This is a genomic window from Streptomyces yangpuensis, assembly GCF_001005295.1.
Taxonomy (GTDB): Bacteria; Actinomycetota; Actinomycetes; order Streptomycetales; family Streptomycetaceae; genus Streptomyces; species Streptomyces yangpuensis.
Window position 1 is genome coordinate 677,781 of the sequence record NZ_LBMK01000001.1, and the last position, 57,671, is coordinate 735,451.

Below are 57,671 nucleotides of genomic sequence, written 5' to 3' on the forward strand. Positions count from 1 at the left end.
TCCTTTGTCGCGGCTGTCGTGATCACAGCAAGGGTGCCATGCCGACGGCGAACGCCCTTCCGAATTCCCGCGGCCCCGGGCGCCACCGCTACAGCTGGGCTGTGGCGCGGGGGCGACGCCGGGGCCGGGCCCATGTCCGCAGTACCGCCGGCCGCGCGGGAGGCCGAGGGCGGTTCCCGCGGGCGCGCCGGTGCGGCAGCCGGACGCGGAGCGGCCCGCTCCGGTCGCGGACGAAGGCGCCGGGGCGGTCCGCGGCGGCTCCGGAGCCGCTTCCCGGACCGGCACCCCCGTACCGGCGGCGGGGCGGCCGGAGTGTGGTGAGCGCCACCGCGCGCGGCCGCACCGGGAGCCCGGGCCGAGGCAACGCACCGGCCCGGGGACACGTCCTCCATGGCGTGGGCTCGGCAGGACGGCCCGGGGACAGCATGGTGACGGCACCGGGCAGCAGCGCTGCGAGCAGCAGGAGCCGGGGCCCCGGGACGGCTCGCCGAGCACTGCGCGTCATGGCCGGAACCCTACCCGGGGTGGGTATCCGATCCGAGGACCCACCCCGAGCTTGATTAGGATTAGTCACACTATGTCCCCAGATGGGCTCTCTCCGCGCACCGCCTGGCCGGTCGCCCTACTGATCGGCCTCGCCGGCGCGGCCTACACCGCGTGGGTGCTCGAAGTCGTCCTCTCCACGGGCCTCAACCCCATCGAGACGTACGTCAGCGAGCTCGCCGCCCAGGACCAGCCGCTCGGCGGCCTCTTCCGGGCCACCGACTTCACCGCCGGAATGCTCGCCTTCGCCGGCGGCCTGCTGGCCCTGATACGGCTGCTGAAGTACGCGGAGTCACGCCGCCTCTGGGCGGTCGTCGGCTGGGCCGGGGTCACCCTCTTCGGCGCGGCCACCGCCGCCGACGCCTGGCTCCCGCTGAGCTGCACGCCCACCGCGGACCCCGAATGCGCCGCCCGCGAGACCGCCGGGCTCGTCCCCGCCACCCACCAGGCCCACGCCGTCAGCAGCACCCTCGCCATGACCGGGGCCCTCGTGGGCCTGGTGGCCCTGACCGTCGCCGCCCGCCGCTACGGCTGGTTCGCCCCGCTCGCCCGCTACGGCCCCGCGCTGGTCGCGCTGGAGCTGCTCGCCACCGCCTGGACCCTGTCCGCCATCGCCATGTTCACCGCCGGACGCGGCACGTGGGCGCTCGGCGCGGGCCAGCGGCTCCAGGTGCTACTGGTGGCGATCTGGCTGGGCCTCCTCGCGTACTCCGTCCACAAGGAACGCCGCACATGACCACCCCCGCCCCGCCACCCCCGCACCACGCCGGGACCGGCCGTTTCGTGCGGGTCGGCGGGGACGTGCTGCATGTCGTCGTCGAGGGCCGGGGACCCGTGTGCGTGCTCAGCGCCGGACTCGCCATGGCCTGGTTCGACTGGGACGCGGTCGCCACGCTCCTCGCCGCCCGGGGCCGTACCGTCGTCCGCTTCGACCGCCCCGGCCACGGCCTCAGCGGACCGGCCACCGCACCGCCCACCACCGCCGGGGAGGCCCACCGGATCGCCGGGCTGCTCGACGCCCTGGGGTACGGCGGGCCCACGGCCGCCCCCGTCACCGTCGTCGGGCACTCGATCGCCGCCTTCCACGCCGAGGGCTTCGCCCGCCTCCGCCCGGNGTACGGCGGGCCCACGGCCGCCCCCGTCACCGTCGTCGGGCACTCGATCGCCGCCTTCCACGCCGAGGGCTTCGCCCGCCTCTGCCCGGAGCGCACCGCCGCCCTGGTCCTCCTCGACGGCAGCGTGGAGGAGAACCCCCGTACGGTGCTGCCCGCCGCGCTCCGCACCGGCGCGGCCCGCGCCCTCGGCCGGGCCGCCACCGCCGCCGGGCTGCCGGCCGCGCTCGGTCCGGCGGCCCGGCGCGCCACCGTACGGGCCACCCGCACCGGCGGCGCGGACCCGGCCCCGGAGGACCTCGTACGCCGCTGCTACCGCACCGGCCGCGTCTGGCGCGGAGCCCTGCTGGAGAACTCCCGCTACCTGGACATGGCCGCCGAACTCGCCGCGCTGCGCCGGACCCGCCCGCTGACCGCCCCCGCCACCGTCCTCGCCGGCCACGACGGATCGTCCGGCCGGGGCGCGCTGCGCTGGCTGGGCCGCCAGGCGGACCTCGCCGACCTGCTCGGCGCCCGCTTCGAGGTCGCCGAGCCCGCCGGCCACCTGGTCATGCTCGACCGCCCGGACCAGGTGGCCCGGGCGGTCGTGGAAACGGGTGAGCGGGAGCGGCGGAACGCCCGCTGACAGGGCCTTGTCCATGCGGCCGGGTCAGCGCCATGCGGCCGGGTCAGCGCCTGGCGTAGACCTTCTCGACGAAGCCCGCCAGCTGGTCCTCGGACAGGTGCTGGGCCAGGTCGGCCTCGCTGATCATGCCGACCAGCTTCTTGTCCTTGATCACGGGAAGCCGCTTGATCTGGTGGCTCTCCATCTCGTCCAGCACGTCGGACACGTCCGCGCCGGCGTCGATCCAGCGCGGAGTGCCCTTGGCCATGTCCCCGCACGTCATCTTCGCCGGGTCCAGGCCCTTGGCCACGCAGTTCACGACGATGTCGCGGTCGGTGACGATCCCGCACAACCGCTCTTCGGTGTCGCTGATGGGCAGCGCACCCACATTGAGCCGGGCCATCAGCTCGGCGGCCCGGTCAAGGGTCTCGTGCGCCGGGATCCACTGGGCCCCGGGGTGCATGATGTCTGCGGCGGTGGTCATGGCTGAACCTCCTGAGCGCGCCGGTCACGGCCGGACGCGGGTGCGCCAGGCCCGGCGTCCCCACCGGGATGCGGCCGGGTCGGCCCACCCGACGGCCCCCGGACGGCGGAGCGCACGCCCGTACGGGTGAGAGGGCGCCTCCCCCCACCGTACGAGCGTGTCCCGTCACCCGCGCGGTGTGGCTCCGCGCTGCTTCAGCATGTCCGCCATCAGGGTCAGCTCCGAGCGCTGCGCGTCGACCATCCCCTGCGCCAGATCCCGCTCGACGGGGGTCGCGCACAGCCGCGCGCATCCCTCGGCCATCGTCACCCCGCCCATGTGGTGGTCGGTCATCAGCTGGAGGAAAAGCACCTCCGCGTCCCGCCCCGAAGCGGCGCCGAGCTGCTCCAGCTCCTCCTTGGTGGCCATGCCCGGCATCAGCGCACCGGGCTTGGCGGGGCCGTGCCCGGCCTGTCCGCCATGGCCGGCCTGTCCGCCGTCGCCGCCGTGGCCGTCGTGCCCGCCCGAGGTCCCCATCCACGACATGGGCGGCTCGCCGGCCACCACCTTCGGCAGACCCCACAGGTCCAGCCAGCCGAGCATCATGCCCCGCTGGTTGGCCTGCGTGTTGGCGATGTCGTAGGCGAGGGTGCGTACCGCCTCGTCCTGGGTGCGGTCCCGCACGATGAACGACATCTCCACCGCCTGCTGGTGGTGGACCGCCATGTCCCGGGCGAAGCCGGCGTCGGCGGAGTGGAGCCCCGGCGTCCGGGGCGCGGGCGCCGGCCGGGCGGCGGAACCGCCGTTCGCGGCGGCGACCGTGGCCGCCGCCGCGAACAGCAGCGCCAGCAGGACGGCCGCGCCCGCGACCCAGTACGTACGGGGGATCGCGCGGCTCACTTGCCGGCCAGCCCGTTCGTGCAGGCCGCGCCCGGCTCCGGCGTCTGCTCGCCCTGTACGTACTTGGTGAAGAACTGCTTGACCCGGGGGTCGTCCGCATTGTCCACCGTGAGCTGCTTGCCCCAGGCGCTGAGCATGATCGAGCCGGTCTGCTCCTTGACCGGGCTCATCAGCGTGTACGGCGTCTTGCCCACGGTCGCGGCGAGCTTGTCCACATCGGCCGGGGCGGCCTTGTCGTTGTAGGTCACCCAGACGGCGCCGTGTTCGAGCGAGTGGACGGCGTTCACCTCGGGCACCGGGCTCTTGTAGACATCGCCGTTGCAGTTCATCCAGCGGGGGTGGTGGTCACCGCCGACCGGGGGGTTCATCTCGTACTTCACGGGCGTCTCGACGTGGTTGCGGCCCAGCGTCTTCGCCTCCCAGAGCTTCTCGCCCTCGACGGGCTTCTTGCGGATCTCCTCCGCCTCCTTGCGGAGCTGCTCCGCGGCCTCCTGCTTGCGCTGCTCGGCCTGCTTCTGGTCGATCAGCACCCAGGCGCCGAAACCGACGAGACCGACGACGACGGCCGACGAGACGGTGATCGCGATCGCCTTGTTGCGCCGCTCCCGGGCCTTCTCGACGCGGCGCATCTCGGCTATGCGCGCCTGACGGGAGTTCGGGTCGGTGTGCTGGGGGGTCCTGCCGGACTTGCTGGCCATGTGCCCTGGTTCCTTCTTCTGATGAGGGGGGTGGATGGAACGCAAAACCGGACCCGTCAGGTCCGCAGCACCTGGAGAACATGCAGGTCGGGGGCGCGCGCCAGCGCCTCGGGCGGCCGGATCCGCCCCGCCGCCGTGGTGTGCGCGGACGGCAGCGGCCCGCCGCCGGTCACGGTCACGGCGGGCGGCGGCACGGGCAGCACGGCCGGGGGCACGTGCGCGAGGGGGGAGCAGCCGGGCGGCTCGTACGGGGACACGCAGACGGCGTGCGCCGTCCCGTGAGCCGTGCCATGTGTGGTGGCGTGGGTCGTGCCGTCGGCCATGTGGGGGGTCGTGCCGTGCGCCCGGACCTCGGAGGAGGCGGACGACTCACCGGATCGCGCACACAGGAACAGTGCGCCGACCAGCATCCCGAGCACCGTCAGCAGCACGGCACGCCGAAGCGCGGAACGTCCGCGACGCCCCCGCTGCGTGTCCTGCCGGCCCCCCATGGGCGCAGATGGTAATGCTCATGACCGGGCCGAGGTCAGTGCGGGGGTGCCGCGACCTTTCCCAGGTGCGTAATCTGGCGGAAACCACCACTGGCGATACTGAGCCGGCCCGAGTGCGCCGCGACCGGTCAGGCGGTGGTGCACAGGCCGTCTGAACTGCGAGGATGAAGGCATGGACAAGCAGCAGGAATTCGTCCTCCGGACGCTTGAGGAGCGCGACATCCGCTTCGTGCGCCTGTGGTTCACCGACGTACTGGGCTTCCTGAAGTCCGTCGCGGTCGCCCCCGCGGAGCTGGAGCAGGCCTTCGACGAGGGCATCGGCTTCGACGGCTCCGCCATCGAGGGCTTCGCACGGGTCTACGAGTCCGACATGATCGCCAAGCCGGACCCGGGCACGTTCCAGATACTGCCGTGGCGCGCCGAGGCCCCCGGCACCGCCCGCATGTTCTGCGACATCCTCATGCCGGACGGCTCCCCGTCCTTCGCGGACCCGCGCTACGTCCTCAAGCGCATCCTCGCCAAGACCTCCGACCTGGGCTTCACCTTCTACACCCACCCGGAGATCGAGTTCTTCCTGCTGAAGGACAAGCCGCTGGACGGCACCCGCCCGGTCCCGGCCGACAACTCCGGCTACTTCGACCACACCCCGCAGAACGTGGGCATGGACTTCCGCCGCCAGGCGATCACCATGCTCGAATCCATGGGCATCTCGGTCGAGTTCAGCCACCACGAGGGCGCCCCGGGGCAGCAGGAGATCGACCTGCGCTACGCCGACGCCCTCTCCACGGCCGACAACATCATGACCTTCCGCCTCGTCATGAAGCAGGTCGCCCTCGAACAGGGCGTCCAGGCCACCTTCATGCCCAAGCCCTTCTCGGAGTACCCGGGCTCGGGCATGCACACCCACCTCTCCCTCTTCGAGGGCGACCGCAACGCCTTCTACGAGTCGGGCGCCGAATACCAGCTCTCGAAGGTCGGCCGCTCCTTCATCGCGGGCCTGCTGCGCCACGCGGCGGAGACGGCGGCGGTCACCAACCAGTGGGTCAACTCCTACAAGCGCATCTGGGGCGGCTCCTCCCGCAGCGCGGGCGCGGGCGGCGAGGCCCCCTCGTACATCTGCTGGGGCCACAACAACCGCTCGGCGCTGATCCGCGTCCCGATGTACAAGCCGGGCAAGATGGGCTCCTCCCGCATCGAGGTCCGCTCGATCGACTCGGGCGCCAACCCGTACCTCACGTACGCCGTCCTTCTGGCGGCCGGCCTCAAGGGCATCGAGGAGGGCTACGAACTCCCGGCGGGCGCCGACGACGACGTCTGGGCCCTCTCCGACGCCGAACGCCGCGCGATGGGCATCGAACCCCTCCCGCAGAACCTCGGCGAGGCCATCTCCCTGATGGAACGCAGCGAACTGGTCGCCGAAACCCTCGGCGAGCACGTCTTCGACTTCTTCCTCCGCAACAAGAAGCAGGAGTGGGAGGAGTACCGCTCGGAGGTCACCGCCTTCGAACTCCGCAAGAACCTCCCCGTCCTGTAGCCCGGCCCTGCCGGGGCACGCACGACACTCCGGGCCGGTGGTCATCGACCACCGGCCCGGAGTCGTCTCACCGCCCCTGGGCCGTCCGTGGGCCGTCCGGCGCGGAACCCCGCCGGCCGGGACGCGAGCCGTCTGCTGAATTACCGTCAGTTCGGCCCAACCCTGCAAGCACAGTTGAAGGTTCTTCTGTTGAAAGGGGGAACGTTCCGCCCTCCGAAAGGCTCCCGGACGCCTTCGCAGGGAACGGTGAAGGGGAGTAGCGTCGTAGGTGAGACAGCCGCGCCGAATCGCCGTGTGCGGATGGCAGCGGGCGTCTCCTTCTCCCGTGACGGCAGCCGATGCGGCGCAATTTCCGGGGGTGCGGGAGAGCGGCATCTTCCCGACAACCACTAGGAGTCATCGTGTCCGGGGAATTGCTCTTCTACAGAAATGACGACGGCGTCATCGCCACAGGTCGCCTGGGGAGCGACGGCATCTTCACCCAGCTCGCGGACGGACGGCTCAGCGAGGACTGGACCCGAATCGTGGCGGTAGGACGGGAACTTCTCTTCTACCGCTCGGACAACGGTGTCATCGCCACCGGCCGGCTGGGGAGCGACGGCATCTTCACCCAGCTCGCGGACGGGAAGCTCAGCAACGGCTGGACCCACATCGTCCCCCTCGGCCGTGAGCTCCTGTTCTATCGGGCCGACAACGGTGTCATCGCCACCGGCCGCATCGACAGCAACGGCATCTTCACCAATCTCGCCGACGGACGGCTGAGCGAGGACTGGACCCGCATCAACGCCCTTGGCCGTGAGCTGCTCTTCTACCGCTCGGACAACGGTGTCATCGCCACCGGCCGCATCGACACCAACGGCATCTTCACGGGCCTCGCCGACGGCAGGCTCAGTCAGGGCTGGACCCACATCGACACCCTCGGCCGGGAGCTGCAGTTCTACCGGGCCGACAGCGGCGTCATCGCCACCGGCCGGATCGACACCAACGGCATCTTCAGGAACCTCGCCGACGGCAGGCTCAGTCCGGGCTGGACCCACATCGTCGCCCTCGGCCGCGAGCTCCTGTACTACCGCTTGGGCGACGGCGTCATCGCCACCGGCCGGATCGACACCAATGGCATCTTCACCAATCTCGCCGACGGACGGCTGGCGGCGAAGTGGAAGATCATCACCGGCGTCGCCTGACATGTGAGGTGCCCGACCTGCGTCAGCGGACCCCGGGACGGTCGCCCGGACCAGAACTCATCGCGACCGGCGCATGGCGTCCGAGGCGGCGGGTGGGGAGAGTTGGGGGATGGAACCTCTCGACGACGTCCGTACCGATGCCTATCTGCGCCGGCTGGGGGTGGTACGGCCCCGGCGGGCCACGGGCGGCTCGCTGCGCGAGCTGCATCTGCGGCACCTGAAGACCGTGCCGTTCGAGAACCTGGCGATCCACCTCGGCGAGGAGATCGCACTCACCCGCGACGCCCTCTTCGACAAGATCGTGACCGCCGGGCGCGGTGGCATCTGCTACGAACTGAACGGCGCTTTCGCCGAGTTGCTGGGCGCTCTCGGGCACCGGGTGGAGCTCCTCCAGGCGCGGGTGTACGGCAAGGACGGCGAGCTGGGGATCCCGTACGACCACCTCGCGCTGCGTGTCGACGGGCGCTGGCTCGCCGACGTGGGCTTCGGCGAGCACAGTGCGTACCCGCTCGACCTGGACGAGCCCGGCGAGCAGAAGGATCCCGGTGGGGTGTTCCTGGTCAGGGCGGCCGCAGACGGTGCGGAGGGCGACCTCGACGTACTGCGCGACGGTGTACCGGCGTACCGGCTGGAGGCCCGGCCCCGGGTGCTCGCCGACTTCCGGACCGGCGCCTGGTGGCACAGCACCAGCCCGGAGTCCGGCTTCACCAGGGGCCCGGTCTGCTCCCGGATCACCGAGGACGGCGGCCGGATCACCCTGCGCGACCACACCCTCATCGCCACCTCGGCGGAGGGCGGCCGTAAGGAGGAGGAACTGGCGACCGGCGAGGAAGTGCGGGCGGCCTACCGCGCAGAGTTCGGCATGGTGCTCGACCGGCTGCCCGTGGCCCTCCACCCCCGGCCCCAGGGGGCGTGAAGGGGGGCGCGAATTGTCGAAACGATACGGCCGCGGGCATTGGAGTGAACTGCCGTTCCCGGCGGTGCCCTCGCGCTGTTGGACCGGCCGACGCGCACATCGATCGCGCGTCGTCGTTCCACAGATCCTTAGGGGAGTCATGCGTATTCGTTCTGCTGTCACCGCGTCCGTCCTGGCCGCCGGCATCCTGCTGGGCGGGGCCGGTGCCGCCCTGGCCAACGACGGGGTCGACATCGACTACTTCTCCGGCGGTCGCGCGGGCTACTCGTCGAACTGCTCCTCGCTCGCCGCGGTGCCCGCCAGCCGCCCGGCGTTCACGGGCCCGATCTACACCTCGAACTGCATCGCGGACGGCGAGCACGAGTGGGCGAAGGGTCACCACCTGGGCGCCTGACCCGGACGGCTCGCGCCGCGGGGGCGGACCGACACCGACGTCGGCCGCCCCTGCGGCGTTCCCGGCGCCCGGTCGTCCTCAGGCCCCCGCCGTGCCCTCCAGGGAGGGCACGGCGGCGGTCTTGGTCAGAACTTTGCCCGGCGATCCACATACGGCCGGCCGATCTCGCGCAGGTGCGGACTGATGGATGCCCTCACACGCAGCCCCGAAGACGACCCGTGCCCGGCCGTACGCGCCGTGCCCGCCGTGCCCGCCGTACCCGCCGTGCACGCCGATCGTCCGCTCACCCGGACGATCCCGGCCCCTGCCCCCGAGCGCGTCTGGTACGCCTCCTACGGCTCCAACATGCACCTGGACCGCCTCACCGCCTACATCGCCGGCGGCATCCCGCCGGGGGCGACGCACGCCCACCCGGGCTGCCGCGACCGGCGGGCGCCCGAGCGCTCGGTCCCGGTCGAGCTCGACGGCAGCCTGTACTTCGCCACCGAGTCCCTGATGTGGACGGGTGGACGCGGCTACTACGACCCCAGCGCCCCCGGCCGGATCCGCGGGCGGGCGCACCTGGTGACCGCCGGCCAGCTGTCCGACATCGCCGCGCAGGAGATGGGCCGGGAGCCCGGAGAAGACCTCGACCTCACCCACGTCCTCCGGGACGGCCGCCACGCCCTCGGCCCCGGCCGGTACGAGACACTCGTCTGCCCGGGCACGATCGACTCGATCCCGGTGGTGACCTTCACCGCGCCGTGGACCCTCCGCGATGTCGAACTACGCACCCCGTCCGCCGCCTACCTGCGCCACCTGGCCGCCGGCCTCCTGGACTCCGGCCCGTGGACGCGACAGGACACCGCCGAATACCTCTCCACCTGCCCCGGCGCCGCCGGCACCTGGACCCCCGACCGCATCCACGCCCTCCTGGCCGCCGCACCGACAGGGCCTGGACAGGCGCAGGTCAGCGGACCGCGCGGTGCCAGGTGGGGCGGGTGGGGGTGGCCGGGGTGGTGAAGGTGTGGAGTTCGGCGTCCAGGCCGAGGACCGTCGTGGTCGTCGTGCCGCCGGGCTCCAGGACGGCCGCGGGGGCGCCCGCGAAGAGCATGCGGGACTCCGCCCAGGCCGGCGGGCCGCCGAGGCCCGAGGTGCTGACCGTACCGCTGTCCGCGCGGCCCGCCACGTGGCGGCCCGCGGCGCCGACCGCGCCGTAGCCGGCCCGGCCGCCCGCCTCCGTGACGCTGGAGACCTGGGGCCTGGTCGCGGGCCCCGCCGTGACCACGGCCGTGCGCACCACGCCCGAGTCGGGCCGCCGGAAGTACAGGCGCACGCCCGCGCCGTCCGGGGAGGCCGTCAGCGGGACCGTCGTGGCCGGCAGGCCCGTCGGGGAGGGGCCGCGCAGCGGGCCGTCCGTGCCCGCCTGGGTCCAGGCCAGTACCGAGGTCGTGGTCGTCGCGTACACGTGCCGCCGCCCGGCGGCGTCGACCGCCGTGACGGGGTCGCTCTGCAGGTCCTCGCCGCCCAGGCGCTGCCAGGGGGAGAAGCCGCCGTCCGGCTGCTGCGCGACGGCGCGCAGGGTACGGCGGGAGTCGCGGAGGTAGACCGTGAGGAGGCCCCGCGCGTCCACCGCGGCCGCGGGTGCGCTGATCGCCGAGGTGCCGTCGTCGTCGCCCTTCTCGGGTGTGCCGAGCGACTGCCACGCGCCGAACGCCGCGTCCGGCGCGCTCTGGACGGCGTACACGACCTCGCGCCGGTAGTCCGAGGGGCCGGGACCGAGGACGGTGCGGGTGGCGAGGACGGCGACGCGGCCGTCGGGCAGCCGGGCGGCGGTCGCCCCCGGGTCGATGCCCGTGCCCGCGAGGAGGACCGGCTTCTCCCAGACGCCGCCGGAGTCGCGCCGCCAGTACGCCATGCGGCCGTCGAGCACGGTGAAGGCCCAGAGGCGGCCCGGCGTCCCCTCCGTCAGCCAGGACGCGTTGTCGGCGCGGGTGTAGCGCAGCGACTGGGCCCAGTTGCGCCCGGTCGGGTTGCCCGCGACCTTGCGGTCGCCGCAGCCCGAGGGGCTTCCGCAGTGGTCCTGGCGGTCCTGCCAGGCGTAGGTCCGCAGGTAGTCGGTCTTCGTCTCGGCCGTCTGCGGGTCCAGGGAGTGCGGGAGCGTGCTGTTGTGGTAGCCGAGGTAGCTCTGGACCGAGAAGTGCGGGCGCCGCTGGATCTGTTCGGCGTAGGCGGCGGTGGCGGCCTGCACGAAGCGGGCGCCGTACATGTGGTCCTGGTGGTCGGTGTAGCGGCCGTTCTCCCCGTACCGGCCGGGGGTCGGGTCCTGCATCCGTATCGTCGTGGGCCGGTACTGCTCCAGGACCCCGGCTATCGTCCGTATCAGCTGGTCCTTCGTGTACGTGAAGCCCTGCTTGACCGGGGTCCCGGAGGTCAGGTGGGACTCCAGCGCGGGTATGCGGCCGTTCCACAGGCCGCGCAGGCTCTCGGGGGTGTCCCCGCCGGTGCTGCGGGCCTCGCGCAGCATCAGCCAGACCAGGTTGATCTGGGGTTTTGCCATGAGTATGTCGACCTCGGCGCGGCCGCCGCCGGCGGTGGGCACGACGGTGCGCTTCCATGCGCTGGTGCGGTCGCCGGTGGCCATCTGGGCGTAGGCGGAGCGGATGCCGTTCTGCCGTGCCTCGGCGTAGTGGGCGCGGTCGGCGGGCTGTTCGGGGTCCTGGGCGGCGTCGCCGTGCGCCTGGTTGCGGCCGTCGGACTCGCCCGAGGTGAGGTAGGCGGTGGTGACCTGGGTGCCGGAGCGGAGGGAGCGGCTGAGGTCGGGGTTCATGAAGAACAGGTCGTCGTCGGGGTGCGCGACCACCTGCACGACGGAACCGGCGGTGACGCTCGCCGCGGCGACGACCGTCGGGGACTTCGCCTGGGCGGCCCCGGCGGAGGTCTGCTGGCCGGAGGCCACGGAGAGCACGCCGGTGGTGCCGGCTGTCAGCACGGTGAGCAGGGCCGCGAAGCGGCGACGGGTCACGGGCATCGGGCACGCCTTGGGTTCGTTCCGGGCAGAACAGGACAGGGCAGAACAGGACAGGACGCGGGAAGCGCATCGCTGAGCAGTCAGAGAGAGGCGGAATCGGCGAACTTGGTTCACCGGGGCGGTCGATGAGTGTTTCCTTTTGGCGCTGCCTGCCAAGTGCGGCTGAAGCGGAGCCGGTTGCTCCGCTGCGAGGGCGGGCCTCCGCCCATGGCCCGGCCCCGCGGCGCGGTCCCGCGCGGCCGTGCGGCCCGGCGGCCGCGGCGGGTCTGCTGCGCGGCGGTTGCGGGTTCGCGCGTGCGGGCGTCGGGTGCCGTGGCTCCGGTGGTGCGGCTCTGTGCGAGGGTGCGCGTGCGCGCTGCCGGGTGCCGGGTGTCGTTGGCACTCCGGGTGGTGCGGCGCAGCTCGGGGGTGCGAACGTGTGGGGGCGCCAGTTACTGCCGGCGCTCCGGGTGGCGTCCGGTTACGCCGGCCTGCGCGTCAGGGGCGGGTGTTGCGGGGGCCTACTGGTTGCCAGGGGGCCAGGTAGGCGTTCGGGGCGTCCGCCGACGAGGTGACGTACAGCCGTGCGTCGAGCCCCACCACCGCCAGGCTGACCATGTTCCTGCCGGTCATCGTCGAGGAGGGCGCCCCGACGAACATCAGCGGCGACCGCCCCCACGGCCGTCCCGGACCGACCTCCGCGCCCAGCTGCCCGCCCGCCGCGCGGCCCGCGAGCACGTGCCCGCTCGCCGTCACCGAGCCGAAGCCGTTCAGCCCGCCGAGGTCGGTCATGTTGTTGACCTTCAGCCCGTCGTCGGCCGTCATCAGGGCCGTACGGACGTTGCCCGAGCCGGGCTTGCGGAACCACAGCCGTACCCCGCCCTCGCGCCCCTCCACGGTCAGCGGCAGCGTGGTGTCCGGCAGCCCGGTCGCCGTGACCCGGCCCAGCGGCGCGCCCGCCTTCGGCTGCGCCCAGCCGACGACCGTCCTGGACGTGGCGGCGAGGACCATGCGCCGCCCCGCCCCGTCGGTCGCGGTGACCGGTGAGCCGTGCAGGTCCTCACCGCCGTGCTTCTCCCAGGGCCCCCAGCCGCCGTCCGGCCCCTGCAGCCGGCCGCGCAGGCTGTACGAGCCGTCGCGGACGTACGCCGCCAACTGCCCCGTCCCGTCGACCGAGACGGCCGGTGCGCTGATGTCGGAGGTCGACGTCTCGTCGGCGGTCTCGGGGGTGCCGAGCGACTGCCACTCCCCGAACCGGTCCGCGCCGGGCGCCTGCTGGACCGTGTGGACGACCTCGCGCTTGTAGTCGGTGGGCCGCGCCCCGAAGGAGGTCCGGGTGCCGAAGACCGCGATCCGCCCGTCCTTCAGCGTCACGGCGGTGACGCCCGGGTCCATGCCGGTGCCGGGCAGCAGGTCGGGGCCCCGCCAGGGGCCGACGGGGCCGGGCCGGTGCCAGACGGCGACCTGTCCGTCGAGCACTTCGAAGGCCCACAGGCCGTGGTCCTTGTCGGAGGTCAGCCAGTTGGTGCCGGTGCCGCGGGCGTGGTTGACGGTGTCCGTCCAGCGGTTGCCGGCCGGCCGGTCGGAGACCTTGAGGTCGCCGCAGCCGGCGTCGCTGCCGCAGTGGTTCTGCCGGTCGAGCCAGGCGTACGTGTCGAGGCTGTCCAGCTTTTCCTTCGCCTCCTGCGGGTCCAGCGCGCTGGGGAGGGAGCCGTTGACGTAGCCGACGTAGTTCTGCACCGCGAAGTGCGGCCGGTCCTTGACGTCCTTCGCGTAGGCGGCCGTGGCCATCTGCACGAAGCGGGCGCCGTAGAAGTGGTCCTGGTGGTCGGTGTACTGCTTGTTGTCCGGGTACCGGCCGGGGGTCGGGTCCTGGAAGCGGACGGTGGTCGGCCGGTACTGCTCCAGGACCCCGACGAGGGTCTGGACGACCTGGTCCTTCGAGTACGCGAACCTCTGCTTGACCGGGGTGCCGGAGGAGAGCATCGAATCCAGGCGGGCGACCTTGCCGTTCCAGAGGCCGTGCAGGCTGTCGGGCACGTCGGCGTAGCCGTGGCCGGCCTCGCGCAGCTGCAGCCAGACCAGGTTGACCTGGGGTTTGGCGACGAGGACGTCGACCTCGGCGTGGCCGCCGCCCTTGGTCGGGACGACGGTGCGCTGCCAGGCGCCGGCGCGGTCGCCGGTGGCCATCTTGGCGTAGGCGGCGCGGATGCCGTTCTGGCGGGCCTCGGCGTAGGCGGGCTTGTTCGGGGCGGTGGTCGCCCCCTTGGCGGGGGCGGCGTTGACGCCGTCGGCCTCGCCGGCGGTGAGGTAGACGGAGGTGACCGGGTGGCCGGCGGATATGGAGTACCGCAGGTCCGGGTTCATGAAGTACAGGTCGTCGTCGGGGTGCGCGACGATCTGGACGACGCGGCCGGGGTCGGGTACGGAGCCGGCGGCCAGGGGCGCAGCTGCGGTCGTGGCTGGGGTGGCCGCCGCGGGGGCGCGGTCCCGGTCCAGGCCGTCGAGGGCGGCGCTGCCCCGGAGTACGAGCATGCCGGCGGCGGCGGTGGCCGCGCAGAGGGCGACGGCCTTGACGAGCCCGGCCCAGCGGTGGCGTCCCCGGCGGGTGTGCGGTGCGGATTCCGCCGGTTGGGGCTCGGCCGTGCGTGCCGACCGTGCCGCCGCTTTGCGGCCGCGGCGAGTCTGCGGTGCGGGCTCGGCTGCCGCCGGTCCGGGCGTGGCTTCGGCATTCGGCCCTGCGGTCCGGCGGCCGCGGCGGGTCTGCGGTGCGGTGGGTGCGGCTTCGCCGGGCCGCAGCGCTGCCTGCGCCGGTCCGGGCGTGGCTTCGGCGGCTCGTGCCACGGCCTGGCTGCCGTCTGCGGTGGTGTGGTGGGCGTCGGCCGGGATCCGTGGTTCCGGGATCTGGGCCTGGTGCTGCTGGAACTCGGAGGACTGCTGGGCCCCATGGGCGTACGCGGGCTGCTGCGGTACGTGGAGCTGTTGGTCCTGCGGATACGGAAGGGGCTGGAACTGCTGCGGCTGCTGGGGCCCATGGAAGTGCGCGGCCTGCTGCGGTACGTGGGGCTCGTAGGCCTGCGGGTCCTGCTGGGGTTGTTGTGGCACGGTGGGCCCGGCTCCGGGGGACCAGTCGTTCCAGCCGGGGTGCGGGGCATGGGGAAACTCACCTGCGGTATCGGGGTGTTGGTGCTGGTGAGGCAGGTGGGTCGGGTGGTACTGCTGGGGATCGGGATCCTGACGCCACCCGCCCGGAGAGTCCAGCCCGCCCAGTTCGCCCTGCCCGTAGGCCACGCCGTACTGCTGCCCGTCCCACCCGTCCTGCCCGTAGACCGCCCCGTACGGCACGGCGCCCAGCCCGTACGGGACGCCGCCCCACCCCTGTGCCGGGTCCGGAGCCCCGCCCGGCCCACCCGCGGTGGGGCCGGGGTAGGGGTGTCCGTCGGACATGGGGCTCCTCGTGACCGGTCGGCGGGGAGCGGGCCCCATCACGCTATAAGTATTCAGATAATCCGATAATCCACGCCATGGTACGTCCCGGTGAGTCGAACGCCTGCTCCGGCTAGGCTCGACCCGGATACGCCAGGGCAGTAACAGCGGCAGCAACAGCGGCAGTGGCAGCGACAACCGCGGGAGGCGGCGGGATGACGGTCCCGGGACGCAGGAGCAGCACCTTCATCCGGCTGCTCCGCAGCGGGTTCACCGACCCCTCCGCAGCCGCCCGGCTGCTCGACACCGACGCGCTCGCCGCCGTACGCGACGATCCGGTCCTCCTCGACGCCCTCGGCGCGACCGCCGACCCCGACCTGGCCCTGCGCGGGCTGGTCCGGCTCGCCGAGGCGCAGCCGGACGGCGAGCTGCCCCGGCTGCTCGACACCCTCGTCAGCGCCAAACCCCTGCGCGACCGCCTCCTCGGCGTACTCGGCGCCTCCGAGGCCCTCGGCGACCACCTCGCCCGCCACCCCCGCGACTGGCTCGGCCTGGTCACGTACGAGGCCGCCGACCTGCACCCCGGACTCCCCGAGTTCGAACGCGGACTCGCGGACGCCCACGACCCCGTCGCCCTGCGTGTCGCCTACCGCCGCTGCCTGCTCTCCATCGCGGCCCGCGACGTCTGCGGCACCATCGACGTCGCCCAGACGGCCGCCGAGCTCGCCGACCTCGCCACCGCCACCCTCCGCGCGGCCCTGCGGATCGCCTCCGCCGCCGCCCCCGAGGACGCGGCCCAGTGCCGCCTCGCCGTCATCGCGATGGGCAAGTGCGGCGGCAACGAACTCAACTACGTCTCCGACGTCGACGTGATCTTCGTCGGCGAGGCGGCCGACGGCAGTACCGACGAGGGCAAGGGCATCCAGGCCGCCACCCGCCTCGCCTCCCACCTCATGCGGATCTGCTCGGAGACCACCGTCGAGGGCACCATCTGGCCCGTCGACGCCAACCTCCGCCCCGAGGGCCGCAACGGACCCCTCGTCCGCACCCTCGCCTCCCACCTGGCCTACTACCAGCGGTGGGCCAAGACCTGGGAGTTCCAGGCCCTCCTCAAGGCCCGCGCCGTGGCCGGCGACGCGGCCCTGGGCGCCGAGTACGTCGACGCCATAACGCCGCTGGTCTGGCAGGCGGCCGAACGGGAGAACTTCGTCCCCGACGTGCAGAAGATGCGCCGCCGCGTCGTCGACAACATCCCCGCCGCCCACGTCGACCGCGAACTCAAGCTCGGCCCCGGCGGTCTGCGTGACGTCGAGTTCGCCGTCCAGCTGCTCCAGCTCGTCCACGGCCGCAGCGACGCCACCCTGCACTCCGGCACCACCCTCGACGCCCTCCACGCCCTCGCCGCCGGCGGCTACGTCGGCCGCGCCGACGCCGCCCAGCTGCACGACGCGTACCGCTTCCTGCGCGCCATGGAGCACCGCATCCAGCTCTACCGGCTGCGCCGCACCCACCTCGTCCCCGAGGACGAGCACGACCTGCGGCGCCTGGGCCGCTCCATGGGCCTGCGCACCGAACCCGTCGCCGAGCTCAACAAGGCCTGGCGCCGGCACGCCTCCGTCGTGCGGCGCCTGCACGAGAAGCTCTTCTACCGGCCGCTGCTCGACGCCGTCGCCCAGCTCACCCCGGGCGAGACCCGGCTCTCCCCGCGCGCCGCCGGCCAGCGCCTCGAAGCCCTCGGCTACGCCGACCCCGCCTCGGCCCTGCGCCACCTCGAAGCCCTCGCCTCCGGCGTCACCCGCAAGGCCGCCATCCAGCGCACCCTGCTGCCGGTCATGCTCGGCTGGTTCGCCGACTCCGCCGACCCGGACGCCGGCCTGCTGAACTTCCGCAAGGTCTCCGACGCCCTCGGCAAGACCCCCTGGTACCTGCGCCTGCTGCGTGACGAGGGCGCCGCCGCCGAGAACCTCGCCCGCGTGCTGTCCGCCGGACGCCTCGCCCCCGACCTGCTGATGCGGGCCCCCGAGGCGGTGGCCCTGCTCGGTGATCCCGAGGGCCTGCAGCCCCGTACGCACGAGGCCCTCCAGCAGGAGGTACTCGCCGCCGTGGGCCGCGCCGAGAACCCGGAGACGGCCGTCGCCGCAGCCCGCGGGGTCCGCCGCCGCGAGCTCTTCCGCACCGCCGCCGCCGACATCATCGGCTCCTACGGTACGGAGGACAGCCCGGCCGAGGAGGACCACGGAGCCCTGGTCGACCGGGTCGGCGGGGCCGTCTCCGACCTCACCGCCGCGACCATCGCGGGCGCCCTGCGCGCCGCCGTGCAGTCGCACTACGGCGACACCCTGCCCACCCGCTTCGCCGTCATCGGCGTCGGCCGCTTCGGCGGCCACGAACTCGGCTACGGATCCGACGCCGACGTCCTCTTCGTCCACGAACCCCGCGAGGGCGTCGACGAGCAGGAGGCCGCCAAGGCCGCCCAGACCGTCATCGCCGAGATGCGCCGGCTGCTCCAGCTGCCCACCGCGGACCCGCCGCTGCTCATCGATGCCGACCTGCGGCCCGAAGGCCGCTCAGGCCCGCTGGTACGCACCCTGGCCTCCTACGCCGCCTACTACCGGCGCTGGTCGCTGACCTGGGAAAGCCAGGCGCTGCTGCGGGCCGAGCCGGTGGCGGGCGAGGAGGAGCTGGGCCGCCGCTTCATCGAGCTGATCGACCCGCTGCGCTACCCGGCCGAGGGCCTCGGCGAGGACGCGGTGCGCGAGATCCGTCGCCTCAAGGCGCGGATGGAGTCGGAGCGGCTGCCGCGCGGCGCCGACCCGACCCTGCACACCAAGCTGGGCCGCGGCGGTCTCAGCGACGTCGAGTGGACCGTCCAGCTGATCCAGATGCGGCATGCCTGGGCGGAGCCGGGCCTGCGCACCACCCGTACCCGCGAGGCCCTCGCGGCCGCCCACGCGGCCGGGCTGATCCCGACCGACGAGGCGCAGATCCTGGACGAGGCCTGGGTCCTGGCGACCCGGGTCCGCAACGCGGTGATGCTGGTGCGCGGCCGAGCCGGGGACACCTTCCCGTCCGAGGCCCGCGAACTGGCCGCGGTCGGCCGCTACCTCGGCTACGCGGAGGGCACGGTCGGCGAACTGCTGGACGACTACCGCCGCATCACTCGCCGCGCCCGCGCGGTGGTGGAGGAACTCTTCTACGGGGGCTGAACCCGAAGCGGCGGAGCGCGGACCCGCCAGGGGTCCGCGCTCCGCCGTTCGCCGTTCCGGAGTGGCGCGGGTGTCAGCGGGCCGTGCCGAAGTTCTGGGTCCAGTAGTGGTTCGGCTGGGCCAGGCCGATGCCGATCTCCTTGAAGGAGCAGTTCAGGATGTTCTCGCGGTGGCCCGGGCTGTTCATCCAGCCCTCCATGACCTTCTCGGGCGTGCTGTAGCCGTAGGCGACGTTCTCGCCGTACGTGCGCCACGCGTAGCCGGCGCGGGTGATGCGCGTGCCGGCGTCCGAGCCGTCGGAGCCCGTGTGGGACATGTTGCTGTGGGCGGCCATGTCCGCGCTGTGGTCCTGCGCGGCCTTCGTGAGCTTCGCGTTCAGGGTGACGGCCGGGCATCCGGCGGCGGCGCGCTCCTGATTGACCAGGGCGAGGACGGCGGCGACGGAGCCGGAGGCGGCCGGCGCGGGCGAGGTCTGCGGCGGCTGGGGCGCCTGCGGCTTCTTGGTGACCGGCGGCTTCGCGGGCTGCGGCTGGGTCCGCGGCGGCTGCGCCTGCGAGGGCTGCGCCTGCGTGGGCTGGGCGGCGGGCTGCGAGGCTTCCGCGGCCGGCTGCTCGGGGGCCGGGGTGCTGCTCGGCGTCGTCGGGACGTCCACCGGGACCGCGGTGTTCGGGTCGGCCGTGGGGACGTAACTCCACGGGCGCTGCGCCTGGTGGCTCGCGGTACGGGTCCGGCCGGTGTCGTCGCCGCCCGAGTCGAAGCAGGCCATGGCGGCCGTGGGAACACCCACGATTCCCAGAGCGCTGAACCCGATGATTATTTTCCGGTACTGCTTCTTCTTCCGATGCTTCTGCATGCGTAACCTCATTCGGTGATCGCGAAGCCCTCCGGCGCCGGAACTGCGGGACGCCGGAATGGTCGACATTCTTAGAAGCCCGCCATTGGACTGGCAAGTTTCCGTTTCGCGCTCACCCGGGGGATTCGGCATGCGGCTTGAAACGGGCCGTTGATCGTGCATGGTCACGATCAGGTCACCGGCACAACCATGTGATGTGTTTTCAGGAGCGCCCGTGACCAGGGAAGTAGGGGACGGGTAAGGCGGTAGCGCCGATTCCGTTCCCGTAGGAGAGGGGAATGTCGAATCCAAAACGGACAAATGTCGAAATGTCGATGAGGTGGCACGCCCGGGAAGCCGTCCGGCGCCGAGGTTCCCGTCGTGACGCATGTCACGCAACCGGGAGCCGGATCGCGGCGTCGGGCGAGGGCCACGGGCCCCGCGTCGACCGCTCGCATCGGCCGCCGCATTGCCCGCCGCCCTTTCGGAGGAATTGCCGAGTAATTCCTTCGAGTGGTCCCGCGGTGGACCCGGCGTGTTCGTGCCTCCAGGTGGTTGCAGGTGCCGGGCCGTTCCGGCCGCGGTAGGGGTACTGCATGACGCAGAAGAAAGACAAAGCCGGTGAGGGGGCGGGGGAGCGTCCGAAGCAGCGGAGCGCCACGACCGCCGCGCTCGCGGGAGCGCTGATCGGCGCCCTGGCCGGTCTGACGGGGAGCACGCTCGCCTACTTCGAGGCCAAGGACACGCGCCGCGAGGAGGCCCACGCCCGCCGTTCGGACATCCGCCGGGCCGCCTACGTCGACCTCGCGGCGGCCACGAACACGTACGTGCAGCAGGCCACCCAGCTCCTGACCGTGAGCCTCGACCCCGCCAAGACCCCGCAGGAGAGACAGCGCCGGTTCGAGAACGGATACGCGCCGGCCAACACGGACCTCGCGCGGGCCGTCACCACGGCGCGCCTCGTGGCACCGCCCGACGGCCGACGGGACCTCGCGGCGATCGACACCCGCTCCACGCGCGTGGGGGAGCTGGCGACGGGCTGGTACGCCAAGGGCCCCGAGGGTGCCGACGTGGCGAAGGCCGACGCCGAGTTCGCCGAGGCGGTCAAGGCCCAGCTGGCCGCCCTGCAGACGTTCCTGGACCGGGCCGCGGACGAGTCGTTGTAGTGCGCTGTAGTGCGCTGTAGTGCGGGGGCCCCGTCGCGTACGTCGCGTACGGCTCTCATGCGGCTTCGGCGTCGGTGGTCGTCGTCCCGGCCGCCGGTGGGGCGCAGCTCCGGCAGCGGCCGGGGGTGGGGGAGCGGAAGGCGCGTTCGCAGCCGTCGCACGTGCGGAGCGGGTGGACGGTGCGGTCCGGGCCGGCCGGGTCGGGTGCCCAGGGGTCCGGCAGGCGGGGCGGCAGCAGTTCCCGCAGGCGGTGGGCGAGCAGCGCGGCGGGGGAGTGGATCGGCGTCGTCGGCAGCGAGCGCGTGAGGGCCGCGGTCACGGCGCTCGGGGTCACCCCGCGCTCCAGCCATTCCGCCGCGGCGGGCGCCAGCCGTACGGTGTCCCGCTCGGACAGCGTCAGCCGCGGGTCGCGCAGCCGCAGCCGGGCGAGGAGTTCCCGCGCCTCCGACTCGGCCTCGGGGGTGACGGTTTCGGGCTCGCGCTCGGACGCGGACGCGGACGCGGGTTCGGGTTCGCGGTTCGGGTCGGGCCGGGGTTCAGGCTCCGGGTCCGAGTCAGGTTCGGGCTCCGGGTCCGGTTCAGGTTCCGGGTCGGGGTCCGGCTGGGGTGTCGGCTTCGGCTCGGGTCGTCGGGGTGGGTCCCGCCGTTCGCGGCTCGCCCCGGCCATCGCGGGCGGATTGTTGTACGAGATCGTGCAGGTCACGACGCGTCCTGTCGGCAGCCGCTCCTGGAAGCGGGCCAGGTAGCCATACCGCTCCAGCTCGCGCAGGGCGGTGGCGATGCGGACCTCGCCCTCCGGGAAGCGTTCGGCGAGGGCCTTGATGGTCACCTTGGAGCCGGTCGGGAGCGACTGGATGTGCGTGGCCAGGCCGATCGCCGCCAGGCTCAGCCGGCGGTGCTGGGCGAGATGGTTGCCGATCTTGACGTAGCCGCGACGGTGGTCGTGGTTGACGTGCCGGATGCCCGACGGGACGCGCGAGGGCGCGCTAAGCTGCTGGTCAGCCATGGGGAAGGTGTCGCTTCCGCTGTGGTCAGGCCCTCGCCCGGGATTGCCGTCCCGGCCGGGGGCCGAATGCGTTTATGGGGTTGTCGGGAGTCAGAGTGCCCGGCGAATTGGCGTATGCGCCAGCCCGGTTGGGGTGATTCACCCGACCGAGTGAGAGGGGGAAGGGGGAGGTGTGGAAGGTCATTTCCCCCGGTTATTTGTCTTTAGGCGTCGTGCGGGACCGGATATTGATCCACCGGGTCGCGGAAACCTCGATCCGGTGAAATCGGACTCGCCACATCAATTTCTGCCCACACCGTCTTCAGTGGCGCCGGACCGAGATCCGTCCCCCATCGCGAGGCGAGCGCGGACACCAGCACCAGCCCCCGCCCCGACTCCGCCTCGGGGTCCGGCACCTGGCAGGCGGCGGGCGGCGCGAACTCCCGTCGCGTGTCGGACACTTCGATACGGAGCGTAGGGCCCGGCGTAAGGCGCAGCACGAGCCGGAAGTCCCGCCCGCGCACCCTGCCGTGGGTCACGGCGTTCGCGGCGAGTTCGGCGACGACCTGTGCCGCCTCCTCGAACGGAAGCTTTCGATCCACGAGTTGGGCCACCGTGAGCGCGCGTGCGGCGCGGGCTCCGCGCGGCGTGGAGGGGAGCGTGGCGACGAGGGAGGTTTCCTGATTCACGTGACTCAGCGTGGCCATCCGTGCGTACCCTGAACAGAGTTGAGGGCGCTGTGTACGACGGTTGTCCAGAGCGGTCCCGTGGTGTCCTTGCGGTCCAAGGGGAGGCGGATGTGAGCACGATGGACGGTGCCGACGAATCGAGCTGGGAACTCGATCCGGAGGACGAATCCGGGGCGGTCATCGCCACGGTGGGACGCCAGCTGAAGATGTGGCGTGAGGCGGCGGGCTTTGACCGAACCAAATTCGGTGAACGGATGGGATACGGGGCGAACCTGATCTACAAGATCGAGCGTGGGGCCCGTATTCCGCGCCCGGAGTTCCTGGACAAGGCGGACGAGGTCCTCGGGGCGGGCGGGAAAATCGCAGCGATGAAGGCGGACATCGAAAGGGCCCGCTACCCCAAGAAGGTCCGTGATCTGGCCAAGTTGGAATCCGAAGCGGTTGAGCTGGGCGCCTACGGGAACCACAACCTGCACGGGCTGCTCCAGACCGAGGAGTACGCGCGGGCGCTGTACGAGATGCGGAGGCCCGCCTACTCACCGGACGAGGTGGAGCGGTACGTCTCGGCTCGTATGGCGCGGCAGGGGGTTTTCCACCGACTGCCATCACCTGCACTGACCTTCGTACTGGAGCAGGTCACGCTGGAGCGGACGATCGGTGGACGGGGCGTACTGCGCAGGCAGTTGGAGCGTCTGCTCGACATCGGTCAACTGCGCAACGTCGAGATCCAGGTGATGCCGACTGACTCTGAGGACCATGCGGGCATGGGAGGCCACCTTCAGGTGGTCAAACTGAGGGATGGCACGGCGGTCGGGTATGTCGAGGCGCAGCTGCCAGGCCGCTTGATCACCAACGTCACTGACATCCAGCTGCTCGAACTCCGTTATGGGATCATCCGTTCACAGGCTTTCAGCCCACGGGAGTCGAGAGCCTTCATCGAGAAAGCGCTGGGAGAGACATGAGCATCAAGCCCTCGGTCGGCGGCCTCTCCGCACTGGAGTGGGCCAAGAGTAGCTACAGCGCCAGCGACAGCAACGAGTGCGTCGAGGTCGCGTGGGTCAAGAGCAGCTACAGCACGGCCGACGGCCCTGACTGCGTCGAGGTCGCCCGCACCCCCGGCACGGTCCTCGTCCGGGATTCCAAGCGGCCCGAGGGCGCACGCCTCGCCGTCACCCCCGACGCCTGGAGCGGTTTCGTGGCGCACGCCGCCATCGTGTGAGCCGCCGGGACACAGCCGTCGAGACCGTACTCCGGAAGCGGTGGCCGGACCCGGCCTGCTGGGACGCTGTGGTCGACGCCGTGTGCTCCGAGGAATCGAGCTACGACGCCGACCAGGTGCTGATCCAGGCAGGCACGGCCATCGCCCGGCACGCCGACCGGATCGCCGTGGACCTCCGCCGACAGCAGGGGGCCTTCGGGACCGCAGTCGGCCACGGTGTGACGGTGCGCGCCCTCGCCCTCGCGGGAACGGGTGACCTGCGGGCCCTACCGGTCCTGCACTCCCTCGCCGAGCACGGCGGGCTGCCGTACATCCGCCCGGAAGCCCGGGTCATGGCCGCCCTGCCCCCGGCCGAGCTGGCCGCGGTCATTGCGGACCAGGCTGCGGCACGACGGCGACCGCTACCACGGGAACACCACCGCCCTCGAAGTCCTCGCGCTCTGCGGTGCCGACGCCGCACTCGCCGTGGACGACGTGGCCATGCGCCTGGACACGCAGTACGCCTACGACGCGATGCGCGTGCTCGGTCGGATCGGCCCGCCGGCCGCCGCCACGGCGGACCGGCTGGCCGCGTACGCCACCGGTCGGGGCCGCGGGGCCCGCGGCTCCTACCCGCGCCGCGCGGCCTGGGCGCACTGGAAGGTCACCGGGGACCCCGCCCTCGCCCTCGACGTGTGCGGGGCGGCCGTGCGGTCCGGGACCGCCAGCCACGGCCTGCCCTTCCTGGCCGACCTCGGCCCGCTGGCCGCCGTACACACAACGCCCGTGCGCCGCCTGATGGATTCGTGACCGCTCGCATCCAATCGAGGTGTCTACTCAGCGAACCCAGCCGCTTCGCATTTCGTCTCAGCGAAGCTAGTCGTGTGGATGTTCAGGCTGGGGGTGCTGGGTGGCTGCCTCTTCCAGCGACCTTGGCCAGACATACCCGTATGCTTCGGCGCCCTCTCGATCGCCGGCACAGACCACCGCGCCGTTCAGGGGGTGCGGGCGCCGGAGGGCGCCAAGGATGCGCTCGCTCTGCACCTCGGGGCTTTCTTCGGTCACCGCGAACCCGATTCTCAGCTGGATGGACGGATCGGCGTTCACGCGCGGGACCCACAGGGAGACAAGGACCTGTCCGGGGTCCGAGTCCCACACGGAGACCCAGAACGTGTCACTGTTCCACGCGGCCAGGGGATTCGGCACGGCGAGCAGCTGCTGACCCACCAGGTCGGCGACATCCCACGCCGGCGAAGGCCGCTCCGCCAGAGCCACAGTGTTCCCCTCATCCAAACTTATGCGCCCCAGCACGGAGCGGACACGACCCATTGTCGCGGACGTGATCGCCCGCATCCTACCGGCGCGGCGGCTGGTGCTCACGGGCGAGTGTCAGGCACGTCAAACCTCAATGGCAGATGATCCACAGCCGTCTCACTCCATCCAGTCCGCGCAGGTCGACGCGATCCGGTCGACCAACTTCGGTGCGACAGGTCAATTCGGCCGGAGCGTGGACCAGGACGTACGCCGCGCACGCGTACTGGCGGATCACCGGCGACCCGGAGCCGGCCGTGCCGGTGCTGCTGGCCGAGGTGGACCCGGCCTGGGACGGCGGTCCGGCCCTACCGGTACGGGAGGCCGTCCGGATCCTCGGGGAGATCGGTGCCCCGGCCGTTTCGGCGGCGCCCCTGCTGCGCAGGATCCTCGCGCAGGCGGAACGGCTCAGCCGGCCCTGGGACGGCGTACGGATCCTCGCCGATCAGGCCTACGTCCGTACGCTCACCGAAGCGCTGGAAGGGATCGACGGGTGGGGGAAGTGAAGTTCGCGGTGCGCCGCGCGGGCCCGGGCGACGGAGACGTCCTCGGCGGGATCCACGCCGCCGCCTGGGAGGCGGCGTACGCGCCGTTCTTCGACCCGGAGTTCGCCGCGGACGGGATCGCGAGCAGGCGCACCCGCTGGCACGCACGGATCGCGGCGCAGGACTCCACGATCCTGCTGGCCGAACGGGACGGCCAGCCGGTGGCCATGTCGGCCTTCCGCCCGTCCTCGGCCACACCCGGCCTCGCCGAGATCCTCTCCTTCTACAGCCACCCCGACAGCTGGGGAACGGGCGCCGCCGCGGCCCTGATGACCGGCACGCTGGAGCACCTGCGCGCCGACGGCGTCACCCGCGCCCACCTGTGGACCCTGCGCGACACCCTGCAGTCCCGGCGCTTCTACATCAAGTGCGGTTTCGCGGAGACCGGCGCCACCCGCACCTACGACTTCGGTGACGGCAACCCCCTCACCCAGGTCGAGTTCGAACGGGGGTGCTGAGGGCGGCGCGCCGAACTCCGGCGGAATCCAACTGCCGTTCGCCCGGCGTACCCGCCGACGTCACATCCGGCTCCCTCTCCGGTCCTCCGGGGGCGCTGTTCTTGTGAGCGCTCCACACCCGCGAACGAAGCAGAGGTCGTCACCCCATGGCAGAACTCAACCGCCGACGCTTTCTCCAGCTCACCGGCGGCGCAGCCGCCCTGAGCCTGCTGGGCGAGAGCATCGCGCGCGCCGCCGCCATCCCCGCGCAGGGGACGACGGGCACCATCGCCGATGTCGAGCACATCGTGGTCCTGATGCAGGAGAACCGTTCCTTCGACCACTACTACGGCGCCCTGCGCGGCGTCCGCGGCTTCGGCGACCCGCGCCCCGTGACCCTGCCCAGCGGCAAGTCCGTCTGGCACCAGGCCGACAACGCGGGCAAGGAGACGCTGCCCTTCCGCCCGCCGTCCGACGACCTCGGCATGGAGTACCTCCAGGGCCTCAACCACGACTGGGCCGGCGGACAGAGCGCCTTCAACAAAGGCAAGTACGACAACTGGGTGCCCGCCAAGACACCTGCCACCATGGCCCACCTGACGCGCGAGGACATCCCCTTCCACTACGCCCTCGCGGACGCCTTCACCATCTGCGACGCCTACCACTGCTCGTTCATCGGCTCGACCGACCCCAACCGCTACTACCTCTGGTCCGGCCACACCGGCAACGACGGCAAGGGCGGCGGCCCGGTCCTCAACAACGCCGAGCTCGGCTACGACTGGACCACCTACCCCGAGCGCCTGGAGGCGGCCGGGATCTCGTGGAAGGTCTACCAGGACATCGGCGACGGCCTGGACGCAGCCGGATCCTGGGGCTGGATCAACGACGCCTTCCGCGGGAACTACGGCGACAACTCGCTGCTCTACTTCAACAAGTACCGCAACGCCCGGCCCGGCGACCCGCTCCACGACAAGGCCCGCACCGGCACGAACGCCAAGGCCGGCGAGGGCTACTTCGACCGGCTGCGCGCCGACGTCGCCGCCGGGACCCTGCCGCAGGTGTCGTGGATAGCCGCCCCGGAGGCGTTCAGCGAGCACTCGAACTGGCCCTCCAACTTCGGCGCCTGGTACATCGCGCAGGTGCTGGACGCGCTGACGTCCAACCCCGACGTGTGGGCCCGTACCGCCCTGTTCATCACCTACGACGAGAACGACGGCTTCTTCGACCACGTCGTCCCGCCGTACGCCCCGGCCGATGCGGGCCAGGGCCTGTCGACCACGCCGACCGCCCTCGACGTCTTCCCCGGCAAGCCCGGCTACGTCGCCGGACCGTACGGGCTGGGCCCGCGCGTCCCGATGCTCGTCGTCTCACCCTGGAGCACCGGCGGCTACTCCTGCTCCGAGACCTTCGACCACACCTCCGTCGTCCGCTTCATGGAGAAGCGCTTCGGGGTGCAGGAGCCCAACATCTCGCCCTGGCGGCGGGCCGTCTGCGGGGACCTGACCTCGGCCTTCGACTTCGCTCGCAAGGACACCTCCACGGTGTCGCTGCCCGACACGGGCCCGTGGGAGCCGCAGGACCGCGAGCGGCACCCCGACTTCCGGGCGACCCCGCCGGCCGTGGGGTCGATGCCGCGCCAGGAGAAGGGCCAGTGCCGCACCCGCCCGCTGAAGTACGCCCCGTACGTCGACGGCGCGGCCCTCACCGCCGAGGGAAAGTTCCGGCTGACGTTCAGCGGCGGCCCGGACCTGGGCGCGCAGTTCTACGTCACCTCCGCCAACCGGACCGACGCCCCCTGGACGTACACCACCGAGGCCGGCAAGTCGATCGCGGACACCTGGAACACCCGCTACTCGGCCGGCGTCACCGACCTGACCGTCCACGGCCCCAACGGCTTCCTGCGCGGCTTCCGCAACCCCGCAACCACCCCCGGACCCGAGGTCACCGCCCGCCACAACGCGACCACGGGCAACCTGGACCTCACCGTCACCAATGCCGGGGCGTCGACGGAGACCCTCACGATCACCAACGCCTACGGCGGCGGGGCCAAGCGCCTCACGGTCGCCAAGGGTGCCACCGTCACCCACAGCGTCTCCCTGAAGAACACGCGACGCTGGTACGACGTGAGCGTCACCTCGTCCGGGACGGCGGACTTTGGCCGCCGCTTCGCCGGGAAGGTGGAGACCGGCGCGGCCGGCCTCTCGGACCCGGCGATCCTGACGGACCAGTCCTCCTCCTGAAGCGAGGGACGCGAAAGCGCCCGTGCACCGGAATCCTCCGGGGCGCGGGCGCTCGCGTGTACGGGGCCGGGCGCGGACGGCCGTGTGTCAGCTCGGGCGCTCGTAGTTGGTCAGGACGCAGCCGTCGACCTGGGCCTTCTCCAGCCGGTGGCCAGCGGGCGCGGTGAAGCCGGTCTCGCAGTTCAGGTACAGGAACTGGAGCTGGTACAGCCCGCGGCGGACGTTCGCGTTGTTGGTCTCCACGGCGATGTTCGTGCCGACCAGCAGCTTGCTCGCGGTGGCCTTGAGGCGTCCGTCGTCCTTCAGGTCGGCCAGCTGCGCCGCCTTGGCCTTGGCCTGGAGGGTCTTCATGTCGGAGACGGTGTCCAGCCAGTTCAGGTTGTGCGCGCGCCGTTCCCCGCCGAGCTCGCCGCAGACGGCCCGCTGCTTGACGCCCCAGGCGCTCGGGGGGCCGTCGACGACCGGCATGTAGTCGATCGACTGTATGTGCTCGTCGGTGACGGTCATCTTCGTGCAGTCGACGGTGTGCGGGCTGACGAGCTGCTTCAGCTCGGCGATGCTGCCGGCGCTCGGCAAGCCCGGGCTGCCGGTGGACGGCTGGCCCGGCTTCGCGGCTCCCTCGGTGGAGGGGTCGCGGACCGCGCCGCGGTGGGGGCTGCCCTGGCCGTCGGGGCTGTTGACGTAGTCGGTGAGGAAGCAGCCCTCGACCAGGGCCTTCTCCTTCTTGAACCCCTCCGGGACGAAGATGTTGGGGTTGCAGCTCAGGATGCGCAGGTCGGAGTTGGGCGGGTCGACCAGGGACACGGCGGTGGCGGTCTTGAGCGCGGTCAGGGCGAAGGTCTTGCCGACGACCGTGCGGCTGGCGAGGTCGGTGTTGTCCCGGCCCTCGGCGAGCAGCTTCGCGGCGTGGTCCTTGGCGGCCTGCTGGAAGGCCTTCATGTCCGGGGTCAGGAAGAGGACGATCTCGCCCCGCGCCTTCTCGTCCGTGCAGACGCCACGCTCCGTGATGCCCCAGTCCCCGGCGCCGATGAACCCGCTCAGCGGCACCCGGCTGTCGTTCGGGTCGGTGCTGAGGTTCTCGCAGGACGTGTACTGCTGTACGTGGGCCTGCGCCCCGGCCAGCGTGGCGGGCGCGGCGCCGGTGGCTGCCGGGGAGGCGGTGGCCGGGGCGCTCGCGGAGGGGCTCGCGGCGGGCGGGGCCGGCTTGGGGGACTCCTCGCAGGCGGTGGCTAGGGTGGTGAGCGCGGCGAGGGCCGCGGTCGCGGCGGATATCCGCTGGAGGCGCATGGGTGTCTTCCGTCGGCTGGACACGGCACGGGGGATGGCGTGCCCATGCTAAGGCCACCCGTCTGGTAATTGATCTTGTGGCAGGTCGAGGCGAGTCGTTGCCGCAGGTGGATGGGCGTGGTCGGCCGTGGCGTGACCTGCCCGAGCGGCATGGGCCGTGGCAGACCGTCTATGAGCGGTTTGCCCGCTGGGAGGCGGAGGGCGCGTACCCGGGCAAGGCTGTCGGAGCATGTGCAGGTCCGCGACGACACGGAGGGCCGGGTGGAGCGGACCGTCGCCGTCGACCCCACGATCGACCGTGCTCACCAGCACGCCGCCGGCGTTCGTGCTCACGCCCGGCAACGCCAACGACGCCACCGCATCCGGTCGGGGACGCTGCCTAGCGGGGAGTGCGGAAACGGTTGAGGAGTTCCGACGCCGGGTGCGGGCCCGCCTGCTCGGGCTGGCGCGGCAGGCGGTGCGGCATCGAGCCGTACCAGCTGCGCGAGACGGCGTAGCCGAAGGCCAGACAGATCATGCCGCCCACGGCGTCGAGCCAGAAGTGGTTGGCGGTGGCGACGATGACGACGAGGGTCGCCGTCGGGTAGAGCAGGCCCAGGATCCGTACCCAGGGGGCCGAGGCGACCGCGAAGATCGTCAGGCCGCACCACAGCGACCACCCTATGTGCATGGAGGGCATCGCGGCGTACTGGTTCGACATCTGCTTGAGGTTCCCGGAGGCCATGGAGCCCCAGGTGTGGTGAACCAGCACGGTGTCGATGAAGTTCTGTCCGTTCATCAGCCGGGGCGGCGCGAGCGGGTAGAAGTAGTAGCCGACCAGGGCCACGCCGGTGGTGGCGAAGAGGACCAGGCGCGTGGCCGCGTACCGCCCGGGGTGGAGGCGGTAGATCCACACCAGCACACCGATGGTCACGACGAAGTGGAGCGTGGCGTAGTAGTAGTTCATGCCCACGATCAGCCACGTCACGGAGTTGACGGCGTGGTTGACCGACTGCTCGACGGCGATGCCGAGGGTCTTCTCGGCCTCCCAGATCCAGTCGGCGTTCGCGAGGGCGATCGACTTCTGCTCGGGCACGGCGTTGCGGATCAGCGAGTAGGTCCAGTAGCTGACGGCGATCAGCAGGATCTCGAACCAGATCCGCGGCCGGCGCGGGGCGCGCAGCCGGGGGAGCAGGGCGCGGTCGGACTCCGGGCGGGTCTCGGTCTCGACCACTACGGGTGAGGAGACGTCCGTCCGGGTTTCCAGTGTCTTCACGCTCGATTCACCCATGGGGAGAGAGTCTGCCAGATGAGCTCTCGCCTTCGATCATCCCTCGGTACGGTCTTCGGCGCAGCCGGTCCGACTCAGGTACCTCCGAGGTCCCACTCAGGTCCCACTCAGGTACGACTCGGGGTGCGGCGCTGTCCGGGGCCCGAGGCCGTGGAGCCGCGCACCACCAGTTCCGGCAGGAACACGAACTCGCTGTGGGGGGCCGGCGTACCGCCGATCTCCTCCAGCAGCGTCCGGACCGCCGCCTGTCCCATCGCCTGCACGGGCTGGCGGATGGTGGTCAGCGGAGGGTCGGTGAACGCTATGAGCGGGGAGTCGTCGAAACCGACCACCGAGACGTCCTGCGGGACCCGCAGCCCCTGCTGGCGGGCCGCCCGGATCGCGCCGAGCGCCATCATGTCGCTCGCGCACACCACCGCCGTGCAGCCGCGTGAGATCAGCGCGGAGGCGGCGGCCTGGCCGCCTTCCAGCGAGTAGAGGGAGTGCTGGATCAGTTCCTCGGTCTCGGCCTCGTCGAGTCCGAGCCGTTCCTTCATGCCGGCCCGGAAGCCCTCGATCTTGCGCAGGACCGGAACGAACCGCTTCGGTCCGACGGCGAGGCCGATGCGGGTGTGGCCGAGCGCGGTGAGGTGGGTGACCGCGAGGTGCATCGCGGCGCGGTCGTCGGGGGAGACGAAGGGGGCCTGCACCTTGTCGGAGAAGCCGTTGATCAGGACGTAGGGGACGCCCTGCCCGCGGAGTTGGTCGTAGCGGCCCATGTCGGCCGTGGTGTCGGCGTGCAGACCGGAGACGAAGATGATCCCGGAGACCCCGCGGTCGACGAGCATCTCGGTCAGCTCGTCCTCGGTGGACCCGCCGGGTGTCTGCGTGGCGAGGACCGGCGTGTACCCCTGGCGGGTCAGGGCCTGGCCGATGACCTGGGCGAGCGCCGGGAAGATGGGGTTGTCGAGTTCGGGGGTGATGAGGCCGACGAGGCCGGCGCTGCGCTGGCGGAGTCGCACGGGGCGCTCGTAGCCGAGGACGTCGAGCGCGGCCAGCACGGATTCGCGGGTGCCCGCGGCCACACCGGGCTTGCCGTTGAGCACGCGGCTGACTGTGGCTTCGCTGACCCCCGCCTGGGCTGCGATGTCGGCTAGCCGTGCGGTCACGGGATTGGACTCTACCGGTCGCCGTGTCACCTAGGAACCTGGGTGCGCGGAGTGAGACGTCCGGGTTTGCGTACGGGTTTCGCGTGCGCGTGCGGATGCGGTGGCCCCGGGCCCGGGGCGGGGCGGGGCGGGGGCGTCATGGGGTCCACCAGGTGCAGGAGTCCGCGGGCAGGCGGACGGTGCGGCCGTCCGTTTCCACGGGGGCGCTGGAGAGTACGGGGCGGCCGGGCGCGGGCAGTTCGACGGGGTCGGGGCGGGTGTTGAGGGTGCAGGCGAAGCCGGGGCGGGTGAAGAGGAGGACCCCGTCGGGTGCGGACTGCCAGCCCATCCCGCGGGGGTCGGCCGGCCCGCCGGCCTCGGGGGCGCCCAGGCCGGGGAGGGCGCGGCGCAGTTCGAGGGCGGCGCGGTAGAGCTCCAGCGTGGAGTGGGGGTCGCCGGTCTGGGCGGCGACGCTGAGCCCGGCCCAGGCGTCGGGCTGAGGCAGCCAGCTGCCGGCGGGTCCGAAGCCGTAGGGGGGCTCCGACCCGGCCCAGGGGATGGGGACGCGACAGCCGTCGCGCAGCCCGTCCTGCCCCTCCGCCTCCGGCGCGGTCAGCAGACCGGGGTCGCCCCCGCCCCCGGTTTCGGCCTCCGGCCGGACCCCGCTCCCGGCCTGCGGCCCGTCCCCGCTCCCGGCCTCCGGCCCCGCCCCGGTTTCGGCCTGCGGCCGGGTGGGGTTCGGCCCCGGTGTGATGTGCAGGGTGGCTTGTGGCCGGCTGCCGGGCCGGGCCTGCGGCCAGGTCGCCGGCGCGGTCCGCGGCTCGGGTTCTGCCTCCGGCCGGGTGGTCCCGTGCCCCTGCGGCGCGACGGGCAGGGGGTGCGCCTCAGGCGCGGTGTGCGGGTCGGGCTCCGGGCCGGCCACGTATCCGGCCTGCGGCCGGGCACTCGTCCCGGCCGCAGGCCAGGGCTGTCGGTTCGCCTGCGGCGGGGTGGGGGTGCCCCCGGACTCCGTCCCGGGCCGTGGGCCGGGTCCGGCCTCCGGCCCGCGGGACCCCTGCGCCTGCGGCGCGGTCTGCGGATCGGCCTCCGGGCCGGGCCCGGTTTCGGCCGCAGGCCGGGTACCTGGGGTGGGCTGCGGATCGGGCTCCGGGCGGGGGGTGGGGATCGGCTGGCGGCGCCCGCGGCGGAAGGCCGGGTCCTGGCGGGCTGTGGCGGGGAGGTCGGTGACCTCGGGGAGGCCCAGTTCCTCGCCCTGGTAGAGGTAGGCCGAGCCGGGGAGGGCCAGCATCAGGAGGGCCGCCGCGCGGGCTCGGGCCAGGCCCCGGGGGCCGCCGCCGTAGCGGGTGACGTGACGGACCACGTCGTGGTTCGACAGGACCCAGGTGGTGGGGGCGCCCACCGCCGTCGTGGCGGCCAGGGACTCGTCGATGACGGTGCGCATCGCCTCCGGATCCCACGGGCACGTCAGGAAGCGGAAGTTGAACGCCTGGTGCAGCTCGTCCGGGCGGACGTACAGGGCGAGCCGCTCCGAGGTCGGGGCCCAGGCCTCGGCGACCCCGATGCGCCGCCGCGGCCCCTCGTAGGAGTCGAGGAGGCGCCGCCACGCGCGGTGGATCGCGTGGACCCCGTCCTGGTCGAAGAAGGGCAGCGGCTCGCTGCCGATGAGCGTGGCCTGGGCACCGCGCCCGATGTCCGGCAGGCCGTCCGCCTTGACCATGCCGTGCGCGACGTCGATGCGGAACCCGTCCACGCCCAGGTCGAGCCAGAAGCGCAGGACCGAGTCGAACTCCGCCATGACCTCCGGGTGGGTCCAGTCGAGGTCCGGCTGCTCGGGCGCGAAGAGGTGCAGGTACCACTCGCCGTCCGCGACCCGCGTCCAGGCGGGGCCGCCGAAGATCGACTCCCAGTCGTTCGGCGGGAGCTCCCCGTCCGCGCCCCGCCCGCGGCGGAAGAGGTAGCGCTCCCGCGCCCCCGGCTCGCCGGCGAGGGCCGCCCGGAACCACGGGTGCTGCTCCGAGGTGTGGTTCGGGACCACGTCCACGATGACCCGCAGCCCGAGCGCGTGCGCGGCCCGGACGAGCTCGTCGGCGTCGGCCAGGTCTCCGAAGAGCGGGTCGACGGCCCGGTAGTCGGCTACGTCGTAGCCGCCGTCCGCCTGCGGGGAGACGTAGAACGGCGTGAGCCACACCGCGTCGACCCCGAGGCGGGCGAGGTGGGGCAGGCGGGAGCGGACGCCGCGCAGGTCGCCGATCCCGTCGCCGTCGCTGTCGGCGAAGGAGCGCACGTACACCTGGTAGATGACGGCATCGCGCCACCAGTCACCGCTCGCAGTCGTCGTGTTGCTGTAAGCGCTTGCAAGGCCGACGGCCGTCGACTCATGGGTCATATCGGGGTCAACGCGACTGCATGCCCCCTGGTTGCGGGCCCGGGCAGTCGAAGGTGACTCGAACTAACAGCAAGCTGCGGCAACCGTCCGGACACACGGATGTAACGATCGCCTCCGCTTGCAGAAAGTTTGCGCAAGGCCTTTCGGTCCTCTTTCAGTCTTGTTACGTTCCTGGCAACTCGGGACCGCGAGGGCGCGGCCGGGATCATCGAAGGAGTTCATATGCGGCGTGGCATAGCGGCCACCGCGCTGGTCGCGGCCCTGGCGCTCGCGGCGACGGCTTGCGGCGGTGACGACAAGGGCGACGGCGGGACCGACGCCGGCGGCGAGCTTTCCGGCACGGTCACGTGGTGGGACACCGCCAATGACGCCGAGAAGGCGAGCTTCCAGAAGATCGCCGAGGGCTTCACCGCGAAGCACCCGAAGGTGACCGTCAAGTACGTCAACGTTCCGTACGGTGACGCGCAGAACAAGGTCAAGAACGCCTTCAGCAGCGGTTCCGACGCGCCTGACGTGATCCGCGCCGACGTCGGCTGGGTCGCGGACTTCGCCTCCCTCGGCTACCTCGACGAGGTTCCGGCGGACATGGCGAAGAAGGTCGACGCCGAGTTCCTGCCGCAGGCCGCGGCCAGCGGCAAGTACGAGGGCAAGACCTACGCGGTGCCGCAGGTCATCGACACCCTCGGCCTCTTCTACAACAAGAAGATGCTCGCCGACGCCGGCGTCCAGCCCCCCAAGACGCTGGCCGAGCTGAAGACCGCCGCCGAGGCGATCAAGGCGAAGACCGGCAAGGCCGCCCTCTACCTGCGCGGCGACGACTCGTACTGGTTCCTCCCGCTGATCTACGGCGAGGGCGGCGACCTCGTCGACGCGAAGAACAAGACGGTCACCGTCGACAACGAGGCGGGCGTCAAGGCCTTCAAGACCGCCCGTGACCTGGTCGCCTCCGGCGCCGCGGTCACCAACGCCACCGACGGCTACGCCAACATGCAGACGGCCTTCAAGACCGGCGAGGCCGCCATGATGATCAACGGTCCGTGGGCCGTCGCCGACACCTACGCCGGCGACCAGTTCAAGGACAAGGCCAACCTCGGCATCGCCGCCGTCCCGGCCGGCTCGGTCAAGGCCGGCGCCCCGCAGGGCGGCCACGACCTCGGCGTCTACGCCGGCTCGAAGAACCGCGCCGCCGCGCACGCCTTCGTCGAGTACATGACCTCGCAGGAGGTCCAGGTCCAGTCCGCCAAGGAGCTGAGCCTGCTGCCGACCCGTACCGCCGCCTACGAGCAGCCGGACGTCAAGAGCAGCGAGATGGTCGCGTTCTTCAAGCCGGCCGTGGACAAGGCCGTCGAGCGCGCCTGGATCCCCGAGAACGGCTCCCTCTTCGAGCCGCTGAAGGTCGAATACACCAAGGCGATCACCGGGGCTTCGAGCCCGGAGGACGCGGCCAAGGCGGCCGGTATCGAGTTCCGTAAGATCCTCAAGGGCTGGAAGTAACGAAACGATGGCTGCTGACACCAGCCAGTCTGTGGTGAAGGCCGCGGACGACGGAGTCGGGAACGACTCCGCCGTCCGCGGCCGGAGCCGCTGGACTGACAGCGGGAACACAGGGAACGCACGGAGGAAGGGCGGCCTGAGGCACGCCCTCGCCACCCACTGGTACGCCTGGGCCATGGTCGCCCCGGTCGTGCTCGTCCTCGGCGTGATCATCGGCTGGCCGCTCGTCCGCGGCGTCTACCTGTCGCTGACCGACGCCAACGAGCGCAACGTCGCCCGTGACATCGGCGCCCGCCACATCGACGCCACGTACGAGTTCATCGGACTCGACAACTACACGGCGGTGCTCGGCGACCCGGTGTTCCTGCAGCGGCTGGTGTGGACGGTGATCTGGACCGTCGCGTGCGTGTCCATCACGTTCGTGCTCGGACTGACCCTCGCCAACATGCTGAACCGGCAGTTCCGGGGCCGCGCCGCCTACCGCATGGCGCTCATCCTGCCCTGGGCCGTGCCCGGCTTCGTCTCGGTCTTCGCCTGGCGGTTCCTCTTCAACCGCGACAACGGCATCCTCAACAAGGTCCTCGACGGCGGCGGCATCGCCGCCGTGCCGTGGCTCGACGACCCGACCTGGGCCAAGTTCTCGGTCATCGCCGTCAACGTCTGGCTGGGCATCCCCTTCATGATGGTCGCCCTCCTCGGCGGCCTGCAGTCCATCCCCGGCGAGCTCTACGAGGCAGCCGAGATGGACGGCGCCACCGCCTGGCAGCGCTTCCGGCACATCACCCTGCCCGGGCTGCGCACGGTGAGCATGACGGTGATCCTGCTCTCCACCATCTGGACCTTCAACATGTTCCCGGTGATCTTCCTGCTCACCCGGGGCGGGCCAGGAGACTCCACGGAGATCCTGGTGACCCAGGCCTTCCGGGAGGCCTTCATCACGAGCCCGCGCGACTTCGCCGTCTCCGCGACGTGGGGCGTACTGATCCTCCTGCTGCTCATGATCTTCGCGCTGGTCTACCGGCGCTCGCTGCGCAAGCAGGGAGAGGTGTGGTGACCATGACCAGCACGCGTACCAGGGGCAGCCGCTCCCCCCTCGCCTCCGTCGGCCTGCACGCGACCCTCGTCGTCGCGTCCGTCATCGCCGTCTTCCCGGTCCTGTGGATCCTGCTGACCTCGCTCAAGCCCGCGCAGCACGCGATCACCACGGACTTCGTCAAGGAACCCACGCTCAGCAACTACACGTACCTGCTGGAGTCGAGCCACTTCCTCGACTGGTTCCTCAACTCCGTCCTGGTCGCCGGCGTCACCACCGTCCTCGGTGTCTTCATCGCCGCCACCACCGGATACGCGGTCAGCCGGTTCAAGTTCCCCGGCATGAAGCCGCTCATGTGGACCCTGCTCATCACGCAGATGTTCCCCATGGCCATCCTGATCGTCCCGCTCTACAACCTGATGGGGCAGCTCGGGCTGCTCAACCAGCCCGTCGGCCTGATCATCACCTACCTCACCATCGCCGTGCCGTTCTGCGCATGGATGATGAAGGGCTTCTTCGACACCATCCCGGTCGAGATCGACGAATCCGGCCGCGTCGACGGACTCAACCCCTTCGGCACCTTCTGGCGGCTGATCCTCCCGCTCGCCAAGCCCGGACTCGCCGTCACCGGCTTCTACGCCTTCATCACCGCCTGGGGCGAGGTCGCCTACGCCTCCGCCTTCATGGTCGGCGAGGAGAACCTCACCCTGGCCGGCGGTCTGCAGACCTTCGTCACCCAGTACACCTCCAACTGGGGTGCGATGAGCGCCGCCTCGGTCCTCATCGCGATCCCCGCGGCGATCTTCTTCGTTTTCGCCCAGCGTCACCTCGTCGCCGGGATGACGGCAGGCGCCACCAAGGGCTGACCACCCGAGCCTGCCCGTTCCACCTCCCGGCCCGACCTCTCCAAGGACGACATGACCCAGCACCTCGCCGACGCACTTCCCACCGCCACCGGCACCACGCCCGGCTGGTGGAGAGACGCGGTGATCTACCAGGTCTATCCGCGCAGCTTCGCCGACTCCAACGGGGACGGCATGGGGGACCTCGAAGGCATCCGCAGCCGCCTGCCCTACCTCAAGGAGCTGGGCGTCGACGCCGTCTGGCTCAGCCCCTTCTACGCCTCCCCGCAGGCCGACGCCGGCTACGACGTCGCCGACTACCGGGCCATCGACCCCATGTTCGGCACCCTGCACGACGCCGACGCCCTGATCCGCGAAGCCCACGGCCTGGGCCTGCGGATCATCGTCGACCTCGTCCCGAACCACTGCTCCGACCAGCACGAATGGTTCAAGCAGGCGCTGCGCGAAGGGCCCGGGTCGCGGCTGCGGGAACGCTTCCACTTCCGTCCCGGCAAGGGCGGGAACGGCGAACTGCCGCCCAACGACTGGGAGTCGATCTTCGGCGGGCCCGCCTGGACCCGGGTCGCGGACGGCGAGTGGTACCTGCACCTCTTCGCCCCCGAGCAGCCCGACTTCAACTGGGAGCACCCGGCCGTCCAGGACGAGTTCCGCTCCATCCTGCGGTTCTGGCTCGACCTCGGCGCCGACGGCTTCCGCGTCGACGTCGCCCACGGCCTGGTCAAGGCACCCGGCCTGCCCGACCTCGGCGCCAGGGACCAGCTCAAGCTGCTCGGCAACGACGTCATGCCCTTCTTCGACCAGGACGGCGTCCACGAGATCTACCGCTCCTGGCGCCGGATCCTCGACGAGTACGAGGGCGACCGCGTCCTGGTCGCCGAGGCCTGGACCCCGACCGTCGAACGCACCGCCCGCTACGTGCGCCCCGACGAGATGCACCAGGCCTTCAACTTCCAGTACCTGACGGCCGACTGGAACGCGGACGCCCTGCGCGAGGTCATCGACGGCTCGCTGGCCGCGATGCGCCCGGTCGGCGCCCCCACCACCTGGGTGCTGTCCAACCACGACGTCACCCGCCACGCCACCCGCTACGCCAACCCCGCGGGCCTCGGCACCCAGCTGCGCGAGCCGGGCGACCGCGAGCTCGGCCTGCGGCGGGCCCGCGCGGCGACCCTGCTGATGCTGGCGCTGCCCGGTTCGGCGTACGTCTACCAGGGCGAGGAGCTCGGCCTGCCCGACGTCACCGACCTGCCGGACGAGGTCCGCCAGGACCCGTCGTTCTTCCGCGCGGCCGGACAGGACGGCTTCCGCGACGGCTGCCGCGTCCCCATCCCGTGGTCGGGTACCGAGGCCCCGTACGGCTTCGGCACCGGCGGCAGCTGGCTCCCGCAGCCGGCCTCCTGGGCCGAGCTGAGCGTCGAGGCGCAGACCGGCGACCCCTCCTCCACCCTGGAGCTGTACCGGGCAGCCCTGCGGCTGCGCCACGAGCACCCGGACCTGGGCGAGGGCGAGTCGGTGGACTGGCAGGACGCTCCCGAGGGCGTCCTGGTCTTCCGCCGCGGGGACTTCCTCTGCGCGGCCAACACCACCGGCACGGCGGTGCGGTTCCCCGTCACCGGCGAGGCCCTGCTGTCCAGCGGCGCGACGGTCGAGGACGGCGTGCTGCCGGCCGACACCACGGTGTGGTGGCAGGTGACGTCGGGGTGACCTCCCCCCTCCGGCTGACGGACATCGCCGCGCAGGCCCAGGTCAGCGAGGCGACCGTCAGCCGTGTGCTCAACGGGAAGTCAGGCGTCGCGGCCGGCACCCGGCACAAGGTGCTGGCCGCGATGGACCTGCTCGGCTACGAGCGGCCCGTGCGGCTCAAGCGCCGCAGCAACGGCCTGGTCGGACTGCTGATCCCGGAGCTCACCAACCCGATCTTCCCGGCGTTCGCGCAGGTCATCGAGCAGGCCCTGGCCGGGCACGGCTACACGCCGGTGCTGTGCACGCAGACCCCGGGCGGGGCCACCGAGGACGAGCTGGTGGAGCAGCTGGAGGCGCGGGGCGTCACCGGCATCGTCTTCCTGTCCGGGCTGCACGCCGACGCGCACGCGGACCCCGCCCGCTACCAGCGCCTCGCCTCCCGCGGGCTGCCGTTCGTGATGATCAACGGCTTCAACGAGCAGGTGAACGCCCCCTTCATCTCCCCGGACGACCGGGCGGCCGCCGAGATGGCCGTACGGCACCTCCAGGACCTCGGGCACGAACGGATCGGGCTGGCCATCGGGCCGACCCGGTACGTGCCCTCGGCCCGCAAGGAGCAGGGCTTCCGGTCCGTCGTCCCGGACGCGGAGGCCGAGGGGCGGATCCAGCGCACCCTCTTCACGGTCGAGGGCGGGCACGCCGCAGGCGGCGCCCTCCTCGACCGCGGCTGCACGGGCATCGTGTGCGGCAGCGACCCGATGGCGCTCGGGGTGATAAGGGCCGTGCGCGAGCGGGGCCTGCGGGTGCCGGAGGACGTGTCGGTCGTCGGCTTCGACGACTCGCCGCTGATCGCCTTCACGGACCCGCCGCTCACGACCGTCCGCCAGCCGGTACGGGCGATGGCGACGGCCGCGGTCGGCGCCCTGCTGGAGGCGGTGTCGGGGACACCGGTCCAGCGCACGGAGTACGTCTTCCAGCCGGAACTGGTGGTCCGAGGCTCGACGGGCCAGGCGCCGGAGTAGGGGCGGGGCGGGATCGGCTGGGCGGGTCCCCACCCCCGCGGCCCCGCCCTCCGGGCCGGTGGCTGCCCACCCACCTCAGGGCGCGGTGTGGTCGGGGCACGGCGGCAGATGGCGGGGCGGCGGCTTCGACGGTGCGGGGTGGTGTGGGGGGCGGGAGCTGCCCGGGCCTTGGTCAGTGACGCGTATGGGGGTTTCCGTCAGTCCCATCGTCTCTCCGTGTCGAGCCGGTCCGTCAAGGGCGCTCCTTCGTCGCGTCGCTTCGCGAGGGCCTTCGGCCCCCCTTGACCGACCGTCCCGCCCCGGAAATCCGAAAGACTGCCGGGAAACCCCCAAAGGAACGGGCCGGGGGAGCAGGACACTTAGGGGCGGTGCCCTGCGCGGGCGAAGCCCGGCACGCCTCCAATCGCTACGCGCTCCTGTCGGAAGGCGTCCGCAGGCATCTTGGGCTGGGCATAAGCCGCCTCCAATCNGCCTCCAATCGCTACGCGCTCCTGTCGGAAGGCGTCCGCAGGCATCTTGGGCTGGGCATAAGCCGCCTCCAATCGCTACGCGCTCCCGCCGTAAGGCGTCCGCAGACCGCCTGGGGCCGGGCATAGGCCGCCATCGATCGCTACGCGCTTCTCGATCACGCGTCCGCAGTTCGTCTGGGGCGGGTCATAGGCCGCAGAGGACCGATTCGCTCCTCGTGGGCGGCGTCTGCGGGCTGTCTGGGGGAGGGAAGGCGTCGGATGACGGCTGAGGTGAAGCCAATCCAGGTCAGGGCGTGTGCACGCCTCAAAGAGCCTTCAATATGCCCCAATTGCCCATGATTGGGCGAGTGGTTGGGATGGTGTCTTGGTCTTGTCGGGGGTTGGCATCGGCTCAGCCGATGGATCGCCCCTCCGCCCCTCGAATCACCCCCCTCCCAGCCCCAAACGAGGGCCGGACGCCGTCTCGGAGGAGCGCGTAGCGATCGATGGCGGCCTATGCCCAGCCACAGGGACTCCCGGGTGCCGTCCATGGGGAGCGAATTGGCCTCTGTGGCTTATGACCCGCCCCGGACGGTCTGCGGACGCGTGATCGAGAAGCGCGTAGCGATTGGAGGCGGCTTATGCCCAGCCCAAGATGCCTGCGGACGCCTTCCGACAGGAGCGCGTAGCGATTGGAGGCNGATTGGAGGCGGCTTATGCCCAGCCCAAGATGCCTGCGGACGCCTTCCGACAGGAGCGCGTAGCGATTGGAGGCGTGCCGGGCTCCGCCCGCGCAGGGCACCGCCCTAAGTGTCCTGATCCCCCGGCCCGTCCCTTTGGGGGCTTCCCGGCAGTCTTTCGGATTTCCGGGGCGGGGCGGTCGGTCAAGGGTGGCCGAAGGCCATCGCGAAGCGACGCGACGAAGGAGCGCCCTTGAGGGACCGGCCCGAACCGGAGAGACGATGGGACTGACGGGAAACCCCCAGCACATCACCGACTCCCGGCCCAGTGGATCCCGCTCCCTCACACCGCCCCGCGCGGGCTCCGCCCCCGCCTCGCGCCTGCCGCCCCCGCCTCCGGCCCGCCGTGCGGGTCCGTCGCGCCGAAACCCTGCTTCCCGCGCCGCCGTTCCGCCTGCGGCACCTTCCCTCCGCCGTGAACTCGCCTTGTTGGGGCCCAAGTCCACAGGGGCGGTCGGAGGACACGCCTCGGAAACAATCCTGCAATCTCTTGCGCAAACTCTTGCAGGGCTTCCACCTGGCACCTACGGTCGCTCCAATCCCCACCTCTTCCGCCAGGAGGCCCCCGCATGCCTGCCAGAGCCGTCAGAGCTGCAACTCTTTTCACCGCCACCGCACTTGCCGCCGCCGCGCTCACCGCCATCGCGCCGCAGGCCGCTGCCACGCCCCCCGGCGAGAAGGACGTGACCGCCGTCCTCTTCGAGTGGCGCTTCGACTCCGTCGCCAAGGCCTGCACCGATTCCCTCGGCCCCGCCGGGTACGGGTACGTGCAGGTCTCGCCCCCGCAGGAGCACGTCCAGGGCAGCCAGTGGTGGACCTCGTACCAGCCCGTCAGCTACAAGATCGCCGGTCGGCTCGGCGACCGCGCCGCCTTCCAGGCGATGGTCGGCGCCTGCCACGCCGCGGGCGTCAAGGTCGTCGTCGACTCGGTCATCAACCACATGGCCGGCCCGGCGGACGCCGGCGCGACCCTGACCGGAACGGGCGGTACTTCGTACACGAAGTACAACTACCCGGGGATCTACTCGGGCGCCGACATGGACGACTGCCGGGCGACGATCTCGAACTACCAGGACCGCGGCAACGTCCAGAACTGCGAGCTCGTGCAGCTCGCCGACCTCGACACGGGCGAGGACTACGTGCGGGGCCGGATCGCCGGCTACCTCAACGACCTGCTCTCGCTGGGCGTCGACGGCTTCCGCATCGACGCCGCCAAGCACATGCCCGCCGCCGACCTCGCCAACATCAAGTCCCGGCTGACGAACCCCGGCGTCTACTGGAAGCAGGAGGCGATATTCGGCGCGGGGGAGGCCGTCTCGCCGGGCGAGTACCTCGGCAACGGCGACGTGCAGGAGTTCCGCTACGCCCGGGACCTCAAGCGGGTCTTCCAGAGCGAGAACCTGGCCTACCTGAAGAACTTCGGTGAGGCATGGGGGTACATGCCCTCCGCCCAGAGCGGCGTCTTCGTCGACAACCATGACACCGAGCGCGTCGGGGACACCCTGACCTACAAGGACGGGTCCGCCTACACCCTCGCGAACGTCTTCGCGCTGGCCTGGCCGTACGGGTCGCCGGACGTGCACTCCGGCTACGAGTGGACGGACAAGGACGCCGGCCCGCCGAACGGCGGTACCGTCAACGCCTGTTACTCGGACGGGTGGAAGTGCCAGCACGCCTGGCGGGAGATCTCCTCCATGGTCGGCTTCCGCAACGCGGCCCGCGGGCAGGCCGTCGGCAACTGGTGGGACAACGGCGGCGACCAGATCGCCTTCGGGCGCGGTTCCAAGGCCTACGTCGCGATCAACCACGAGGGCTCGGCGCTGACCCGGACGTTCCAGACCTCGCTCGCCGCCGGCGACTACTGCGACGTGCAGAGCGGGCGCACCGTCACCGTCGGTTCCGACGGCCGGTTCACCGCCACGCTCGGCGCCGGGACCGCCCTCGCCCTGCACGTGAACGCCCGTACCTGCGCGGGCACCCCGGCGGGCTCCGGCGGGGCGGCCTTCGCCGTCAACGCCACCACCGTGCCGGGGCAGAACATCTACGTCACCGGTGACCGCGCCGAGCTCGGCAGCTGGAACACCGGCGGCGCCCTCAAGCTGGACCCGGCTGCCTACCCCGTGTGGAAGCTCGACGTCACCCTCCCGGCCGGCACGTCCTTCGCGTACAAGTACGTCCGCAAGGACGCCTCCGGGAACGTCACCTGGGAGAGCGGCGCCAACCGCACGGCCACCGTCCCCGCGAGCGGCAAGGTCACGCTGACCGACACCTGGCGCAGCTGAGCCGCCGCCCCACAGACCAGGGCCGCCCGGCACCACCTTCCCCGCCCCCGCCGGGCGGCCCTCATCCATGCGACACGTACACAAGGAGACCCGCCTTGATACGCCCTGCCGCAGGAGTGCTCGCCGCCGCGCTGGCCGTGACACTCCTGCCCGCACTCCCCGCCGCGGCCGCCGAGGCCAAGGCGCCCGCCCCGCCCTCGGACGCGAAGCTGGCCGCCGAGCCGGCCCGCCACGACCTGACCCGCGAGCAGTTCTACTTCGTGCTCCCGGACCGGTTCGCGAACGGTGATCCGGGCAACGACCGCGGCGGGCTGACCGGCACCCGCCTCCAGACCGGCCTGGACCCGACCGACAAGGGCTTCTACCAGGGCGGCGACCTCAAGGGGCTGACCGACCGGCTCGACTACATCAAGGGGCTCGGCACCACGGCCATCTGGATGGCGCCGATCTTCAAGAACCAGCCGGTGCAGGGCAAGGGCGACGACGTCTCCGCCGGCTACCACGGCTACTGGATCACCGACTTCACCCAGGTCGACCCGCACTTCGGCACCAACGCGGATCTGGAGCGGCTGATCGACAAGGCGCACGCGAAGGGGATGAAGGTCTTCTTCGACGTCATCACCAACCACACCGCCGACGTGGTCGACTACCGGGAGGCGTCCTACTCGTACCTGTCGAAGGGGGCGTTCCCCTACCTGACGAAGGACGGGGTGCCGTTCGACGACAAGACTGTTTTTGAATCAAAGGCGGCTGCCGACGGGAACGGGAAGTTCCCGAAGGTGGACGGGGAGTCCTTCCCGAGGACCCCGTTCGTGCCGGACGCGAAGAAGAACCTCAAGGTGCCGGGCTGGCTCAACGACCCGACGATGTACCACAACCGGGGTGACTCCACCTTCGCCGGGGAGTCCTCCGAGCAGGGCGACTTCTTCGGCCTCGACGACCTGTGGACCGAGCGTCCCGAGGTCGTCAGCGGGATGGAGAAGATCTACGAGAAATGGGTCGGGGACTTCGACATCGACGGCTTCCGCATCGACACGGTCAAGCACGTCAACACGGAGTTCTGGACGCAGTGGGCGACGGCCCTCGACGCGTACGCGGCCAAGCGCGGACGCGACGACTTCTTCATGTTCGGCGAGGTCTACTCCGCCGACACCGCCGTCACCTCCCCGTACGTGACGCGCGGGAAGCTCGACGCCACCCTCGACTTCCCGCTCCAGGACGCGATCCGCGCCTACGCCTCCCAGGGTGCGGCGGCCTCCCGGCTGGGCTCCGTCCTCGCCGACGACTACCGCTACACCTCGGGCAAGGCCAACGCCTACGAGCAGGTGACCTTCCTCGGCAACCACGACATGGGCCGCTTCGGGACCTTCCTGAAGCAGGACCGGCCGGGCGCCACCGAGCAGGAGCTGCTGGGCCGCTACCGGCTCGCCAACGAGCTGATGTTCTTCTCCCGCGGCAACCCGGTGATCTACTCCGGTGACGAGCAGGGCTACACCGGCGCCGGCGGCGACAAGGACGCCCGTCAGCCGCTGTTCGCGTCGAAGACGGCCGACTACCTCGACGACGACCAGCTCGGAACGGCGCGCACGCACGCGAGCGACGCCTACGATCCGGAGCACCCGCTCTACAAGGAGATCAGCGCTCTCTCGAAGCTGACCAAGGCCCACCCGGCCCTGCGCGACGGCATCCAGAGCGAACGTTTCTCCGACGGCTCCGTGTACGCCTTCGCGCGCACCGACGCCCGCACCCGCACCGAGTACCTGGTCGCCGCCAACAACGGCGCCGAGTCCCGCACCGTGGAGATCGACGCCCCGGCCGGCACCCAGTACCGCACCCTGTACGGCGGCACCGCGCTGATCCGCGCCTCCGCCGCCGGAAAGCTCACCGTCGTCGTCCCCGCCCTCGGTTCGGTCGTCCTGCGGGCCGTCGCCCCGCTCGCCGCCCCCACCGCCAAGCCCGCGCTGACGCTGAAGGCCCCGGCCCCCGGCGCCACCGGCACCGTCGAGCTGTCCGCCGACGTCACCGGCGGCGGCCTGAACCGGGTCGTCTTCGCCGCGCAGACCGGCAACGGCAAGTGGCAGGTCCTCGGCTCCGCCGACCACGCCCCCTACAAGGTCACCCAGCACGTCGACGCCAAGACCCCCGCCGGGACCCCCCTGCGCTACAAGGCCGTCGTCGTCGACTCCGCCGGCCGCACCGCGAGCGCCCTCGCCCAGTCCGTCACCGGCCAGGCCCCGCCCGTCGAGGTGCCCACCGCCACCCAGCGCGACTACGCGGTCGTCCACTACAACCGCCCCGACGGCGACTACACCGACTGGCGGCTGTACGCCTGGGGCGACATCGCCGAGGGCGAGGCCACTCCGTGGCCGGCCGGTCACGGCTTCACCGGCCGTGACGCGTACGGCGCCTTCGCGTACGTCAAGCTCAAGCCCGGTGCCTCCTCGGTCGGTTACCTCGTCATCGACAAGGACGGCAACAAGGACGTCGCCGCCGACCGCACCATCGACGTGACGAAGACCGGCGAGATCTGGCTGGAGCAGGGCAAGGAGCCCGCCCGCACCGACCGCCCGCCCTACCCGCCGCAGGACCAGGGCAAGGCCGTACTGCACCACCACCGCCCCGACGGCGCCTACGACGGCTGGGGCCTGCACGTGTGGACCGGGGCCGCGACCCCGACCGACTGGTCCAGGCCGCTGCTCCCCGCCCGCTTCGACTCCTACGGCGCGGTCTACGAGGTCCCCCTCGCCGCCGGTGCCACCAGCCTCAGCTACATCCTCCACAAGGGCGACGAGAAGGACCTCCCCACCGACCAGTCCCTGGACCTGAAGGCCACCGGCCACGAGGTGTGGATGCTGGCCGGCCAGGAGAAGCACCTCCTGCCGCAGGCCGCCGGCTCCGCCGCCGCCCTGGACCTCACCAAGTCCCAGGCCGTCTGGATCGACCGCGACACCGTCGCCTGGAACGCCCCCGCGGCCGCCGCCTCCGTCCAGCTCCTCGCCTCCCGCGAAGGCGCCGTCAAGGCCGAGAACGGCACCCTGACCGGCCCGGCGCAGTGGCTGCGGCTGAACCGGACCGAGCTGACCGCCGCCCAGAAGCAGAAGTTCCCGCACCTCGCCGCGTACACCGCCTTCGGCGTCGACGCGCGCGACCGCGACCGGGTCCGGGAAGCCCTGCGCGGCCAGCTCGTCGCGAGCGCCCGCGCCGCGAACGGGGCGGTCCTCGCCGCCACCGGCGTCCAGCTCGCCGGCGTCCTCGACGACCTGTACGCGACGACCGCGGCCCTGGGCCCGGTCTTCAAGGACGGCCGCCCCACCCTCTCGGTCTGGGCGCCCACCGCCCAGCAGGTCTCCCTCGAACTCGACGGCCGCACCGTCGCCATGCGCCGTGACGACGCCACCGGCGTCTGGTCGGTGCGCGGCGAGCGCTCCTGGACCGGCAAGCCGTACCGCTACGCGGTGACCGTCTGGGCCCCCAGCACCCGCCAGGTGGTCCGCAACCTCGTCACCGACCCCTACTCCACCGCCCTGACCGCCGACTCCACGCACAGCCTGGCCGTGGACCTGGCCGACCCCAAGCTCGCCCCGCCCGGCTGGAAGCAGTTGCGCAAGCCCGCGGCCGTGCCCTTCACCTCCGCGCAGATCCAGGAGCTCCACATCCGCGACTTCTCCGTCGCGGACCGCACCAGCGGCCACCCCGGCCAGTACCTGGCCTTCACGGACACCGCCTCGGCGGGCATGCGCCACCTGCGCGACCTGGCCGGCGCCGGCACCTCCTACGTCCACCTCCTGCCCGCCTTCGACATCGGCACCATCCCGGAGAAGGCGGCGGACCGCACCGAGCCCGCCTGCGACCTCACGGTGTACGCGCCGGACTCGCAGGAGCAGCAGGCCTGCGTGGCGGCGGCCGCCGCGAAGGACTCCTACAACTGGGGCTACGACCCGCTGCACTACACCGTTCCCGAGGGCAGCTACGCCAGCGACCCGAACGGCACGGCCCGCACGGTCGAGTTCCGCAGGATGGTCCAGTCCCTGAACGGCGCCGGGCTGCGCACGGTCATGGACGTCGTCTACAACCACACGGTCGCCGCCGGCCAGTCGGACAAGTCGGTCCTGGACCGCGTCGTCCCCGGCTACTACCAGCGGCTGCTGGCCGACGGCAGCGTCGCCACCTCCACCTGCTGCGCCAACACCGCTCCCGAGAACGCCATGATGGGCCGCCTCGTCGTGGACTCGGTCGTCACCTGGGCCAAGGAGTACAAGGTCGACGGCTTCCGCTTCGACCTGATGGGCCACCACCCGAAGGCCAACATCCTGGCGGTGCGCGCCGCCCTCGACGCCCTGACGCCCGCCAAGGACGGCGTCGACGGCAAGAAGATCGTGCTCTACGGGGAGGGCTGGAACTTCGGCGAGATCGCCGACGACGCCCGCTTCGTACAGGCCACGCAGAAGAACATGGCCGGGACCGGCATCGCCACCTTCTCCGACCGGGCGCGCGACGCGGTCCGCGGCGGCGGCCCCTTCGACGAGGACCCGCGCGTCCAGGGCTTCGCGTCGGGCCTGTTCACCGAGCCCAACGGATCTCCGGCCAACGGCACCCCGGCCGAGCAGCGGGCCCGCCTCCTGCACGCCCAGGACCTGATCAAGGTCGGCCTCTCCGGGAACCTCGCCTCGTACGCCTTCACCGACACCTCCGGGCGCCGCGTCAAGGGCTCCGAGGTGGACTACAACGGCGCCCCGGCCGGCTACGCGGCCGCCCCCGGCGACGCCCTCGCCTACGCCGACGCCCACGACAACGAGACCCTCGCCGACGCCCTGACCTTCAAGCTCCCGCCCGCCACCAGCAATCGCGACAAGGCCCGTATGCAGGTCCTGGCCATGGCGACGGCCACCCTCTCCCAGGGCCCGGCGCTCTCCCAGGCCGGCACCGATCTGCTGCGCTCCAAGTCCCTGGACCGCAACTCCTACGACAGCGGCGACTGGTTCAATGCCATCCAGTGGGACTGCCGGGCCGGCAACGGCTTCGGCCGCGGGCTGCCCCCGGCCGCCGACAACGCCCCGAAGTGGCCCTACGCGAAGCCCCTGCTGACGGGACCGGCGCCCACCTGCGCCGACATCACCGCCACCGCGGCGGCCCACCGCGACCTGCTGAAGATCCGCAGCACCGAACCGGAGTTCGCGCTCACCACGGCGGAAGCCGTCCAGTCCCGGATGGCCTTCCCCCTCTCGGGCCGGGAGGAGACCCCGGGCGTGATCACCATGACCCTGGGCGACCTGGTGGTCGTCTTCAACGCCACCCCCACCGCCCGGCCCCAGCGCGTCTCCGCCCTCGCGGGCACCGCCTACCGCCTGCACCCGGTGCAGGCCGCCGGCTCCGACGCAACGGTCAGGCAGTCCGCCTACGACGTGACGACAGGAGAGTTCACCGTCCCCGCCCGCACCGTCTCCGTCTTCACACGACGGTGAGCCGGTCGAGCCGCTTCTCCAGCAGGATCACCCCGTAGACCCTGCCGTCCTTGCCCCGCTTGTCGGGGAGCTCCCCGACCACCCGGTAGCCCGCGTCCAGGTAGTACGCGAGCAGCCGGGGGTTGGTGGAGACGCAGTCCAGCCGCGCCCGCTCCCGCCCGGTCCTGGCCGTCCGCCGCTCGGCATGTTCGAGCAGGCGGCGCCCGGCCCCGGCGGGGGCGGTCTCGCGCGACACCATCAGCCGGTGCACGTAGCCGGCCACGGGAGGCTGGATCCCCCAGGCCTCCTCGTCGGACCACCACAACTCGTAGGCCCCGCAGATCCGCCCGTCGGCGTCGCCCGCGAGCCACACCTCTCCGTCGTGCATCTTCGACCGGAAGTGCGCCGCGTCCTTGTCACCGGGCTTCCACTGCTCGATCCCGTGCTTCTGCATCCAGCGGGCGGCCTCGTCGTACAGCCGCACCAGCGTCCCGGCGTCCTTCTCCACGGCAGGCCGGAACAAGATCCCGTCGTCAATGATCACGCGGGCATTATCGGCGATCACCACCGGTTGTGATCAAGAGAGTGCGCACAATGCGCGCCCCGTCACACCGCGGGTGCCACTGGGCCCGGGACGAGCCCGACCAGCCGCCCGACCAGCTCCCCGAAGGGCCCGTCCGCGGGCTCACCGGCCAGGATCCGTACAAGGATGCCCGCCATCTCCGCGTCGTACGCCGCGCTCACCGCCGCCAGCGCCGCGAAATCGTGCACCAGCTGCAGCTCCAGCTCGGCCCGCGGGATCCGGCGTCCGTCCAGCCAGATCAGCGCCGTGGACTCGGCGAGCGAGACCCAGGAGCGCACCACCAGCTCCAGCCGGGCCGGCACCTCGTCGGGCCCGATCCCCAGGTGCGTGAGGATCTGCTCGTACGCCGCCTGCCGGACCTCGTCGATCATCGCGTTGGCGCGGCTGCTCCCGGCCGCCGGACCGCCCCGCATCAGCGCCGAGAAGCCCGGCCCGTGGTCCTCGACGAACGCGAAGAACCGCCCCATCACCCGCAGCAGACGCGCTCCGAGCGGCCCCTCCCGGGGCTCCACGAACCGCTGCGCCAGCTCGTCGGCCGCCCGCCGCAGGGCCGCCTCGTACAGGCTGAGCTTGCCGGGGAAGTAGTGGTAGACCAGCGGCCGGGATATCCCCGCGGCCGCCGCGATCTCGTCGATCGACACATCGTCGGGCGACCGGTGGCTGAACAGCTCCAGGGCAACCCCGATCAGCTGTTGCCGCCGCTCCTCGACACCCATCCTGCGCCGTACTCCGGTCGTCATGCGGACACCCTACTGGGGAGCGTTCACAGGTCCAGGGCGAGGCGGTCCCCCTTCGCGCGCGAGACGCACAGCAGCATCGACTCCCCGCGCTCCTGGTCGGTGAGCAGGTCGTCGCGGTGGTCCACCTCGCCCGCGAGGACCCGGTGTTGGCAGGTCCCGCAGAAGCCCTGCTCGCACGAGTACGGCGTGTCCGGCAGCTCCCTGCGTACCGCGGCGAGCGTGCTCTCCTGCGCGCCGACCTCGACGACCCGTCCCGAGCGGCGCAGTTCGACCGTGAAGGCCCGCGCCGGACCGGGCGCCGCGGACGGCGCGAAGCGCTCCAGGTGCACGGCCGCCGGATCGCGGACCGCCGCGGTGACGGCCTCCATCAGGGGTTCCGGGCCGCAGCAGTAGACCAGGGTGCCCGGCGCCAGGGTGGCGAGCGGGGTCAGGTCCGGCAGCCCCACCTCGTCCTCGGGATGGACCGTGACCCGGTCGCCGTGGACCGCGAGGTCGTCCAGGAAGGGCATCGAGTCGAGGGAGCGGCCCCCGTACAGGAGGGTCCAGTCGGCGCCGGCCGCGGTGGCGGCGCGGAGCATCGGCAGGATCGGGGTGATGCCGATGCCGCCCGCGACAAACGCGTACGACGGGGCCGGGAGCAGCGCGAAGCGGTTGCGTGGGGGCCGCAGTTCCAGTTCGGCGCCCTCGACGAGCTGGGTGTGCGCCTCGCGGGAGCCGCCGCGGCCGTCCTCGACCAGCCGGATCGCGATCCGGTAGCGGCCCTCGTCGGCCGGGTCGCCGCACAGCGAGTACTGGCGGACCAGGCCCGAGGGCAGGGTGACGTCCACGTGCGCGCCAGGCGTCCACGCGGGCAGCTCCGGTGATTCCAGGGTCAGTTCCAGCACGTCCTGCGCCGGCAGGGTACGGGAGACGATCAGCGCGCGCAGCGCACGGCGCGGGGAGTGGCCCGAGACGGGCACCTCCAGCGCCGGCAGCGGCCACAGCGGGGACCGTGCGATCCGGCGGTTCAGGGCCCGCCGGGCCGTCCAGGCGGCACCGGCGACCGTCGTGGCCGTCATGACGGCGAGGGCGCGCCTCATGCCCGCACCCCGCCGTTCGCGCCGGGGGAGGAGGCCAGGTAGGCCACGGCCTGGGCGGTGGAGCCCTCCTGGGAGGGGTGGTAGGTACGGGAGAGGTACTTGGGGATGGACTTCAGCATGGAGCCCGTCGAGGGGAGTACGCCCTGCTGTCCGGCCATGAAGAACTGCCCGAAGGAGGCCTTGCCGTCGACGAGGTGGGGGTCGTTCTCCATGAAGAAGCGGACCCCGCGCTGCCAGAGGAAGACCAGGGCGGCGAAGGCCGTCGCCCAGGTCCGGGCCCGGCGCCGGTAGCCGCCGTCGACGTGCATGAACAGGTCGAAGGCCACCGAGCGGTGCTCGACCTCCTCCGCGCCGTGCCAGCGCAGCAGGTCCAGCATGGTGGGGTCGGCGCCCCGCCGGTCGAGGGCGTCGGCGTTCAGGACCCAGTCGCCGAGGAACGCCGTGTAGTGCTCGATGGCCGCGATCATCGCGACCCGTTCCATCAGCCACCAGTGCCGGGCCCGGCCCGGGGGCAGGGTCCGGTCGCCGAGCAGCTTCTCGAACAGCCAGTCCACCTGGGCGGTGTAGGGGGTCGGGTCGAGACCCAGCCGCTTCAGGTGGGGGAGGACGTCGTCGTGGGCGGCGGCGTGCATGGCCTCCTGGCCGATGAAGCCGACGACGTCCTCCCGCAGCCGCTCGTCCTTGATGTACGGGAGCGCCTGCTTGTAGACGTGCACGAACCACCGTTCCCCGGCGGGCAGCAGCAGATGCAGCACATTGATCATGTGCCCGGCGAAGGGTTCGCCGGGCAGCCAGTGCAGCGGGGTGTCCTCCCAGCCGAAGGACACGTTCCGGGGCCTGAGGTCCACGTGTTCCGACGCCACGGGGGCGGGCGCGAGAGGCGTATTAGACATGGCGTCAATGTACTGACCGGTACAGGAGGTGAGAAGACCCCTGCGCCGACTTCTCGCGCCCGCCGCGACAGGCGGGCGGACCTGCCCGGCTAGTGCTGTGACCGGCGAGGTGCCGTGCCGGGCGCCGTGCCCCGGTGAACCTTTCCGGTCACAGCACTAGCGTCCGGTGCTGCCGTTCGCGAGCGCCCATTCGCGGTTCAGGGAGCCCAGCGGGATCTTGCGCTCGAAGGCGGGCGTGCCGAACAGGGACAGCTGGAGCTGGAGGTTCCCGCTGAGGTCGAAGCCGCCGTACAGGGCCCAGGCTCCGCTGACGGAGGTCTTGCCGTCGCTGGACGCGGCCGCCTTGACGTCGGCCTCGCCGCGCAGGTACGGGGCGAAGTCGCCGGTGACGCCGACGGCACCGTAGAGGCCGACGGACGCCTCGGCGCCGAGCGCGCCCTTGACCTTGCCGGCGGCGGTGACGGTCGCCTGGACCGGCGTGCTCTTCACGTTCGACGCGCTGACCGGGGTCCAGCCCTTGCCGAAGGCGTAGCTGCCGCCGACCTTGAAGTCGCCCTTCACGTCCTGCTGGACGTCGAGGGTGACCTTGCCGTCGGCCTCCACCTGGATGTAGCAGGTCAGGCCGAGGTTGACGACGACCGGCACCGGGCCGACCTGGATGACCGGGGAGGTGTGCAGCTTGGCGAAGGGGATCCGCCGGGGCCCTCCGGTGCTCGCTGCGGCGCGGCCTTGGAGCTTCCACTGCGAGGACCAGTCGCCGCTCATCCCGAGGAAGGCGCCGCGCGGGCCAGCGCCGCCGCCCTGGGTGCCGTCGTAGGAGAACTCGACCTGCGGGGCGAGCTGGACGAAGCCGGAGACGGAGGCTCCGGCCGAGGCGGGCGCGTCCGGCGCGGTGTCGACGGAGGCGTTCACGTCGAGCCGCAGGTTCCCGAGCGGCAGCTTCCCGCCCTCGGGGCCGAACTTCAGGCCGTCACCCTTGGCCCAGGAGAAGGTGACGCCCTTCATCAGGGGCTCCACGACGACCGTCGAGGGGTCGACGGGGACCTTGCCGTCGGCCTTGTCGTCGTTGAGGACGGCCGCCAGCGTCGTGGACGCGGTCTTGACCTCGGTGCCGCGGTCGGTCTTGCCGACGACCTCGGTGACCTTGGCGAGCAGGCCGTTCGGCGCGCCGGGCGCGGGGGCGCTGGCGATGACGTCGCCCGCGGCGACGGGCTTGTCGGCCTCGGGCGACGTGTCCGTCGACGGTGCCTTGGAGGGCCCCTTCGGCGGGGCCTTGGCTATGACGGCCCGGCCGGTCGCGGCGTCGTACGAGGCGACCTTGAGCGTGGACTTCTCGGTCCGGCCCTTCGAGCCGCCCCGGGCGACGGCCGCGGGCGTGGGTTCGCCCTGGGGTGCGGCGGCCACGTCCAGTTGCTGTGAGGTGCCGTCCGCGGACGGGGTGAGGGGGGCGGGGGCGGCCGGTTCGGCGGCGCCGGTGTGGGGTGTCGAGGCGCAGCCGGTGGCGGTGAGCGCGAGGGCGGTCAGACCGGGGAGGAGGAGGCTGCGGGCAAGCGTGCGCACGTGATGGACCTTCACATGGGGCAGGGGTGTGGGGGATTACCAATCGGTAACCGGAACCCGATCATGCCACGTGTGCGCGGTGACCGTCATGTCCGGATCGCGCCAACTCCCTTCGGCCGCATGGTCGTTGAAATTTCATGCGATGTCGCGGCCGAGCTGCCCGTCCCCCGGCGTCAGCGCAGGACGCCCGCCTTGGAGCCGTCTGTCAGCTTTCCCGACAGGTCCACCTGCGCGCCGGCCGGCGCCTTGACCGCAAGGCGGTTGCCGTTCGCCGAGCTGTTCACCCCGCCGCCCGACACCGACAGCGAGGCGAACTGCGCGCTCCCCGCCGCCAGGACGTACCACTGGCCCGCGCGGGACTTCCACAGCACGCCCGCCAGCACCCGCGGTTCCCGGGGCCCGCACGCGGCGGACCCTTCCGCGGCCGCCGCCTGCGCCACCGTGGCCGAGCCCGGCGCCAGGAACTGGGCCTGCACGCGGTCCGCCGCGCCCTGCCAGGTCTCGGCCCGGGTGCAGAGCCAGGCCGCCGTCCCGTCGCCCTCCGGCAGCGGCTGCTTGGCGTACGTCCAGGAGTTGACCGTACGGACCCCGTGCGAGCGGACCGAGGGCAGCAGGCAGGCGATCCGCGACCAGTCCGCCAGCTCGGCGGCCTCCGTCACGTTCCGCTCGGCCCCCGGCGCCCCCGAAGTGAGCCGGGCCGGGGTCAGCTCGCCCAGGTCGGTGATCAGCCGGGTGGCTCCGTCCCCGGTCAGGGCCAGGGCGTTCCAGCTCGTGCAGTCGCCCGTCGGAGCGGGTCCCGGCACCGGCGGGGTCACCCCGTCCGGGGTCGTCTTCAGCACCGTCGGCTGACCGCCGGGCTTGAGCAGGTCCCGCAGGGCCGCCCCCGTCACCCAGGGTGCCGTGAGATAGCGGACGTTGCCGTCGACGCGGCTGACGACCAGCGCGGTCGCGGTGTCCGCCGAGGCGCCGTCGGTCCGGGCGAAGTCCAGGGCCGCGCCCGCGGAACCGGAGCGCGGTTCGGCGTAGCGGACCACCCGCAGGCCGTCGTACAGCAGGACCACCACGGCCTGATCGACGGCGCCCGCGAACAGCAGCTGCGCCGGCCCCATCGGCGGCCCGGACGGGGTCCCCGGCGTGGCCGATACGACCACGGAGGACCCGGGCCGCGCCCAGACCGCCAGCGCCCGGCGCAGCAGCGCCGTGTCGTCCGCACGGTCCCCGCGGGCCGGCCAGGTCGAGAAGTCCGTACGGGAGGACGTGTTCCACAGCGCGGGCGCGGCCCGGACCAGCTCGGCGGGGTCCAGGGCCCGTTCGGCCGCGGCGTTGCGCGCGTACGGCGGGGCGGCGGCCCCGTCCGAACCCCAGCCCCCGCCGGGCAGCGCCAGCAGTGCCCCGCACACGGCGAGGGCGGCCCCCGCGGCCAGCGCGGCCCGCGAGAGGCGGCGGCGCCGGAGCAGGTCGGTGGGGCGGGCCTGGAGCACGCACGGGTCGAACTCGGGGGAGGCGAACAGGGCGTCGTTCGCCGGGTCCCCGGACTCCCGGACCGCGGCGGCCGGGTCCGGGACGCCGGCCTCGTCGAGTACCCGGACCACCTCCGGCTCGGGCAGCCGCTCCAGGGCCCGCAGCACGCAGGCAGCCCGGCCCGGCCCGTCCAGGGTGGCCAGCCACTGGTCGAGGGCGAGCTCCTCGGCCCCGCCTGAGCGGGGGAACAGCCGCAGGCCCCACACCTGCGGCAGCGCCGGCGGGAGCTGCGCGCGCCGGGGCAGTGCCCGGAACGTCAGCGGGAGTCCCGCCTCCAGGGCCGCGCGGAGCACCCGCAGCCGGACGTACGCGTACCCGGAGTCCTCCGGGCCGCCGCGCTGCCCCGGGACCCCGCCCTGCACGGCGGCGACGCCCGCCGTCGCGTCCCGCCGCCCGCGCGGCAGCGCCCGCTGGACCAGCGAGTGGGCGGTGAGCACCCGCCGGTTGCGGCCGAGGGTGGGGGGCAGCACCAGATAGGCGAGCCGCACCAGCCGCGGGTAGTGCTCGACGATGGCGGCCTCGGCCTGCTCGACGTCGGGCGGCACGGCGGCCGCGGGGGGCTGGGAGCGGGTGGCGGTATCCGGCGCAGTCACGTTCAGCAGAACGAGCGAATCGTCGGATGGTCACCCGTCCGCCGTCCTCCGGGTGGCTCAGGCCACCAGGCGGGCGCGGAGCGCCTCGACCGTCTCGTCCGGCACGCCGAGGCCCTCGCGCACGTACTTCTCCATGGAGCCGTAGCGCGTCTCGACCTCGTCGAGGGCGGCTTCCAGGTAGGAGGGGAAGACCCCGATCAGCGCGAGCGCGATGTCCGGGTTGCCGCCGGCCGCCGTGAAGCCCTCGATCATCGGGGCGAAGGCCTGCTTCACCGCCGGGTTCACGGAGAGGTATTCGGCCATCAGGGTCTCGTCGTCCGCGCCGAGCAGCGCCAGGATCACCGTCGCGCCCCAGCCGGTGCGGTCCTTGCCGGCCGTGCAGTGGAAGAGCAGCGGGCCCGCCTGCGGGTCGGCGGCCTCGGTGAGCAGCAGGCGGTAGGCGGCCTGCGCGGATCCGGAGTGCACGAAGGACCGGTAGGTGTCGGCGAAGAGGGCCTGCGCCTTGCCGCCGCCCAGGTGCTCCTCGGCCACCACCGGGTCGGCGAGCAGGTCCTTGAGCTGGGCGGCGGCGGGCTTCTTGCCGGCCTCGCGCAGCTTGTCCGCGAGGACGTCGGCTACCAGGAGCCGGGCCCCGGCCGGTATGCGGTCGGGGTGGTCGGCGCGTTCCGCGTCGGTGCGGAGGTCGATGACGGTGCGCACGTCCAGCGCCGCCACCACCGTGTCGGCGTCGAGGTCGAGCCGGTCGAGCTGGCCGGAGCGCAGGACCAGGCCGGGCCGGACGGTGCGGCCGCCGGAGAGCGGGGTGCCGCCGAGGTCGCGGAGGTTGGCGACGGTGGTGGACGGGGTGGCGGTCATCGTGGCGGCTCCAGCGGTGTTCGAGTTGCTCGTGTCATGCGGCGATGCGGTCGTGTGGCTGCGTGGTCGTGCGGTCGTGCGGTCGTGCGGCTGTGCAGGGCTGCGGTCGGGTGGCGGTAGGGAGATTCAGGCCATTTTCTGATGCTTCGTACCGCAAAGACAATCGAGGGTCAGCGAGAGCCCTGTGCCGATCGCGAGCGCCGCGAGGTGCCCGGCGTCGGTGAAGGTCCGGCCGCGCTTCAGTACGGGCGCGACCGCGAGCGCGAGCAGTCCCGCCCGGGCGGCCGTGCGGACGGTCCCGCGCGGCAGGGCGGAGGTCAGGGCGCCGAGGACGGCGTTGAATCCGTAGCTCGTCCCCACGTCCACGGCGCGCCGGGTCGCGGCATCGGTCGTCCGGCGCAGCGCGCCGTACACCAGGAGGGTGGCCGAGGCGTGCCCGAAGAGGAACACCGCGGCCGTCCACCACGCCCCGTACGCGTATTCGGCGTAACCGAGCACCGCGACCAGCAGCAGCGCGTAGGGCAGGGGCATCGGTTCCTCGACGACGAGAGCGCTGCTGAGCAGCGTCTCCCAGCGCCCGGCGGCGAGATTGTCGACATTCGTCGAGCAGTCCCGGAGCAGCCGCTCCCGCTCGGCGGGTCCGGTGCGCGCCAGGGCGTAGGCCCCGAGCTGGACCCCGCCGGTGTACACCGCTCCCCATGGAATTGGATTCACATGCTCATGATCGGATAAGCCCCTGGTGGAGACCAAGGGGCCCCGTGCGAACATGTCCCGGCCATGTTCGAACACTTCGCGCCGCTGCGCGCCACCCGAGCCGCGATGTTCGCGGCCATGTGTGTCGCCCTCGGCGCGACGGGGCATTCGTACATGTCCGGGACGGATGTCCCCTACTTCGGCCTTCTGGGTG

At 72.1% G+C, this 57,671-nt stretch carries 45 protein-coding genes and 2 pseudogenes (1 of these 47 only partly in view); 25 read left to right on the forward strand and 22 right to left on the reverse strand.

Features of this window, described 5'->3' with window-relative positions; all coding sequences use genetic code 11:
- Nucleotides 1–577: 577 nt before the first annotated feature.
- The 3 genes and pseudogenes from AAT21_RS03050 to AAT21_RS38585 form a co-directional block, all read left to right on the forward strand.
- Complete coding sequence (locus AAT21_RS03050) at nucleotides 578–1,279, forward strand: DUF998 domain-containing protein (RefSeq protein ID WP_046775111.1); 702 nt, start codon at nucleotides 578–580, stop codon at nucleotides 1,277–1,279.
- A partial coding sequence (locus AAT21_RS38580; RefSeq protein WP_235438660.1) for an alpha/beta fold hydrolase occupies nucleotides 1,276–1,657 on the forward strand: 382 nt, incomplete at its 3' end. The genes AAT21_RS03050 and AAT21_RS38580, both read left to right, overlap by 4 nt.
- Nucleotide 1,658: 1 nt before the next feature.
- Nucleotides 1,659–2,280 (forward strand): annotated as a pseudogene (locus tag AAT21_RS38585) (alpha/beta fold hydrolase); the annotation flags it as partial.
- 43 nt (nucleotides 2,281–2,323) lie between these two features.
- Here the strand turns inward: AAT21_RS38585 and AAT21_RS03060 are convergent.
- From AAT21_RS03060 to AAT21_RS03075, 4 genes are all read right to left on the reverse strand, one after another.
- Nucleotides 2,324–2,743, reverse strand: a complete 420-nt coding sequence (locus AAT21_RS03060; protein WP_046775113.1) for a CBS domain-containing protein — start codon at nucleotides 2,741–2,743, stop codon at nucleotides 2,324–2,326.
- A 165-nt stretch (nucleotides 2,744–2,908) separates the two neighbouring features.
- Nucleotides 2,909–3,622: a DUF305 domain-containing protein gene (locus tag AAT21_RS03065; RefSeq protein ID WP_046775114.1), complete on the reverse strand. Its 714-nt coding sequence runs from the start codon at nucleotides 3,620–3,622 to the stop codon at nucleotides 2,909–2,911.
- Nucleotides 3,619–4,320: a DUF3105 domain-containing protein gene (locus AAT21_RS03070; protein WP_376123236.1), complete on the reverse strand. Its 702-nt coding sequence runs from the start codon at nucleotides 4,318–4,320 to the stop codon at nucleotides 3,619–3,621. Before AAT21_RS03070 ends, AAT21_RS03065 begins: the two co-directional genes overlap by 4 nt.
- A gap of 56 nt (nucleotides 4,321–4,376) precedes the next feature.
- A complete protein-coding gene (locus AAT21_RS03075; protein WP_157879614.1) occupies nucleotides 4,377–4,811 on the reverse strand; it encodes a hypothetical protein in 435 nt (144 codons plus the stop codon).
- A gap of 172 nt (nucleotides 4,812–4,983) precedes the next feature.
- Here AAT21_RS03075 and AAT21_RS03080 point away from each other — a divergent pair, with 172 nt between their 5' ends.
- From AAT21_RS03080 to AAT21_RS03100, 5 genes are all read left to right on the forward strand, one after another.
- Entirely contained in the window at nucleotides 4,984–6,345 is a 1,362-nt protein-coding gene (locus AAT21_RS03080) for a glutamine synthetase family protein (RefSeq protein WP_030037474.1), read from the forward strand.
- A 401-nt stretch (nucleotides 6,346–6,746) separates the two neighbouring features.
- Nucleotides 6,747–7,529, forward strand: coding sequence for a hypothetical protein (locus AAT21_RS03085; RefSeq protein WP_157879615.1), 783 nt, complete (start codon nucleotides 6,747–6,749; stop codon nucleotides 7,527–7,529).
- Nucleotides 7,530–7,638: 109 nt separating this feature from the next.
- Complete coding sequence (locus tag AAT21_RS03090; protein WP_046775117.1) at nucleotides 7,639–8,445, forward strand: arylamine N-acetyltransferase family protein; 807 nt, start codon at nucleotides 7,639–7,641, stop codon at nucleotides 8,443–8,445.
- Between the two features lie 139 nt (nucleotides 8,446–8,584).
- Nucleotides 8,585–8,839, forward strand: a complete 255-nt coding sequence (locus AAT21_RS03095) for a hypothetical protein (protein ID WP_046775118.1) — start codon at nucleotides 8,585–8,587, stop codon at nucleotides 8,837–8,839.
- A gap of 183 nt (nucleotides 8,840–9,022) precedes the next feature.
- The gene (locus tag AAT21_RS03100) at nucleotides 9,023–9,841 is read left to right on the forward strand and encodes a hypothetical protein (RefSeq protein WP_046775119.1); all 819 of its coding nucleotides are present in this window, start codon (nucleotides 9,023–9,025) and stop codon (nucleotides 9,839–9,841) included.
- Here the strand turns inward: AAT21_RS03100 and AAT21_RS03105 are convergent.
- Together AAT21_RS03105 and AAT21_RS03110 are read right to left on the reverse strand one after the other, a co-directional pair.
- A complete protein-coding gene (locus AAT21_RS03105) occupies nucleotides 9,789–11,849 on the reverse strand; it encodes a PIG-L family deacetylase (RefSeq protein WP_046775120.1) in 2,061 nt (686 codons plus the stop codon). The genes AAT21_RS03100 and AAT21_RS03105 overlap by 53 nt on opposite strands.
- A gap of 477 nt (nucleotides 11,850–12,326) precedes the next feature.
- Entirely contained in the window at nucleotides 12,327–15,275 is a 2,949-nt protein-coding gene (locus AAT21_RS03110; RefSeq protein WP_063838060.1) for a PIG-L family deacetylase, read from the reverse strand.
- A gap of 194 nt (nucleotides 15,276–15,469) precedes the next feature.
- Between AAT21_RS03110 and AAT21_RS03115 the strand changes: the two genes are divergently transcribed.
- A complete protein-coding gene (locus AAT21_RS03115; RefSeq protein WP_046775121.1) occupies nucleotides 15,470–18,460 on the forward strand; it encodes a bifunctional [glutamine synthetase] adenylyltransferase/[glutamine synthetase]-adenylyl-L-tyrosine phosphorylase in 2,991 nt (996 codons plus the stop codon).
- Nucleotides 18,461–18,533: 73 nt separating this feature from the next.
- Here AAT21_RS03115 and AAT21_RS03120 read toward each other — a convergent pair whose 3' ends face one another.
- Entirely contained in the window at nucleotides 18,534–19,313 is a 780-nt protein-coding gene (locus AAT21_RS03120) for a CAP domain-containing protein (RefSeq protein ID WP_046775122.1), read from the reverse strand.
- 575 nt (nucleotides 19,314–19,888) lie between these two features.
- Between AAT21_RS03120 and AAT21_RS03125 the strand changes: the two genes are divergently transcribed.
- Nucleotides 19,889–20,458, forward strand: coding sequence for a hypothetical protein (locus AAT21_RS03125; RefSeq protein ID WP_046775123.1), 570 nt, complete (start codon nucleotides 19,889–19,891; stop codon nucleotides 20,456–20,458).
- Nucleotides 20,459–20,513: 55 nt separating this feature from the next.
- Here the strand turns inward: AAT21_RS03125 and AAT21_RS37330 are convergent, their stop codons facing one another.
- Both AAT21_RS37330 and AAT21_RS03135 read right to left on the reverse strand, forming a co-directional pair.
- Complete coding sequence (locus AAT21_RS37330; protein ID WP_046775124.1) at nucleotides 20,514–21,464, reverse strand: helix-turn-helix domain-containing protein; 951 nt, start codon at nucleotides 21,462–21,464, stop codon at nucleotides 20,514–20,516.
- Nucleotides 21,465–21,667: 203 nt separating this feature from the next.
- Nucleotides 21,668–22,132 (reverse strand): ATP-binding protein, encoded by a 465-nt coding sequence (locus AAT21_RS03135; RefSeq protein ID WP_327152712.1) that lies wholly within the window; start codon nucleotides 22,130–22,132, stop codon nucleotides 21,668–21,670.
- 119 nt (nucleotides 22,133–22,251) lie between these two features.
- Here AAT21_RS03135 and AAT21_RS03140 point away from each other — a divergent pair, with 119 nt between their 5' ends.
- The 3 genes from AAT21_RS03140 to AAT21_RS03150 all read left to right on the forward strand — a co-directional run bounded on the left by AAT21_RS03140 (nucleotide 22,252) and on the right by AAT21_RS03150 (nucleotide 24,140).
- Nucleotides 22,252–23,094, forward strand: coding sequence for a helix-turn-helix domain-containing protein (locus AAT21_RS03140; RefSeq protein WP_046775568.1), 843 nt, complete (start codon nucleotides 22,252–22,254; stop codon nucleotides 23,092–23,094).
- Nucleotides 23,091–23,351 carry a DUF397 domain-containing protein gene (locus AAT21_RS03145; protein WP_046775126.1) on the forward strand — a complete coding sequence of 87 codons (261 nt, stop codon included), beginning with the start codon at nucleotides 23,091–23,093 and terminating at the stop codon, nucleotides 23,349–23,351. The genes AAT21_RS03140 and AAT21_RS03145 overlap by 4 nt, the downstream gene beginning before the upstream one ends.
- 369 nt (nucleotides 23,352–23,720) lie before the next feature.
- Nucleotides 23,721–24,140: a hypothetical protein gene (locus AAT21_RS03150; protein ID WP_046775127.1), complete on the forward strand. Its 420-nt coding sequence runs from the start codon at nucleotides 23,721–23,723 to the stop codon at nucleotides 24,138–24,140.
- A 66-nt stretch (nucleotides 24,141–24,206) separates the two neighbouring features.
- Here AAT21_RS03150 and AAT21_RS03155 read toward each other — a convergent pair whose 3' ends face one another.
- Entirely contained in the window at nucleotides 24,207–24,605 is a 399-nt protein-coding gene (locus AAT21_RS03155) for a hypothetical protein (protein WP_157879616.1), read from the reverse strand.
- A gap of 206 nt (nucleotides 24,606–24,811) precedes the next feature.
- Between AAT21_RS03155 and AAT21_RS38590 the strand changes: the two genes are divergently transcribed.
- The 3 genes from AAT21_RS38590 (at nucleotide 24,812) to AAT21_RS03170 (ending at nucleotide 27,863) form a co-directional block, all read left to right on the forward strand.
- On the forward strand, nucleotides 24,812–25,147 hold the full coding sequence (locus tag AAT21_RS38590; RefSeq protein WP_046775129.1) for a hypothetical protein: 336 nt from the start codon (nucleotides 24,812–24,814) through the stop codon (nucleotides 25,145–25,147).
- Nucleotides 25,135–25,644 (forward strand): GNAT family N-acetyltransferase, encoded by a 510-nt coding sequence (locus AAT21_RS38595; protein WP_235438661.1) that lies wholly within the window; start codon nucleotides 25,135–25,137, stop codon nucleotides 25,642–25,644. The genes AAT21_RS38590 and AAT21_RS38595 overlap by 13 nt, the downstream gene beginning before the upstream one ends.
- A gap of 146 nt (nucleotides 25,645–25,790) precedes the next feature.
- Complete coding sequence (locus tag AAT21_RS03170; protein ID WP_046775130.1) at nucleotides 25,791–27,863, forward strand: phosphocholine-specific phospholipase C; 2,073 nt, start codon at nucleotides 25,791–25,793, stop codon at nucleotides 27,861–27,863.
- Between the two features lie 87 nt (nucleotides 27,864–27,950).
- Here the strand turns inward: AAT21_RS03170 and AAT21_RS03175 are convergent, their stop codons facing one another.
- Nucleotides 27,951–29,174 carry a hypothetical protein gene (locus tag AAT21_RS03175; protein WP_157879617.1) on the reverse strand — a complete coding sequence of 408 codons (1,224 nt, stop codon included), beginning with the start codon at nucleotides 29,172–29,174 and terminating at the stop codon, nucleotides 27,951–27,953.
- A gap of 38 nt (nucleotides 29,175–29,212) precedes the next feature.
- Here AAT21_RS03175 and AAT21_RS35115 point away from each other — a divergent pair.
- Nucleotides 29,213–29,477 (forward strand): annotated as a pseudogene (locus tag AAT21_RS35115) (transposase); the annotation flags it as partial.
- A 52-nt stretch (nucleotides 29,478–29,529) separates the two neighbouring features.
- Here the strand turns inward: AAT21_RS35115 and AAT21_RS03180 are convergent.
- The 3 genes from AAT21_RS03180 to AAT21_RS38600 all read right to left on the reverse strand — a co-directional run bounded on the left by AAT21_RS03180 (nucleotide 29,530) and on the right by AAT21_RS38600 (nucleotide 33,933).
- On the reverse strand, nucleotides 29,530–30,420 hold the full coding sequence (locus AAT21_RS03180; RefSeq protein WP_046775132.1) for a phosphatase PAP2 family protein: 891 nt from the start codon (nucleotides 30,418–30,420) through the stop codon (nucleotides 29,530–29,532).
- A gap of 107 nt (nucleotides 30,421–30,527) precedes the next feature.
- Nucleotides 30,528–31,568, reverse strand: coding sequence for a LacI family DNA-binding transcriptional regulator (locus AAT21_RS03185; protein ID WP_046775133.1), 1,041 nt, complete (start codon nucleotides 31,566–31,568; stop codon nucleotides 30,528–30,530).
- Nucleotides 31,569–31,704: 136 nt separating this feature from the next.
- Nucleotides 31,705–33,933 carry a glycoside hydrolase family 13 protein gene (locus tag AAT21_RS38600; protein ID WP_079025405.1) on the reverse strand — a complete coding sequence of 743 codons (2,229 nt, stop codon included), beginning with the start codon at nucleotides 33,931–33,933 and terminating at the stop codon, nucleotides 31,705–31,707.
- 222 nt (nucleotides 33,934–34,155) lie between these two features.
- On the opposite strand from AAT21_RS38600, the gene AAT21_RS03195 reads away from it, so the two are divergent.
- The 7 genes from AAT21_RS03195 to pulA all read left to right on the forward strand — a co-directional run bounded on the left by AAT21_RS03195 (nucleotide 34,156) and on the right by pulA (nucleotide 48,961).
- Nucleotides 34,156–35,427, forward strand: a complete 1,272-nt coding sequence (locus AAT21_RS03195; protein WP_046775134.1) for an extracellular solute-binding protein — start codon at nucleotides 34,156–34,158, stop codon at nucleotides 35,425–35,427.
- A 7-nt stretch (nucleotides 35,428–35,434) separates the two neighbouring features.
- Nucleotides 35,435–36,481: a carbohydrate ABC transporter permease gene (locus AAT21_RS03200; RefSeq protein WP_046775135.1), complete on the forward strand. Its 1,047-nt coding sequence runs from the start codon at nucleotides 35,435–35,437 to the stop codon at nucleotides 36,479–36,481.
- 2 nt (nucleotides 36,482–36,483) lie between these two features.
- A complete protein-coding gene (locus AAT21_RS03205; protein ID WP_037927691.1) occupies nucleotides 36,484–37,326 on the forward strand; it encodes a sugar ABC transporter permease in 843 nt (280 codons plus the stop codon).
- 51 nt (nucleotides 37,327–37,377) lie between these two features.
- Nucleotides 37,378–39,027 (forward strand): glycoside hydrolase family 13 protein, encoded by a 1,650-nt coding sequence (locus AAT21_RS03210; RefSeq protein WP_046775136.1) that lies wholly within the window; start codon nucleotides 37,378–37,380, stop codon nucleotides 39,025–39,027.
- The gene (locus tag AAT21_RS03215; protein ID WP_235438662.1) at nucleotides 39,024–40,028 is read left to right on the forward strand and encodes a LacI family DNA-binding transcriptional regulator; all 1,005 of its coding nucleotides are present in this window, start codon (nucleotides 39,024–39,026) and stop codon (nucleotides 40,026–40,028) included. Before AAT21_RS03210 ends, AAT21_RS03215 begins: the two co-directional genes overlap by 4 nt.
- 1,758 nt (nucleotides 40,029–41,786) lie before the next feature.
- Nucleotides 41,787–43,499 carry a carbohydrate-binding module family 20 domain-containing protein gene (locus AAT21_RS03220; RefSeq protein WP_046775138.1) on the forward strand — a complete coding sequence of 571 codons (1,713 nt, stop codon included), beginning with the start codon at nucleotides 41,787–41,789 and terminating at the stop codon, nucleotides 43,497–43,499.
- A 95-nt stretch (nucleotides 43,500–43,594) separates the two neighbouring features.
- Complete coding sequence (pulA, locus tag AAT21_RS03225) at nucleotides 43,595–48,961, forward strand: pullulanase-type alpha-1,6-glucosidase (RefSeq protein WP_107081184.1); 5,367 nt, start codon at nucleotides 43,595–43,597, stop codon at nucleotides 48,959–48,961.
- On the opposite strand, the gene AAT21_RS03230 is transcribed toward pulA, so the two are convergent.
- The 8 genes from AAT21_RS03230 to AAT21_RS03265 form a co-directional block, all read right to left on the reverse strand.
- Nucleotides 48,948–49,484, reverse strand: coding sequence for a GNAT family N-acetyltransferase (locus tag AAT21_RS03230; protein WP_030961691.1), 537 nt, complete (start codon nucleotides 49,482–49,484; stop codon nucleotides 48,948–48,950). The two genes, pulA and AAT21_RS03230, sit on opposite strands and share 14 nt — an antisense overlap.
- A gap of 62 nt (nucleotides 49,485–49,546) precedes the next feature.
- Entirely contained in the window at nucleotides 49,547–50,263 is a 717-nt protein-coding gene (locus tag AAT21_RS03235) for a TetR/AcrR family transcriptional regulator (protein ID WP_046775139.1), read from the reverse strand.
- Between the two features lie 23 nt (nucleotides 50,264–50,286).
- Nucleotides 50,287–51,342, reverse strand: coding sequence for a PDR/VanB family oxidoreductase (locus AAT21_RS03240; protein WP_046775140.1), 1,056 nt, complete (start codon nucleotides 51,340–51,342; stop codon nucleotides 50,287–50,289).
- Nucleotides 51,339–52,235 (reverse strand): metal-dependent hydrolase, encoded by an 897-nt coding sequence (locus AAT21_RS03245; protein ID WP_046775141.1) that lies wholly within the window; start codon nucleotides 52,233–52,235, stop codon nucleotides 51,339–51,341. The genes AAT21_RS03240 and AAT21_RS03245 overlap by 4 nt, the downstream gene beginning before the upstream one ends.
- Nucleotides 52,236–52,391: 156 nt before the next feature.
- The gene (locus AAT21_RS03250) at nucleotides 52,392–53,795 is read right to left on the reverse strand and encodes a hypothetical protein (RefSeq protein WP_079025452.1); all 1,404 of its coding nucleotides are present in this window, start codon (nucleotides 53,793–53,795) and stop codon (nucleotides 52,392–52,394) included.
- Nucleotides 53,796–53,968: 173 nt separating this feature from the next.
- Nucleotides 53,969–55,909, reverse strand: a complete 1,941-nt coding sequence (locus tag AAT21_RS03255) for a hypothetical protein (protein ID WP_046775143.1) — start codon at nucleotides 55,907–55,909, stop codon at nucleotides 53,969–53,971.
- Between the two features lie 57 nt (nucleotides 55,910–55,966).
- Entirely contained in the window at nucleotides 55,967–56,764 is a 798-nt protein-coding gene (locus AAT21_RS03260; protein WP_046775144.1) for a tyrosine-protein phosphatase, read from the reverse strand.
- 126 nt (nucleotides 56,765–56,890) lie between these two features.
- Nucleotides 56,891–57,478 carry a rhomboid-like protein gene (locus tag AAT21_RS03265; protein ID WP_235438663.1) on the reverse strand — a complete coding sequence of 196 codons (588 nt, stop codon included), beginning with the start codon at nucleotides 57,476–57,478 and terminating at the stop codon, nucleotides 56,891–56,893.
- 63 nt (nucleotides 57,479–57,541) lie between these two features.
- Here AAT21_RS03265 and AAT21_RS03270 point away from each other — a divergent pair, with 63 nt between their 5' ends.
- Nucleotides 57,542–57,671 carry the 5' end (the start) of a hypothetical protein gene (locus AAT21_RS03270; protein ID WP_052757625.1) on the forward strand. 593 nt of this gene lie beyond the right edge of the window, so only the first 130 of its 723 coding nucleotides appear in the window; it begins with the start codon at nucleotides 57,542–57,544; the stop codon falls past the right edge of the window.

Bases quoted from the DNA above. Each gene is read 5' to 3' on its own strand.
- AAT21_RS03050 (WP_046775111.1), top strand. From the start codon at position 578: ATGTCCCCAGATGGGCTCTCTCCGCGCACCGCCTGGCCGGTCGCCCTA.
- AAT21_RS03060 (WP_046775113.1), bottom strand. From the start codon at position 2,743: ATGACCACCGCCGCAGACATCATGCACCCCGGGGCCCAGTGGATCCCG.
- AAT21_RS03070 (WP_376123236.1), bottom strand. From the start codon at position 4,320: ATGGCCAGCAAGTCCGGCAGGACCCCCCAGCACACCGACCCGAACTCC.
- AAT21_RS03075 (WP_157879614.1), bottom strand. From the start codon at position 4,811: ATGGGGGGCCGGCAGGACACGCAGCGGGGGCGTCGCGGACGTTCCGCG.
- AAT21_RS03080 (WP_030037474.1), top strand. From the start codon at position 4,984: ATGGACAAGCAGCAGGAATTCGTCCTCCGGACGCTTGAGGAGCGCGAC.
- AAT21_RS03090 (WP_046775117.1), top strand. From the start codon at position 7,639: ATGGAACCTCTCGACGACGTCCGTACCGATGCCTATCTGCGCCGGCTG.
- AAT21_RS03095 (WP_046775118.1), top strand. From the start codon at position 8,585: ATGCGTATTCGTTCTGCTGTCACCGCGTCCGTCCTGGCCGCCGGCATC.
- AAT21_RS03100 (WP_046775119.1), top strand. From the start codon at position 9,023: ATGGATGCCCTCACACGCAGCCCCGAAGACGACCCGTGCCCGGCCGTA.
- AAT21_RS03105 (WP_046775120.1), bottom strand. From the start codon at position 11,849: ATGCCCGTGACCCGTCGCCGCTTCGCGGCCCTGCTCACCGTGCTGACA.
- AAT21_RS03110 (WP_063838060.1), bottom strand. From the start codon at position 15,275: ATGTCCGACGGACACCCCTACCCCGGCCCCACCGCGGGTGGGCCGGGC.
- AAT21_RS03115 (WP_046775121.1), top strand. From the start codon at position 15,470: ATGACGGTCCCGGGACGCAGGAGCAGCACCTTCATCCGGCTGCTCCGC.
- AAT21_RS03120 (WP_046775122.1), bottom strand. From the start codon at position 19,313: ATGCAGAAGCATCGGAAGAAGAAGCAGTACCGGAAAATAATCATCGGG.
- AAT21_RS03125 (WP_046775123.1), top strand. From the start codon at position 19,889: ATGACGCAGAAGAAAGACAAAGCCGGTGAGGGGGCGGGGGAGCGTCCG.
- AAT21_RS37330 (WP_046775124.1), bottom strand. From the start codon at position 21,464: ATGGCTGACCAGCAGCTTAGCGCGCCCTCGCGCGTCCCGTCGGGCATC.
- AAT21_RS03140 (WP_046775568.1), top strand. From the start codon at position 22,252: ATGGACGGTGCCGACGAATCGAGCTGGGAACTCGATCCGGAGGACGAA.
- AAT21_RS03145 (WP_046775126.1), top strand. From the start codon at position 23,091: ATGAGCATCAAGCCCTCGGTCGGCGGCCTCTCCGCACTGGAGTGGGCC.
- AAT21_RS03170 (WP_046775130.1), top strand. From the start codon at position 25,791: ATGGCAGAACTCAACCGCCGACGCTTTCTCCAGCTCACCGGCGGCGCA.
- AAT21_RS03180 (WP_046775132.1), bottom strand. From the start codon at position 30,420: ATGGGTGAATCGAGCGTGAAGACACTGGAAACCCGGACGGACGTCTCC.
- AAT21_RS38600 (WP_079025405.1), bottom strand. From the start codon at position 33,933: ATGACCCATGAGTCGACGGCCGTCGGCCTTGCAAGCGCTTACAGCAAC.
- AAT21_RS03195 (WP_046775134.1), top strand. From the start codon at position 34,156: ATGCGGCGTGGCATAGCGGCCACCGCGCTGGTCGCGGCCCTGGCGCTC.
- AAT21_RS03200 (WP_046775135.1), top strand. From the start codon at position 35,435: ATGGCTGCTGACACCAGCCAGTCTGTGGTGAAGGCCGCGGACGACGGA.
- AAT21_RS03205 (WP_037927691.1), top strand. From the start codon at position 36,484: ATGACCAGCACGCGTACCAGGGGCAGCCGCTCCCCCCTCGCCTCCGTC.
- AAT21_RS03210 (WP_046775136.1), top strand. From the start codon at position 37,378: ATGACCCAGCACCTCGCCGACGCACTTCCCACCGCCACCGGCACCACG.
- AAT21_RS03220 (WP_046775138.1), top strand. From the start codon at position 41,787: ATGCCTGCCAGAGCCGTCAGAGCTGCAACTCTTTTCACCGCCACCGCA.
- AAT21_RS03235 (WP_046775139.1), bottom strand. From the start codon at position 50,263: ATGACGACCGGAGTACGGCGCAGGATGGGTGTCGAGGAGCGGCGGCAA.
- AAT21_RS03240 (WP_046775140.1), bottom strand. From the start codon at position 51,342: ATGAGGCGCGCCCTCGCCGTCATGACGGCCACGACGGTCGCCGGTGCC.
- AAT21_RS03245 (WP_046775141.1), bottom strand. From the start codon at position 52,235: ATGTCTAATACGCCTCTCGCGCCCGCCCCCGTGGCGTCGGAACACGTG.
- AAT21_RS03260 (WP_046775144.1), bottom strand. From the start codon at position 56,764: ATGACCGCCACCCCGTCCACCACCGTCGCCAACCTCCGCGACCTCGGC.